This window comes from Mesorhizobium sp. M1A.F.Ca.IN.022.06.1.1, assembly GCF_003952605.1.
Classification (GTDB): Bacteria; Pseudomonadota; Alphaproteobacteria; order Rhizobiales; family Rhizobiaceae; genus Mesorhizobium.
Genome location: NZ_CP034455.1, coordinates 5,415,376 through 5,471,655 on the forward strand (window position 1 = coordinate 5,415,376; position 56,280 = coordinate 5,471,655).

Here is a 56,280-nt window from a genome sequence, read left to right on the forward strand (position 1 = left end):
GGCCTTCCTGATCACCGCCTGGCTCATTTTCCGCCGCAGATCGACAGGGCTCTGGCTCTATGCCGCGATCGTGCTCGCCTCGCTGTGCTGGGCGGTGTGGGAAACCGGCTTTGATTGGTGGCAGCTCGGCCCGCGCGGCGGCATCATCGTTCTCATCGCGCTCTGGCTGCTGACGCCATGGGCCAGGCGGGGATTCACCGGTCCGGACGGACGCGCTCCGCTCATCCTGGCGGTGCTCGCATCGCTTGCAGTGGCTGGCTATTCGATGACCGCCGATCCGAAGGACATCGGCGGCACGCTCAACACCGATAAGGTGACGCCGACGGCCAATCTCGGCGGCGACATGCCGGCGGGCGAATGGCATTTCTACGGCCGCACGCCGTTCGGCCAGCGTTACTCGCCGCTCGCTCAGATCACGCCGGATAATGTCGCCAAGCTGCAGCCGGCCTGGACCTACCGCACCGGCGACATGAAGGGTCCGGACGACATCGGCGAGACGACCTATCAGGTAACGCCACTCAAGGTCGGTGATGCGCTCTACATCTGCACGCCCCACAATTTCGCCATCGCCATCGATGCCGCGACCGGCAAGGAGAAATGGCGCTACGACCCGAAGATCAAGCTCGATCCCAACCGCCAGCACCAGACCTGCCGCGGAGTTTCCTATTACGCCGATGCGAAGATCGCGGCGGGCCAGCCCTGCGCGGCACGCATCTACCTGCCGACTTCGGACGCCCGGCTGATCGCTCTCGATGCCGCGAACGGGCAAGTTTGTCCGTCCTTCGCCGAAGGCGGCACGCTGAACCTGATGGCCAACATGCCCTTTCCGAAGTCGGGCTATTACTATTCGACCTCGGCGCCGCTCATCCTCGCCGGCAAGATCATCGTTGGGGGCGCGGTCAACGACAATTATTCGACCGAGGAGCCGTCGGGCGTCATCCGCGCCTATGACGCGGGCACCGGCGCGCTGTTGTGGAATTGGGATTCCGGCAAACCGGATCAGACGACGCCGCTGCCGGCGGGGCAGAAATACACCAATAACTCGCCCAACATGTGGTCAACGGCGAGCGCCGACGAGAAGCTTGGCCTGCTCTACCTGCCGCTCGGCAACCAGACGCCCGACCAGCTCGGCATGGGCCGCAGCGCCAATGTCGAAAAATTCTCCTCCTCGATCACCGCGCTCGACCTCAACACCGGACAGTTGCGCTGGGTGCGCCAGACCGTGGATCACGACCTGTGGGACATGGACGTGCCGGCGCAGCCGACGCTGGTCGACATTACGACGGGGAGCGGCGTGGTGCAGGCACTGGTAGGGCCGACCAAGCAGGGCGATCTCTATGTGCTCGATCGGCGCACTGGCGAACCGATCATTCCGGTGAAGGAAGTGCCGGCACCGGGCGGAGCGATCGAAGGCGACCATACCTCGCCGACGCAGCCGTCGTCCGACCTGTCGTTCAACCCGAAGCCGCTGACCGGCGCCGACATGTGGGGCATCACCATGTTCGATCAGCTGGCGTGCCGGATCGAACTGAAGACACTGCGTTACGAGGGACGCTACACGCCGCCCTCGCTGCAGGGCACGCTGGTCTACCCCGGCAATTTCGGCGTGTTCAACTGGGGCGGGGTCGCGGTCGACCCGGTGCGGCAGGTGATGTTCGGCATGCCGACTTATCTCGCTTTCACGTCGAAGCTCATTCCGCGCGCGGACGTGCCGCCGCCCGGCGACACCAAGGGCAGCGAGCAGGGGCTCAACCGCAATGAGGGCGCGCCTTACGCGGTGGTGATGGGGCCATTCCTGTCGCCGCTCGGCATTCCCTGTCAGGCGCCGCCTTGGGGCTATGTCGCCGGCGTCGACCTGAGAACCGGCCAGATCGCCTACAAGCATCGCAACGGCACCGTCTACGACATGACGCCGCTGCCCCTGCCGCTCAAGGTCGGCGTTCCAGGCATCGGCGGGCCGATGATCACGGCCGGTGGCGTTGCCTTCCTCGGGGCCGCGGTCGACGACTATCTGCGCGCATATGACCTTACGACGGGCAAGCAGCTCTGGCGCGCGAGGCTGCCGGCCGGCGGCCAGTCGACACCGATGACCTACACCGTCGCCGACGGCCGCCAGTTCGTGGTCATCGTCGCCGGCGGCCACGGCTCGGTCGGTACCAAGCCGGGCGATTATGTGATGGCTTACACGCTGCCCAAGTAGACGAGGACATCCAATCGCGCCGGCCTTTTTCGCCGAGCACGTGGCCAAGCGCCTGCAGCGACGACAGCAAGCGCCGCCTCAGCCAGCCGCTACGCCGGCGGCCATCACGTTCCCGGCATTCCCCTTTTTGCCGTTCGGACCGGGCGGGGCCGCTCCGCAGTTTCCCGTCCCACCGTGACAGCACCATCAACTTTTTCGGAATGACCAAAATGTGATGGATGCAGAAGCCACCGGCAATCGTCATGGTCGAAGTTCGGATCGAGTGCCGTTGTCGCCGGCGGATGACTGGACCGTGCGCGTTCTAACCCTATCTTGCGCGTCAAACAGTCGTCGAGGAGAGCCATGGCCGAACCTGTCGCCAAGCCTGTCGTCACACAGCCCATCATCACTCAGGCGATGATCGATGCCTATGACGAATATACGCATCTGACGCTCGACCGGCGGCGCTTCATGGAGCACTTGACTCGGCTCGCTGGATCGGGCGCCGCGGCCGCCGCGATCGCGCCGATGCTGGCTGCGAATTCGGCCAAGGCGGCGATCGTCGCCGAGAACGATCCGAGGGTGAAGGGCGAGGACATTACCTATCCCGGCAGCAGCGGCGAGATGAAGGGCTATCTGGTCAAGCCGGCGAATCAGTCCGGCAAACTCGGCACGGTGATCGTCGTCCATGAGAACCGGGGGCTCAATGGGAATATCCGTGACGTCGCCCGGCGCGTGGCGCTGGAAGGCTTCGTCGCGCTGGCGCCGGACTTCCTGTCGCCGCTCGGCGGCACGCCAGCCGACGAGGACAAGGCGCGCGACATGTTCAGCAAGCTTGATGCTGCCCAAGTCGCGGCCGACGGCGTAGCGACGGTCGCCTATCTCAAGACTTACCAAGACAGCAACGGCAAGGTCGGCGCGGTCGGCTTCTGCTGGGGTGGCGGCACGGTGAACACGCTCGCCGTCAATGCGCCGGACCTCAGTGCCGGCGTCGCCTATTACGGCATGCAGCCTAAGGCCGAGGATGTGCCGAAGATCAAGGCGGCGCTGCTGCTGCATTATGCCGGGCTGGACGAGCGCATCAATGCCGGCATCGACGCCTACAAGAAGGCGCTGGACGCCGCGCATGTCGAATACACCGTTTATGTCTATGACGGCGTCAACCACGCCTTCAACAACGACACCTCGGCCGCGCGCTATGACAAGAAGGCGGCCGATCTGGCCTGGGGGAGGACGGTCGCCTTCCTTAAGGAGAAACTGGCCTGAGGTGTGTTGATATTCAGGTGAGCCCGGCCTGCGAATGGCGGCTCCCTGCGCTTCCGGTGCTCACGTACTTCAAAGTACGCTCCGCTCCGGTTCTCGGAATCCACCATTCTCGGCTCGGCCTGACCTGAAGCTCAACACACCTCGACGGCGGCGGATCACTCCGGCGCTGGCTTGTGCATGGCGACGCCCGCCACAACCAGCGCGATGCCGAGGCAATCGGTGAGGCTCGGAACCTGCCTGAGCACGACCACGCCGATCAGGGTCGCGGTGAGCGGCAAGAGCGATAGCATGAGCGCGAAGCTCGCGCGCGGCAGCCGCGCCATGGCGAGCTGATCGCAAATGTAGGGGATGACGGAGGAGCAGAGGCCGACGCCGATACCGGCGATCAGCAGTTGCGGCGCCGAGAAGGCTGGCAGCGCCTCGCTGAAGCCGACCGGCAGCACGACGAGCAAGGCGATCGCCATGGCGGTGCCGAGGCCGGCGATGCCGAGGCCAGTTCGGGCGATGCGGTGGCCCAAAACGATATAGCCGATGAACAGCGCGCCGTTGAGAAAAGCCCAGAACAGGCCGACGGGATCGCTCGACCATTTGACATCGATGAGCAGCAACGTGCCGGCGACAGCGATGGCGAGCGCCGCGAAATTGCGCGGGGTTCTGAGGCCGACCATCGCGACGCCTATGGTGCCGACAAATTCGATCGCGGCGACTAGCGAGATCGGCAGGCGGTCTAGAGCCAGATAGAAGGCGCAGTTCATCACCGCCAGGCAGGCGCCGAAGGCCAACAGCAGCAGGCGGGCCGAGCGGTCGGCGCGCGTGAAAACCGTCCATGGCCTGGTAAGCGGCGCGAAGACGAGCGCGGCCGTGGCGATGCGCAGCCAGGCCATGCCGAGCACGCCGACCTGAGCGAACAGCAGCACGGCGAAGGCCGGCCCAAGATAGTGGAAGATCGCGCTGACGCAGAACCAGACATGCGGCGGCACCGCATCGGCCAGTCCGGCGAGGGCAGGGCGTGCAGCGTCGGTGTCGCTGCCGGCCCGGTTTGTCGGACGAACTTGCGCTTCAGAATTCATAGGGTCATTATCGCAGGCGAACTTCGCGATTTATATGGATGATGCACGGCTCCGATCGCCGTTCACCTTCTGAAGAAAAGAGAATTATTTGAAACGCCTTCGAAATGAAAATGGCGAGCTGGATGCGGCGGACCTGAAAATCCTGCGACTCCTGGAAAAGGATGCGCGCACCAGCACGGCGGAACTGGCGCGCGCCGTCGGGCTCTCGGCGCCGAGCGTGGCCGAACGCATTCGCAAGCTGCAGGAGAATGGCGTGATCGAAGCCTATACGGTGAAGATCAATCCGACGGCGCTCGGCATGAAGCTGTCGGCATGGCTGCGAATCAGGCCGGTCCCGGGGCAGCTTGCCGTGGTGGCCGGGATCATTCGCGACCTGCCGGAAATCGCCCAATGCGACCGAGTGACCGGCGAGGATTGCTTCATCGCGCTCGCGCATGTCGGCTCGGTGGCCGAGTTGGAGCGGGTGATCGACAAAATTATTCCCTATGCGATGACCAACACCGCCATCATACAGTCGTCGCCGGTCGAGGCGCGCTCGCCGCTTGGCAGTTTAAGGGAGCGCTGAAGGCTCAGTGTGACCGCGTCTGATGCGCGCCTGCTTGAGAATCGCGCGCCAGCGGATCATGTCGAAGGGGATGGGCTCGTTGTTGTTGGCGATGTGGAAGATCTCGTTGTTGACGTTCTTCAACGATCGCCAGAAATCATAGTCGGTGATGCGCGGATCGGCCGCCAACCGCTCCACTTCGACCTTGATGTCGGTTTTCATGCACTGTCCTCGCACCGCATTCCGCCTGCCGCCCGCGCGTAAACCCGGTGCGGCGGTTTTCGAACGCGCCACTGAGTCGTTCAACAGACTCAATCGGCTTGTTCACGTTAAAACCTTGGTAAGGTTAACGCCGGTGTGCGGGTTTTCAAGCGCTCTTGCGTTTGATGCCGATCGAACGGCCGGCACGCTCCGGCATCGGCAACGCGGCGTGGGCGGCGCGCATGGCTTCAACCTGTGCCATCACATCGGCCGGGAAGGGAGCGACCCTCGGCCCGGCCATGTCGACATGCAGCGCAAGCTGCTCGGACGTCGCGGCCAGCCAGCCATCGACGTGGCGAATCTCCTGATAGGCCCTCAGCCGCTTCTCGTCGTGGTCGATGAGCTGGAACGAGACCTTCACCTTGTGGTCGAGGTGAAGCTCCTGCACGTAGCAGACATGGACTTCCGCCGTGTAGATGGTGAGGCGGCGGTCCCTGGCATAGTTCGGTCCCATGCCCATCAGCTCGAACGCTTCGTCCGAGCAGCGGTCGAACAGCACGTTGTAATAGGCCATATTGAGATGGCCGTTATAGTCGATCCAATCCTTCTCGATCGCCATCGGCTTGGAAATGATCGGCGCGGTCATCGTCATCTGGTTTTCCTTGATCGTCGCTGGACAGGGCCTGGCTGGTGAGGTTCTCTTCGCTCTGGCGCAATTCCGGTGCTTCACTCTTTTCCTGGAATTGCTTTAGGCATCATCCATAGCTGCATTACAAGAGTGGCCGCTGGTCCATTCGCGGAGGAATTCATGGCTTTGAGCGACCTCAACCCCGTCGAGCGCAACGAGAAAGGCATCGCCGCCGCACTCGGCATCCTCAAGCAGCGGTTCGGCGAGCGTTTTCAGACCGGCGAGGCGATCCGCGACCAGCATGCGCACACCACCACCTACATCCCGACCCAGGCGCCGGACGGCGTCGTCTTCGCCGAAACCACGCCGGAGGTGCAGGAGATCGTGCGCACCTGCGCCGCGCACCGCGTCCCGGTTATCGCCTTCGGCGTCGGCTCCTCGCTCGAGGGCCACACCAATGCGCCGGGCGGAGGCATATCCATCGACACCTCTCGCATGAACCGCATCCTCTCGGTCAATCCGCAGGATCTCGACTGCACGGTCGAGCCCGGAGTGACACGCGAGGATCTTAACCGCCATTTGCGCGACACCGGCCTGTTCTTCCCGATCGACCCCGGCGCCAATGCCTCGCTGGGCGGCATGGCGGCAACACGGGCGTCGGGCACCAATGCCGTGCGCTACGGCACGATGCGCGACAACGTGCTGTCGCTGACGGCGGTGATGGCCGACGGCGAGGCAGTGACGACCGGCAAACGGGCGAAGAAGAGCTCGGCCGGCTACGACTTGACGCGGCTCTTGGTCGGCTCGGAAGGCACGCTCGGCATCATCACAGCACTGACGCTCAGGCTGCAGGGCATTCCGCAGGCGATCTCCGGCGGCGTCTGCCCGTTCCCGACCTTGGAGGCGGCCTGCAACGCAGTGATAGCGACCATTCAGATGGGCATCCCTGTGGCGCGCATCGAACTGGTCAACGCGCTGCAGATGCGGGCGATGAAGAATTATTCGAAGCTGGACTACCCCGAGGGCCCGTGCCTTTTCGTCGAATTCCACGGCAGCGACGCTGGCGTCGCCGAACAGGCCGAGACTTTCGGCATGATCGCCGAGGAGAATGGCGGCGGACCGTTCCTGTGGACCAGCGTCGCCGAGGAGCGGACGAAGCTCTGGAAGGCGCGGCACGACGCCTACTGGTCGTCGCTGACGCTGCGCCCCGGCGCCAAGGGGCTGTCGACCGATGTCTGCGTGCCGATCTCGCGGCTTGCCGAATGCGTCACGGAGACCGAAGCCGACATTGCCGAAATGGGCCTCATCGCGCCGATCGTCGGCCACGCCGGCGACGGCAATTTCCATGTGCTGGTGCTGATGGATGTGGACAGCCCGCAGGAGATCGCACTCGCTGAAAAATTCGTCGCGCGGCTCAACATGCGGGCGATCGCCATGGAAGGCACCTGCACCGGCGAGCACGGCATCGGCCAGGGCAAGGTCGGCTTCCTGCGCCATGAGCTCGGCCATGGCGTTGAGGTCATGCGAACGATCAAGCAGGCGCTCGATCCGCTGAACATCATGAACCCCGGCAAGATCTTGCCGAGAGCCTAGACGCCGAGGGTTGCAGCCGAATTGCCTCTTTATCGCCGCGCGGATGCGGGTAGAGTGCGGCTGACTTAATCCTAGGCTTTGGGGCCGATGCTCGCTCGCCTGTTCGTGATCTTCGGTGGCCTGTTCGTGCTGGTGCTGTGCGCGGCGCTGGTGGTGCCGTATTTCGTCGACTGGACCGGCTACCGCGCCGATTTCGAGCGCGAGGCGAGCACCATCCTCGGTCGCAAGGTGACCGTGAAAGGCGACGCGACCGCGCGGCTCTTGCCATTCCCTTCGGTGACCTTCTCCAATGTCGAGGTCGCAGGCGGCCCTGGCGGACAGCCGGCGATGACGATGGAGACCTTCTCCATGGACGCGGAGCTGGCGCCGTTCCTGCGCGGCGAACTGCTGATCTTCGACATGCGGCTGGTGCATCCGAAGGCGACCATCGATGTTGCGGGCGACGGCACGGTCGACTGGGCGATCCGGCCGTCGACGCCCTTTGATCCCGGACAGATCGCGATCGAGAAGCTGACGGTGACCGAAGGGCAGATCGAATTGCGCCATGCCGCCGGCGGGCGCAGCCATTTCATCTCCGAGATCAACTCGACCGTTTCGGCAAAGTCGCTCGCCGGTCCGTGGCGGATGGATGGCTCGCTGCGCTTCGACGGACTGCGCACGGAAGTCTCGGCCTCAACCGGCAGAGCGGAAGCCGACGGCCAGATGCGGGTCAGACTCAAAGCCGACCCGGATGCCTATCCGCTCATCATCGAGACGGACGGCAATGCCGGCATCGTCAGAGGCGCGGCGGTCTATTCCGGTCAGTTCAAGGTTTCGGCCTCTGACAAGAATGGGGCCGACAGGAGCTCGGCCGAATTGCGCGGCACTGACGGCGAGCCCGTGAAGGTCAGCGCCGGCAAGCCCGATCCCGGCTTCCGGCTGAACGGCAAATTCGCGCTCGACCATCAGAAGCTCGGTGTCGACGAATTCCGCTTCGAGACCGGACCGCTCGACAACCCCTATACCGCCGACGGCAAGGCCTCGGTCGATCTCGGCCTGAAACCGCATTTTTCGATCGAAGCGAACGGCGCGCAGGTGCAGTTCGACGAGGCGGTGGGCGCATCCGCAGGTGCCGGATTGACGCTCAACCAGCGTATCGCGGCGTTCGAGCAGACGCTTCAGCACATGCCGAAGCCGACGATACCGGGCACGGTCGAGGTCAGGCTGCCGGCCGTGGTGGCGGGCGATACCACGGTTCGCGACGTGCGGCTCTCGGCGGAGCCGGCCGAAGGCGGGTGGTCGGTGAAGTCGCTCGCCGCGACACTGCCGGGCCGGGCGACGCTTGAAGCCGACGGCATGCTGAACGTCGAGGACCATTTCGGCTTCACCGGATCCCTGCTGCTTGCTGTCGGACAGCCGTCCGGTTTCGCCGCCTGGCTGTCGAAGGATGTCGACGACGCGATCCGCCGTCTGCCGGCGGCGGGCTTCAAGGCCAAGGTCGATCTCAGCGAGAACCGGCAGTCGTTCAGCGACCTCGAGCTGATCCTCGGCAAGGCGAAATTTTCCGGCCGCATCGATTCCAGCCAGCCCGATGGCGCCAGGCCCTCGGTGCTGATGCAGCTGGAGGGCGGCGAGCTCGACGTCGATGGGCTGGCGGCCTTCGCCTCGATCTTCGTCAGCGACAAGGGCGCCAACCGCTTCTCCGACCGCGACCTCGATTTCCAGATCAAGGCGGGCCCGGTCAGCGCCGCCGGGCTGACCGCCGATACAGTTGATACGGCGTTGAGGCTGCGCAAGGGCCTGCTCGAGATCGACCGGCTCTCGGTCGGAGGGCTCGCCGGCGCCTCAATCAGCGCCACCGGGCGCATCAAGGATTTTCCGGAAAGCCCGACCGGCAAGCTCGACGCATCCGTGGTGGCCGTCGATCTCAAGCCGCTCATAGATGTCGCAGCCCAGCATTATCCGGACAATCAGGTTCTGAAAGGCCTGGCTGCCCGTGTTGCTGCCTATCCGGAGCTGTTCCAGGACGCCCGGATCGACCTGGTGACAAGTGCCGCCGACAATGGCGACGGCACCACCGGACTCGCGCTCTCGGCGCAAGGCAAGGCCGGCGGTTCCGCCTTCTCGGCTTCGCTTTCGGGCAGGGGGACGCGGGATCGGCTTCCCGATGCGCCGGTATCGATCACCTTCAATGCCAGGAACGAGAACGCCGCCACGCTGCTTGCACTCTACGGCCTGCCGGCGCTGCCGCTCGGCATGCTTGGACAGGCCACCACCGATATCACGGCCAAAGGCTCGCTGGGCGGCGGTCTGGCAACCAGCTTCAACCTGACGGCCGACGATTTCAGGGCGAGCTTTGACGGGACCATCGCCGAGACAGGGCAAGGCGCCACCGCCAAGGGCAAGGTCAATCTCGACGCCGCCGATATCGAGCCATGGCTGATGACGACAGGTGTCGGGCTGCCCGGCATGGGCACCGGCACGTCGGCTTCGCTCGCCAGCGATGCCGACTTCGGCAATGGGCTTCTGGTGCTGAGCGGGCTCAGCGGCGCCATCAACAAGGCGACTGTGTCCGGCGACGTCAACGCCGACATGAAGGACGGACTGCCGCATCTTGCCGGCGCGCTGGCGCTCGATGAGCTCGACCTCGATCCGCTGGCGGTTTCGTTGTTCGGCGACCAGTCCTTCCTCGCCGGGAAGGATGGTGGCTGGCCGACGACGCCGTTCAGCCGAAAATCGACCCTGCCGTTCAGCGCCGATCTCGACCTCAACACGGCGGCCCTTGCCGCCGGACCGTTCGCGACCGCGCATGACGCGACGCTGTCGCTGAAGCTCGACCGGGAAGGCATCCGTGTCTCGGACCTCAAAGCCAAGCTCTATGAGGGCACGCTGACCGGCCTGTTCGAGCTCAAGAACACGGAGGGCACCGGCCTGTTATCGGGTCAGTTGAAGCTGGCGGGCAGTGATCTTGCCGCAGTGCTGCCTGGCGCCGGAATCAGCGGCAGCGGCGACATTTCGGCCGCGCTGTCGACCAGCGGCAAGTCTGTCGATGCGATGATCGCCGCCCTGTCAGGGTCCGGCACGGCGGCGCTGAAGGGACTGACCATCGCCGGCATCAATCCCGATGCTTTTGCCCCCGTCATCGCCAAGGCCGATGCAATCGGACGCGACATCGATGCCGCCAAGACCGCCGGCTTCGCGCTTGAGATCGCCGGACAGGGAAGTTTCGCGGCCGGCAACACCGATATCCCCTTCACCGTTGCCAATGGCACGCTGCGGGCGCCGCCGATCAGCCTCGACAATCCGGCGGCGACGCTGTCGGCGGACGTTACCGCCGACCTCGATGCGAGCACGCTGGCCGCCAAGGGAGCGATTACCTATCGACCGGGCGACGAGGCGCTTGTCGGCTCCGAACCAGCTGTGAACTTCAGCCTTGCAGGCCAGATCGGGGCGACGTCGCTCCAGTTCGACAGCGCGCCGCTGGCGCAGTTCCTGACCCAGCGCGCGCTGGAGAAGGAGCAGCAGCGCGTCGAGGCGATGCAGGCGGCGCTGCTCGAGAAGCAGAGGCTGCGGCGCGAGGTGCGCTACTACGCTGCGCTGCAGACGGAGCGCGACCGGGCGGCCGAGGAACTGCGCCGGCAAGAGGAAGAGGCGCGGCAGAAAGCCCAGGCTGAAGCCAGGGCGAAAGCCGAAGCGGAGGCGCAAGCGAAGGCAGAAGCCGAGGCGCAAGCCAAAGCGGAAGAAGGGGCAAGGGCAAAAGCGGAAGCCGACGCCAAGGCTCAGGCCGAGGCCGAGGCGCGCGCCAAGGCCGAGGCTGATGCGCAAGCAGAGGCGGAAGCCGATGCCAAGGCAAAGGCCGAGCAACAGGCCGCAGCCGCGAAAGCCCAGGCCGAGGCGGATCGCAAGCGTGCCGAGCAGGCGAGGCTGGAAGCTGAACGCAGGGCGGTTGAGCAGGCGCCAAAAGTCGACCGGTCGCTTCCCGGCGTCAACGACGGTTCCGTTCCAGAGCCGCCGAAGCCCAAGTCCAATCCGTTCACGATCGACAACCTCCTGAAGTCGCTGGACGGCGGTTGAAACCCATTATTCCGGGAAAACTGCATAGCGGTTCCGCCCGGAATCGCGGGCGAACAAAACACCCAAGACGTCGCGAAGGACAGCGCTGGATGTAGCGCTCAAACCGGCTCCTGCCGCGAAAGCAGGCGCTTGAGCATAGGCTCGATGCGGGCAAGCTCGTCGAGATGGGCGGCCGACAATTCGGCGAGACGGTCGTCGGCGAGCGGGGTGAGTTGCAGCAGGACGCGGCGGTGGTCGGCCTTATCTTGATCCCGCGCGACCAAGCCGGCCTCGCTCAGCCGATTCACCAGTTCGACGGCGCTGTGGTGGCGGATGCGCAACCGCTCCGCCAGATCGCCCACTGCCACCGGCCCGCCGCCGGGATAGCCCTTGATCGCCAGCAGCGCCTGGTGCTGGCGCGGGGTCAAGCCCGCCTCATTCGCCTGCAACTGGCTGAATTCGAGGAAGCGGCGGATCAGGTAGCGGAACTCCGAAAGCCGCTGATAGTCGGCCTGGCTGATGGCGGGACGTGGTTTCTTCGGATGCGTCATGCCACGACTTATCGCCCTTTCCGGCCAAAGCTCAACTCTTATGAAAGCCTGGCGCATCCATGACCAAAATGACGCGGAGCAACCACCAAAAACGGCCTTGAAGAATTATATCGTGTTACGATATGTAGCCGGCCGACAACCGGACGGTACCGCGCCGCCAGAAAGCTCAGGCTCCCCAATGAAATCCGCTCATGCCGGAAACGGCCATCTCCGCGACTTCACCACCGATCCGCGGGTGCTCATCATCGCCGCCATCGCAGTCGTTGTGGCGACCGCCGGGCTGTTTGCCGGCATCGCGCTGTTGAAGCTGATAAGGCTCGCCACCAACATCGCCTATTTCGGCCAGTTCACACTGGCCGAGCTCAGGCTCGAGGACACGCCGCTCGGCTATGCCGCCGTGCTGGTTCCAGTGATCGGCGCGCTGGTCATCGGGCTGATGGCGCGCTTCGGCAGCGAAAAGATCCGCGGCCACGGCATTCCGGAAGCCATCGAAGCAATCCTGCTCGGCCGCTCGCGGCTCGACGCCAAAGTGGCGGTATTGAAGCCATTGTCGTCGGCGATCTCGATCGGCTCAGGCGGACCGTTCGGCGCCGAAGGGCCGATCATCATGACCGGCGGGGCGATCGGCTCGCTGATCGCGCAGATGCTGCCGGTCAGCGACAATGAACGCAAGACGCTGCTGGTTGCGGGCGCGGCGGCCGGCATGACGACCGTGTTCGGCACGCCGATCGCGGCAATCATGCTTGCCGTCGAGCTGCTGCTGTTCGAATGGACGCCGCGCAGCTTCATCCCGGTCGCCGTCGCCGCCATCATCGCCGAGGTCGAACGCACCTTGCTGCACCTGCCCGGACCGATCTTCCCGTTCTCGGGCAGCATGGAAGCGTCGATCGCCGGATTGGGTGGCTGGGTGCTGGTCGGGATTGCCGCCGGCCTGCTCTCCGGCTTGCTGACGCAAATGGTCTATGCCTGCGAGGACGCCTTCCAGAAGCTGCCGATACACTGGATGTGGTGGCCGATGATCGGCGGCCTGGTGGTCGGTATCGGTGGACTGATCGAGCCGCAGGCGCTCGGTGTCGGCTACGACAACATCGCCAACATGTTGGATGGCCATGTGCTGGCGGCGGCGCTGACGCTTTTGGTCGTCAAGGCCATTATCTGGTCGGTGGCGCTGGGTTCGGGAACGTCGGGCGGCGTGCTGGCGCCGCTCCTGATCATGGGCGGCGCGATGGGCGCGGTGCTTGCCGGTATCCTGCCCGAGGCGACGCCCGGCTTCTGGCCGCTGCTGGCGATGGCCGCGACCATGGGCGGCACCATGCGCGCGCCGCTGACCGCGACCTTCTTCGCGGTCGAACTCACCGGCAACACCCACATGCTGGTGCCGCTGATCGCAGCCTGCGCCACCGCCCATGCCGTCACCGTGCTGTTGATGAAGCGATCGATCCTGACCGAAAAGGTGGCGCGGCGCGGACACCACCTCGTTCGCGAATACCGCGTCGATCCCTTCGCGCTGACCAGGGTGCGCGAGGTGATGACGACCAAGGTCGAGAGCGTGCCGGCGACGATGACGCTGCACGGCGCGGCGTCATTCCTGACCGCCCCGGACACGCGCCATCCGAGCTTTCCTGTGATCGACGAGAAAGGCCATGTGCTCGGCCTCATCGATCCGCCGGCGATCCTGCGTTGGCGCCGCGCCGGCAAGCACCGCAAGACGACGCTCGGCGAACTTTTGGCCGGCAGCAAGGTCACGCTCGCCTATCCCGACGAATATCTGGAAGGACTGTCAGACAAGCTGCTCCTGGCCAACGTCTCGCATCTGCCGGTCGTCTCGCGCGAGGATGCACGGCTGGTCGGCTATATCGGCTGGAAGGACCTGATGCGGGTGCGGTCGAAAAAGCAGGCCGAGGAACGCGACCGTTCGGCCCTGCTCAGCTTCGGCGCCAAGCGCAAGGCGCAGGAAAGCCTCGGCGATCCGGTCTGAGGCCGGTCAAGATGCCTTGCCGCCGCGCTTTGCCCAGGCGAGCACGTAGAGTCTGAGCGCGGAGGAGAGGTTGGCGTCACGGGTCCGCGTTTCGTCGATCTCGGCAACGAGGGCCGCGAGCGACAGCGAGCGCTGCGTCGCGATCGCCACCAAATCGTCGTAGAAGGGTTGCTCCAGGGAAAAACTGGTGCGGTGGCCGCGGATCGTCACCGAGCGTTTTTCGACAGCGGCCATCCGGGCGCTCAGCGCCGGTCCGGATCGCCGGGCTTTTCGCGGCGATGGCCGTCCATGAATTTTTCCGTCATGTCGGACGTCAGCCGGTCACGCTCGCGCTCGGCTTTGGAACGGCCGTGCAATGCCCGGTTTTCCCTGGCCAGGCGTTCCTTCTCGATGCGCGCTTTCTGCTTGCGGGCCTGGCGGAGATTGACGACCTCGCCCATTTCCCCGGCTCACTTCTTGCGAAAGGCGTCGAGCGAAACCACTTCGGCACCCTTGCCGCCGGTATCGGCGGCAGCCGGCTTCTTCTCGGCCTCGGTGGCCTTTTTCTTCGATTCCGGTTTCTTTTCGGTCACGACCGCGATCGGCAGCTCCGGGGCCGGCGCGGCGTCGTCGTCTTCCGCGGCGTTGTCCGCCTTGACGTCGAATTCGAGTTCGAAATTCACTGATGGGTCATAGAAACCGCGCACGGCGGAAAAGGGGATTTCGAGCTTTTCGGGCACGTCGGAAAAGGAGAGTCCCACCTCGAAACCGGTGTCGGTCACCTTCAGGTCCCAGTACTGGAACTGGATGACGATGGTCATCTGCTCCGGATAACGCTCGCGCAGCCGCGAGGAGATGCGCACGCCCGGCGCGCCGGTCAGGAAGGTGATGAAGAAATGATGGTTGCCCGGAAGGCCCGTGCGCGCGACTTCGGCCAGGACCTTGCGCATGACACCGCGCAATGCCTCCTGGGCCAGAATGTCGTAGCGGATGTGGTCGTCGGCCATGTGACGGTCGGGTTCCGTTGAATCGTCCGCATAGCTGTAATCAAGCTTGGGCGCGGCGTAAACCGCATATAGGCGCCGAAAGCTAAGGCCAAGAGGGCTGGCGGCGATTTGATCGCTCAGGCGTGGGCGAGGGCGGCCTGCTGGGCGGCTGCCGCTTTCTTCCTGCCGAAGGCGGCCAGGAAGGTGCGCACGCCATTGGTCGCTGAGCGCAACACCTCTTCCTCCGTCGGTATGCCGCCGAGCATGAAGGTTGTCTGCAACTCGGCGTTGACTAGTGCGAGGAACTGCCGCGCCGCCACGTCCGGATCGTCGATCGAGAGGTGCCCCGCATAGGCCAGCCGCGCGAAGCGGGCGGCAAGCGCCGACCAGGTGCGGCCCGGTCCCTGTTCGCGCCACTCGGCAAAAAGCTCGGGATAGCGCTCGCCCTCTGCCTGGATCAGCTTACGCAGGAAGCGGCCGTCGCGGTTGCAGATACAGTTGCGGTTCATGCGCACGGCGAAGGCGACAAGATCGGCTTCGAGATCGGCGGGCTGGTCGGGAAAGGTGGCAATGGTGGCGAAGATGCCGGCATTGCAGCGCTCCGTCAGCTCGCGCACAATGGCCATGAACAGCTTTTCCTTGTCACCATGATGATTGTAGACGGTCTGGCGCGAAACGCCGGCCTCGGCCGCGATCAGGTCGATATTGGCGCCGGCATAGCCTTCGCGGCAGAAGACCGAAGCGGCAGCATCAACCACCGATATGCGCTTGGCCTCATGGCTGCGTGGCGGGAAAGTGTCAGGAGAAACGCCGACCTTCATAAAAAACTATATAGCGATGATTGACGAATTGGACAAGCCTGTCTAAATTTGTAGACACAATAAAGCGAAGTCCGCTCCCGGGAACAACAGAATCGCGCTTTGAAGCGACGATGATTTCACATCCCGGATGTCGGAGTTCCACGGGATGGAACGTCCTCGGGTAGACGCCGGACCACGGCGGCAACCAGATCCGAAAGAAGCCCTTATCATGAGTCCCAAATTCCTCCGCATCGCGGTCGTGCTAGGCTTGTTGTCCGCAATCGGCCCGTTCGCCATCGATATGTACCTTCCCGCGCTGCCCTCGATCGGTGCGGATTTGAAGGCTGGCACCGCCGCCGTGCAGATGAGCCTTTTGATCTTCTTCCTGTCGATGGGTTTCGGCCAGATCGTCGTCGGACCGATCTCGGACATTGTCGGGCGCAAGCTGCCGCTTTATGTCGGACTCGCGCTGTTCATGGTTGGCGGCGTCGGCTCGGCTATGGCGCCCAGTATCGAGTGGCTGATCGCCTTCCGCTTCCTGCAAGGGCTCGGCGCCAGCGCCGGCATGGCAGTGCCGCGCGCCATCGTGCGCGACCTGCACACCGGTAACGAGGCCGCCAAGCTGATGTCGTTGCTGATGCTGGTGTTCTCGGTGTCGCCTATTCTCGCGCCGCTCACGGGCAGTCAGATCATCGAGAGCTTCGGCTGGCGTGCCGTGTTCTGGACTGTGACGGGCGCCGCCGCTTTAGCCACCATCCTGCTCGCGACCTCGCTGAAAGAGACGCGTTCGGCGGAGGAGCGCGCCAACTCGTCCTTCGGCACGGCACTTGCCGGTTACCGCTACCTGATGAGCGACCGCAACTTCCTTGGCCTGACGGCGATCGCCGGCTTCGGCATTGCGAGCTTCTTCGTCTATCTGTCGAGTTCGTCCTTCATCCTGATCGACCACTACGGCCTGTCGCCGTCGGTCTACAGCGTGTTCTTCTCGATCAACGCGGTCGCCTTCATCGGCATGTCGCAGCTGACCGGGATGCTGGCGGATCGCTTCGGCTTGAAGCGGGTCGTGTGGGTCGCGGTGACCGGCTATGCCACGGTGATGGTGGCGCTGTTCGCGATAATGGCATCCGGTGTCGACCGGCTCGACGTGATGGCGGGGCTGCTCTTTGTCGGCTACGGCTTCCTTGGCCTGGTCATTCCGACCACCTCCGTGCTGGCGATGGAAGAGCATGGCGAGATCGCCGGCACGGCATCGGCGCTGATGGGCACGCTGCACTTCGCCATCGGCGCGCTGGCCATGGGCGTGGCGGGCCTCTTCTTCGACGGCACGCCGCTGCCGATGGTGGCCGGCATCACGCTCTGCGCGGTGATTTCCTTCATGCTGGCCAAGCTGACGCTCGGCCGTGCGCGCGAAGCGGTCGAGGCGCCTGCCGAGTAAGACGCGGATAGAAATTGGAAGAGGCCGGGATTGCCCGGCGGCCGGGATTGCCCGGCCTTTTTCACCCCAGGCAGGAGCGCAAGCAGGTGAGCCAAGCATGCTTGGCCGTTCAATTGACTTGGAAAGAAGACGAGGGGGAAGGTGGAGGTTTCTGTTGCCAGGTACCTCCGAACCCCGCCTAGAAGTGCGAACCTCTAGGGCTTGATTTGAAGCGTTCGCACTGCATTAAGCAGCGAGACGAGCTTCCGCATAGTTGTCGTTGGCAACTATAAGTTTAGCCCGATGACGGTGGTACAATGCCGGGCAAAAGTACGATCTTTACACCTTCGTCGATCCTATTTCGCCCCCAGCAAAAGCCCCTCCCTTTGGAAGAGCGGTTTTTGGTGGAGGCGCCGGGTACCGCCCCCGGGTCCGAACGGCTTATTTCATCGCCTGTTTATCGCCATAGTCGGTCAAGCCGACGAAGCGAATATAGGGAGCGGTTACGGAAAATGAAAGGGCCAAGTCGAGGCTTGTCCCCTGCGCCAAACTCGACAGCCGAGGGTTGACTTGCGCGTCTACTCAATCGAAGCTCCGCCGGCGATGAGGAATATCCTGACCTAGCGCACAAGTTGCGCGGCGCGCCACAAGCCTCATCGATCGGATCCGTGGCGCCGACGAGGGGAAGTTTCATGGCCGACTATCTTGCGGATGTGAAGAAATACGATGCCGGCGCCAGCGCCGATGCGGTCGAGAAGATCGTCAAGCATCTGGGCATCGCGCTCAGGAACCGCGATTCCTCCTTGGTCTCCTGCGCAGACCCGAAGGAGCTCGAGCGCGTCCGGGACAACTGGGTGACCAAGAAGCTTGGGATTGTCGACGCCAAGAAGGCCGACGCCTCGATCGAGAAGGCGTGCAAGGCGATGGCCGCCGACAACACCAAGAGCCGCGTGACTTTTTACTATCTGGTGGCGAAGGACCTGGGCAAACTGGGTTCTCTCTGAGGCAAGGCTATCGGCAGCCGGCATGGCAACGTGCCGGCGCCGTCGATTTTCCGGCGCCGGATCGACACCTGTAGGCTTTGGGTATTCGACCGACGGCCAGTCGGCTATGATCGCTTGTCATCCGAATCGAGGCCGAGCCGATGCGCCAATATCTCGACCTGTTGAAGCATGTGCTGGAGAACGGCGCCGATCGCGGCGACCGCACCGGTACCGGCACGCGGTCGGTGTTCGGCTACCAGATGCGCTTCGACCTTTCACGCGGCTTCCCGGTCACCACCACCAAGAAGCTGCATCTGAAGTCGATCATCCACGAGTTGCTGTGGTTCCTGGCCGGCGATACCAACATCAAATATCTCAACGACAACGGCGTCACCATCTGGGACGAATGGGCCGACGAGAACGGCGATCTCGGCCCTGTCTACGGCAAGCAGTGGCGCTCATGGCCGGATGGGCCCGGCGGCGAGATCGACCAGATCGCCGCCCTTCTCAAGGAGATACGCAAGAATCCCAATTCGCGCCGGCTGATCGTCTCAGCCTGGAATCCGGCCCAAGTGGAGGCGATGGCGCTGCCGCCCTGCCATTGCCTGTTCCAGTTCTACGTTTCGGAAGGCCGGCTCTCCTGCCAGCTCTACCAGCGCTCGGCCGACATTTTCCTGGGCGTGCCGTTCAACATCGCATCCTACGCCCTGCTGACGATGATGGTGGCGCAGGTCACCGGCCTGAAGCCTGGCGATTTCGTCCATACGCTCGGCGATGCGCATCTTTACTCGAACCATTTCGATCAGGCGCGCGAGCAGATGCGGCGCACGCCGAAGCCGCTGCCGACAATGTGGATCAACCCGGATGTGAAGGATCTTTTTGCCTTCCGCTTCGAGGATATCCGCTTCGAGAACTATTTTGCGGACGCCAATATCAAGGCGCCGATCGCGGTATAAGGCCCAGTTTGAGCGCTGCCAGCGCTCAAGTCGCCAGTCAATCCCGACGACGACGTCGGAGGCCTTGATCACCTATAGGTCTGCTTGCCCAGTCGCAGATCGGCCACCGCTTCGTTGGTGATCGAAGCCGTGTCGAGGACGCCGCCCCCGATAGCTATCCTGACATGCGAGGTGGTCGATCCCTCGACGATTTCTGTGACCTTGCCTTTAGGACATTGCCGGCGCTGATCTACATCTACCTATGCCTCGCTGTATCGAACGGACTTCACCGTGGGCTGGTGGGATCCTGTCGTGCAACGGCGCGGAGCCTAAAAATCCTTTTCTTGTTATGTTCATCCGGATATATCGAATCAGAGCTCGAACCGAACGGATTTTCAGAAGAGGGCGAGGTTTCATGACGGGCAAGGGTTTTGGATTGAAGGCGATGGCCATTGGCGGACTGACGGCAGCGCTGATGGCGGCTGTGCCGGCAGCCCACGCCGACGACAAGGTGATCGTGTTCGCCGCGGCCAGTCTCAAGGACGCGCTCGATGTGGTCAACAAGGCCTGCGAGCCCGAGGTCGGCGAAGCGGCCACGATTTCCTATGCGGCAAGCTCGGCGCTGGCCAAGCAGATCGAGGGCGGCGCGCCAGCCGATGTCTTCGTCTCGGCAGACCTCGAATGGATGAAGTATCTGTCTGACAAGAAGCTGACCAGGCCCGACACCGAGGTGAAGCTGCTCGGCAACCAGATAGTGCTCGTGGCGCCGCAAGATTCCAAGGTCGAGGCGAAGGTCGAGAAGGGCTTCGATCTCGCCGGGCTCATCCGCGACGGTCGGCTCGCCATGGGGGATTTCAAGGCGGTGCCCGCCGGCAAATACGGCAAGGCGGCGCTGGAATGGCTGGGCGTCTGGTCCTCCGTCGAAGGCAAGGTCGCGCAGGCCGAGAATGTCCGCGCCGCGCTCAAGCTGGTGTCGACGGGCGAGGCCGCGCTCGGCATCGTCTACGCCACCGACGCCCATGCCGAAAAGGGCGTCAAGGTCGTCGGCACCTTCCCCGAGGATTCGCACCCGCCGATCATCTACCCGATTGCCCAGACCGCGGATTCGAAGGACAAGGATACGGCTGCCTTCCTGAAATGCGTCGAGTCAGCCAAGGCCGCCGCGCTCTTCAAGGAACAGGGTTTTACGGTGCTCGCGCCGAGCAACTGAGAAAGACCTAACACCGCAAATGAACTGGCTGCTGGACCTCACTCCCGACGAATGGAATGCGGTCCGGCTGTCGATCAAGGTGGCGACTGTGGCGATGATCGCCAGCCTGCCGCCCGGCATCCTGATCGCGCTGGTCCTGGCCCGGGGGCGGTTCTGGGGCAAGACCTTGCTCAACGGGCTGGTGCATTTGCCGTTGATCCTGCCGCCGGTGGTGACCGGTTATCTGCTGCTGCTCACCTTCGGCCGGCGCGGGCCCGCCGGCGCCTTCCTCGCCGAGCATTTCGGCATCGTTTTTTCCTTCCGCTGGACGGGGGCAGCACTTGCCTGCGCGGTGATGGGGTTTCCGCTGATGGTGCGGGCGATCCGGCTGTCGATCGAGGCGGTCGACCGCAAGATGGAGGCGGCCGCCGGCACGCTCGGCGCCAACCCGATCTGGGTGTTTGCCACAATCACGCTGCCGCTGATCCTGCCCGGCCTGATCGCCGGCGCGATCCTGTCCTTCGCCAAGGCGATGGGCGAGTTCGGCGCGACCATTACTTTCGTCTCCAACATCCCCAACGAGACGCAGACGCTGCCCTCGGCGATCTACACCTTCACGCAGGTGCCGGGCGGCGATCCCGGAGCGCTGCGCCTGACGCTGATTTCGATCGTCATCTCGATGGTGGCGCTGGTGGCCTCCGAGGTTCTGGCGTGCCGGATCGGCCAGCGGATGGACATCGAATGACGCTCTCGGTGGACGTCAGTCATCGTCTCGGCGATTTCGCCATCGAGGCGAGTTTCGAAAGCGCCGGCCGGCTGACGGCGCTGTTTGGGCCTTCGGGCTCGGGCAAGTCGACGCTGATCAATGTGATCGCCGGGCTGATCCGGCCGCGGAAAGGGCGGATCGCGGTGGACGGGCGCGTGCTGGTCGACACCGCCGCCGGCATCTTCGTGCCGATGCACAAGCGACGGATCGGCATGGTGTTCCAGGATGCGCGGCTCTTCCCGCATTTGAGCGTCGCCGGCAATCTGCGCTATGGCCGCTGGTTCACGCCGGTTGCCGAGCGCTACGCCAGTATGGATGCGGTGGTCGAACTCCTTGGCATCGGTCCCCTGCTCGACCGGCGGCCGGCGAAATTGTCGGGTGGTGAAAAGCAGCGCGTGGCGATCGGCCGCGCGCTCCTTGCCAGCCCGAAACTGCTTTTGATGGACGAGCCGCTTGCCTCGCTCGACGAGGCGCGAAAGGCCGAAATCCTGCCCTATATCGAGCGGCTGCGCGATGAGACGAAGATCCCGATCGCCTATGTCAGCCATTCCGTCGCCGAGGTGGCGCGGCTGGCGACCGACGTGGCGGTGCTGTCCCAAGGCAAGATCGCGGCTTTCGGCCCGACCGAGGCGATCATGCAGCGGCTCGACCTCTTGCCGGCGGAGGAGCGCGGCGAGGGCGGCGCGGTGCTCGACACCAGGGTTTTGCGTCACGACGAGGCTTTCGGCATGACTGTGCTCGGCTCGCCGGCCGGCGAGATCCGCGTGCCGCGCGTTTCACGCCCGGCGGGAGCTCTGGTGCGGCTCCGCATCCGCGCCCGCGATGTCATGATCGCGACCGAACAGCCGTCGGGTCTTAGCGCGCTCAACATACTGCCGGGCAAAATCGCCGCAGTCAGGCCGGGCGTCGGGCCTACGGTGGAGATCGCCATCGACTGCAACGGAGCAACGGTGCTGGCGCGCGTCACCAAACAGTCGAAGCAGAGCCTTCGGCTCGCGCTCGGCCGCGAGGTCTTCGCGGTGATCAAGACGGTGAGCTTTGACAGCGCGACGACAGGTGCTGGGCTGCCGGTGGAGGCCGATGGTTGACGAAAGGGCAATATCGCTATGTTGGTTTGGAATAAGCGATGTGGCGGCGGAGAGGGTAATCTCGACATGATCGCAGAGGACAAAGGATGCCATCGCTGAGCCTGCGGATAAATCTCGACCCTGACGGACGAATTGGTCCGGGCAAGATCGAATTGTTGGAGCAGATCGCCGCTTTCGGCTCGATTTCGGCCGCGGCGCGCGGCATGGAGATGTCCTACAAGCATGCCTGGGACCTGGTCGAGGACATGAACCGGGTGTTCGGCAAGCCGCTGGTGGCGGCGCAGACCGGCGGCCGAAAAGGCGGCGGCGCGCAATTGACCGCCGTGGGTCTCGCCGTCGTCAGCCGTTTCAGAGCGATCGAGCGCGCGGCGGCTTCAGCGGCGGCCGTACATATGCAGGCGTTGCAGGCCGAGATCGACGCCGGTTGATTGGGCCTGTAAGGGGCCTATTCCTCCGGCTCCCCGGGCTTGCGGAGCAAATAGGTGTCCATGATCCAGCCCTTTTTGCGCCGAGCTTTCTCTCGGACCTTCTCGATTTCGGCGCCGACATCGCCGAGGCGGCCGGAAAGGATGATCTCGTCCGCCGTGCCGAGATAAGCGCCCCACTGAATGAAAACATCTTGATCGACCAGTGTGTTGAAGGCGCACTTGCCGTCCAGCATGACAACGGTGCTTCCGGCATTCGCGGGCAGGCCTTCCTCAGTCAGCCGGCGGCCGGTGGTGACCAGGATCGAATCGCCGATGCGGTTGAGCGCGGTCGCGTGGACGGCGGCAAGCGCCTGGATCGCGGTGATGCCCGGAATGACCTCGAGCTCGAAACCGACATTGCCCTCAGGCGCACGCGCTCCAGTATGCGCAGCGCGCTGTCGTAGAGCGAGGGGTCGCCCCAAATCAGGAACGCGCCGCAGCCGTCCTCGGCAAGCTCGTCGCGGATCAGCCCTTCATAGATTTCGGCGATCGCCTCGTGCCAGTCGTCGACGGTCACGCGATAGGACGATGTCGGCTCGGCCCGAACCGGGACGTCGAATTCGACGCGGCGCGACTTCGGGTTTGTGACGAAGCGGTCGCAGATCTGCCGGCGGAGTTCCGCGAGGTCGTTCTTTCTGGCGCCTTTGTCGGGAACGAACAGCACGTCGGCCCGGTTCAGGCCGTTGATGGCCTGTACGGTCATGTGGTCGGGATTGCCGGCCCCGATGCCGATGACGAGAAGCTTGCGCATAGGCGTCCTCCTGCCCGATCGGGCGGCCGGTGTCCAGACGGGGGCAGGCAGGCATGCGGGAACGCAAAACTTCCGCCGATTGGCAGAAACGTTGAACGCCTCTAGCTACTTCTCCTGGAATTGCTCTAGATGGAAGCGCATCCGCATGATCCCGGTCATGCCGTCGAGAGGGGAGCCATGTTACGCACTATCCTGACCGCAGCGCTGGCATTCTCGGTTGCACCTGCCTTCGCCAACGATTCCGTTGCCGAGCTTGGCACCGGCGGGCTGATCCTGTCGCGCAGCGATGCGGTTGCCATGGAAAGCGAGGATCTCTTCATCTCGCCGGAAAAAGTGACCGTCGACTACGTTTTCCGCAACAATACCGACAAGGACGTCAGCGCGATCGTCGCCTTCCCGATGCCGGACATCGAAGGCGACCCGAACGAGATGCCGGCGATCCCGGAAGCGCAGAGCGACAATTTCCTCGGCTTCGAGGTGACGATCGACGGCGTCGACGCCAACCCGCAGCTCGAACAAAAGGCATTCGCGCTGGGCATCGACATCACCGCGGAACTCCAGGCGCACGACGTGCCGCTCTATCCGTTCGGCGACGTCGCCAAGGCGGCGCTGGCAAAGCTGCCCAAGGACGTCGCCCAGGATTGGGAAGATCGCGGCATCATCATCGAAGACACCGCCGACAACGGTTCGGGCATGCAAACCGCCTACGCGCCGTTCTGGCAATTGCGCTCGACCTATTGGTGGCGCTCCACCTTCCCGGCCAACAAGCAAGTCCATGTCTCGCACCGCTACAAGCCGAGCGTCGGCGGCACGTCATCGGTCAGCTTCTATTACGACGGCAAGTTCCAGGGGCAGTACGACACTTACAAGACCCGCTACTGCATGGACGGCGGGTTCGAGAACGCTGTGCGCAAGGCAGCGAAGGAAAATCCCGACGGCTATCCCAAATATTTCGAGAGCCGCATCGCATATATCCTGACCACCGGCGGCAACTGGGCGTCCGGTAGTATCGGCAATTTCAAGCTCACCATCGACAAGGGCAGCCCAAAGAATCTGGTCTCCTTCTGCGGCGACAACGTCCGCAAGGTGGGTCCGACGACGTTCGAGATGACGGCCAAGGATTTTTATCCGGAGCACGATATCGGCATCTTGCTGCTCGAGCCGTCGGACAATAGCGGGAACGGCGGCTGATGGACATCGCGATCTACGTCGCCATTGCCGAGAACGGCGTGATCGGACGCGAAGGCGGGCTGCCGTGGCGGCTTTCCAGCGACCTGAAACGCTTCAAGGCCGATACGATGGGCAAGCCGATCATCATGGGCCGCAAGACCTATGAGGGCATCGGCCGGCCGCTGCCCGGCAGGCTCAACATCGTGGTGACGCGAGCCAGAGACTGGCGATCCGAGGGCACCGAAGTTGCCCATTCGCTCGACGAGGCGATCACGCTGGCCAAGGTGCGCGGCCGCTGCATGGCAGGTGCCGAGGAGATCTGCGTCGTCGGCGGCGGCGAGATCTATGCCCAGGCCCTGCCGCTGGCCGATCGTCTCCACGTCACGCATGTGCTGGCCGCGGTCGATGGCGACGCCCATTTTCCGCCGATCGACCCGGCGATCTGGCGGATCGTCCGATCCGAGGATTTCCCGGCGGGCGAAAAGGACAGCCACGCGACGCGCTATACCGTTTATGAGCGCCGCGGCGACGGCCACTGGCGAGGACAAAGGGTCGCTGACCGCTCAAATCGAAGGCGCGCGTAGCGGATCGCGTTGAAAGCGCGTCACGGCGTCCCTATAGAAGAACGAGGGTACAGCGCCACGCTTCCAACCGGACGCGCAAGAAGGTCGCCGTAAAACTTTGATTTGGCGCATGATTCCTTTCGGAAAACCGATATCGGTTTTCGGGGTCATGCGCTAGGATCGCGCCGCAAGGCCTGAGGGAACCGAAGCGAAAGGACATTCATGCCCTGGAACGACAAGAGCGGTGGCGGCGGCCCATGGGGCGGCGGCGGCAATCAGGGGCCCTGGGGGCAGGGACCGAAAGGCCCGAGCGGCCCGCCCGGTTCGCCTCCCGATCTCGAGGACATTATCCGCCGCGGCCAGGACAGGCTGCGGCGCGCTCTTCCGGGAGGCGGCGGCGCCAGCCCGGCCGTCCTCGGGCTGATCGCGCTCGCGCTTGTCGTGCTTTGGGCTTTCAAGGCCATCTATACCGTGCAGCCTGACGAGGTCGCGGTCGAATTGCGCTTCGGCAAGCCGAAGGCCGAGCTCTCGCAGCCAGGCCTGCATTTCCACTGGTGGCCGATCGAAACGGTCGAAACGGCAAAGATTTCCGAGCAGCTCGTCAGCATCGGCGGCGGGGCGAGCAGCGGCTCCGGGCTGATGCTCTCCGGCGACCAGAACATCGTCAATGTGCAGTTCTCGGTCGCCTACCAGGTTTCCGATCCAAGGGCCTATCTTTTCGACGTCTCAGATCCCGACGGCATGCTGACGCAGGTGGCCGAAAGCGCCATGCGCGAGGTCGTCGGCCGGCGCCCCGCGCAGGATATTTTCCGCGACGATCGCCAGGGTATTGCCACATCGGTGCGTGAGATCATCCAAAACACGCTCGACGGTTACAAGACGGGTCTGCAAGTCAACGCAATCTCCATCGAGGACGCCGCCCCGCCGCGCGAGGTCGCCGATGCTTTCGACGAGGTGCAGCGCGCCGAGCAGGACGAGGACAAGTTCGTCGAGCAGGCCAATCAATATTCCAACCAGAAGCTCGGCCAGGCGCGCGGCGAGGCGGCCCAGATCCGCGAAGATGCCGCCGCCTACAAGAACCGGGTCGTGCAGGAAGCCGAAGGTGAGGCGCAGCGCTTCATCTCCGTTTACAACGAATACGCCAAGGCGCCCGACGTGACGCGCAAGCGCCTTTACCTGGAAACAATGGAGAGGATCCTGAAGGACTCGAACAAGGTCGTCGTCGAGCAGGGCAACGGGCAGGGTGTGCTTCCTTACCTGCCGCTGCCGGCACTGCAGCCCAAGGCGCCGCCCGCGCCTGCGCTGGGAGGTAACCAGTGATGGCCAACCGTCTTCCCATCATCGCGGTCATCGCGGCCGTCCTTCTGTTTCTGCTCTATTCGTCGGTGTTCGTCGTCAAGGCGGGCGAGCAGGCAATCGTGCTGAGGTTCGGCGAGATCATCGACGTCAAGACCGAGCCGGGCATCTATTTCAAGGCGCCATTCGCCTTCTTCGATGCCGACAGCGTTCAGACGATCGAGAAAAAAGTGATGCGCTTCGACCTCGACAATATCCGCGTTCAGGTCTCCGGCGGCAAGTTCTACGAGGTCGACGCCTTCATCGCCTACCGCATTTCGGATCCGCGCACGTTCCGCGCGGCGGTATCGGGGCAGGTGGAACTCGCCGAAGCCCGGCTGAAGACGCGGCTCGATGCGGCGCTGCGCCGCGTCTATGGTCTGCGCGATTTCGAGGCGGCACTTTCCGAAGAACGCGGCGTCATGATGCGCGAGGTGCGTGACCAACTGCGTCCGGACGCGACGTCGCTCGGCCTCGACATCGAAGATGTGCGCATCCGCCGGACGGATCTGACCGCCGAAGTATCGCAGCAGACCTACGATCGCATGAAAGCCGAACGCTTGGCGGAAGCCGAGCGGCTGAGAGCTCGCGGCAACGAGGCGGCGCAGCGTATCAAAGCCAGGGCCGACCGCGAGGTCGTCGAGATCATCGCCGAGGCGCAGAAGGAATCGGAGATCCTGCGCGGCGAGGGCGAGGCGCAGCGCAGCGCCACCTTTGCTGAAGCCTATAAGCGGGACCCGAGCTTCTTCGATTTCTATCGCTCGATGAATGCTTACGGCACGGCCTTGGACAGCACCGGAACCACCATGGTGCTGTCGCCCGACTCCGAGTTCTTCCGTTTCTTCCGCGATCCGGAAAGCAAGCCCGAGCCCGGACAGCCGGCGGCATCGCAGCCCGCGCCCGCGACGCCGGCAGCCCCGGCCACGCAACCCGGCAGCGCCCAGTAGCGGACGGTGCAGGATTTCCTCGCGGCCATCGGCCTGGTCCTCGTCATCGAGGGCCTGGTCTATGGCGGGTTTCCGGCTCTGGCCAGGAAACTGGCGGCGGAGGTGCTGTCGTTGCCGGAGAATGTGCTGCGGATCGCCGGATTGGCTGCAATCGCCCTCGGCGTCGCCATCGTCTGGCTGGTTCGCGGCTGATGAAATTCCTTGGTGCCGAGGCGATTGACGATTTATCTTCCGCCGATAGCTATAGCCGCAAACGTGCCTTATTTCTTGCCAACATGAATTGACGGGCGCCTTTGCGGAAGCGCCTTTCTTTTTCAAAACGCCGGGAGGCCACGATGATATCCGACACCCTGTTGCGCGCGGCGCGGCGCAGGTTTTTCGCCGGCGCCACCGCATTCGTCGTCGGCATAGTTGCCGTCCCGTCCTTCGTCACGCCCACGATCGCCTCCGACGCGCCGCCTTCCGTCGCCGACCTCGCCGAACGCCTGCTCGGCGCGGTGGTCAACATCTCGACCTCGCAAACCGTCAAAGGCACGGAAGGCCCCGGTGCGGTGCCGATGCCACAGCTTCCGGAAGGCTCGCCCTTCCAGGACTTTTTCGATGACTTCTTCAAGAACCGCGGCGGCGACAAGGGCGGCGGGCAGAAGGTGCAGTCGCTTGGCTCCGGCTTCGTCATCGATGCCGAGCAGGGCATCGTGGTGACCAACAATCACGTCATCGCCGATGCCGACGACATCGAGGTCAATTTCTCCGACGGCGTGACGCTGAAGGCGACGCTTGTCGGCACTGATACAAAGACCGACGTCGCGTTGCTGAAGGTCGATCCGAAGGGCCACAAATTAACGGCGGTGAAGTTCGGCGATTCCACCAAGATGCGCGTCGGCGACTGGGTGATGGCGATCGGCAATCCGTTCGGTCTTGGCGGCACGGTCACGGTCGGCATCGTCTCGGCGCGCAACCGCGACATCAATTCCGGCCCCTATGACGACTTCATCCAGACCGACGCCGCCATCAATCGCGGCAATTCCGGCGGTCCGCTGTTCAACAGCAGTGGCGAGGTCATCGGCATCAACACGGCGATCATCTCGCCGTCCGGCGGCTCGATCGGCATCGGCTTTTCCATTCCCTCGCAACTCGCCGCGGGCGTCGTAGATCAGCTTCGCCAGTTCGGCGAAACGCGGCGCGGCTGGCTTGGCGTGCGCATCCAGCCGGTAACGGACGACATCGCCGAAAGCCTCGGCATGGCGACGGCCAAGGGCGCGCTGGTGGCCGGCGTCATCAAGGGCGGACCGGTCGACAACGGCACGGTTCAAGCCGGCGACGTCATCATCAAATTCGACGGCAAGGACATCCACGAAATGCGCGACCTGCCGCGCGTCGTCGCCGAAAGCCCGGTCGGCAAGGCCGTCGACGTCGTCATCGTGCGCAAGGGCGTCGAGCAGACAGTGAAGGTGACGCTCGGCCGGCTCGAGGACGGCGAGAAGCTGGCCAGCGGCGAGAACGGCAGTACCGGCGAGGACAAGGGCGACAAGGCGGCTCCTGTGTCGACGGCTTCGGTGCTCGGCATGACCGTTGGCGAGCTCAACGAGCAGACCAGACAGAAGTTCGGCATCGCGGCCGATGTGTCGGGCGTGGTCATCACCGACGTCGCCAAGGATTCGGCCGCCGCCGAACGCGGCATCCAGCCCGGCGAGGTGATCACCGAGATCGCGCAGGAATCGGTCGGCACGCCAAAGGATGTCATGGACCGGATCGGGGCGCTGAAAGAGCAGGGCCGCAAGAACGCGCTGCTGATGCTCGCCTCGAAATCCGGCGAGTTGCGCTTCGTGACGATCCGGATGGACTGATTCCGGAGAGCCCGAACGGGTTGATTTGCAAGAATGGGCGGCTAGCGGGCCGCCCTTTTTCGCGCCTGCCAGTCGTCGCGCGACAGCCGGTACAGCGCATGCCGCTTAAGATGAGGGTGGCTGTCCGGCACGGCGGGATGGTCGAAATCGGCGCCCGGGTCGGCGCGCATGCCGAGCCGCTTCATGACGGCGATCGAACGATGGTTTTCCACGACGGCAAAGGAGACGATTTCGTCCAGCTCCAGCGTTTCGAAACCGAAGGAGAGCCAGGCTTCGGATGCCTCGGTGACATAGCCCTTGCGCCAGTATTCCGGTGCCAGCCGCCAGCCGATCTCGATCGTGCCGGCCGGCAGGGAAGGCACATGATCGGTTTGGAGGAGGCCGACGAAGCCGATGCACTCGCCGGTGGCGGCAATCTCGGCGGCGGCGAAACCGTAGCCATCCTCATCGATCCAGGCGCGGAGCTCGTCCATCTTTGCGTCCGCCGCGGCCCGGTCGCGGCGGAACGGAAAAAATTCCATCACGCGCTCGTCCGAGTTGATGCGATGGAAGAGCGCGCGGTCGCGCTGTTCCCAATTGCGCAGGATGAGGCGCTCGGTGCGGATCGGCTTCATTGCACGAACTCGCCCTGGCGATAGCCCTGGAGGTAAAGCAGCGCGGTCAGATCGCCGTGGTCGATGCGGATCCTTGCCTGCTCAGCCACCGCCGGCTTGGCGTGCAGCGCGACGCCGGTGCCGGCCAGGCGGATCATGTCGAGGTCGTTGGCGCCGTCGCCCACGGCAACGGCATCCTGCGTCGTCACGCCCAGCCTTGCCGCGATGTCGAGCAGCGCCTCGGCCTTGGCGGCGCGGCCGAGGATAGGCTCGGCCACCGTGCCGGTGAATCTGCCGCCATCCTCGATCAGCCGGTTGGCGCGGTTCTCCTGGAAGCCCAGCATTGCGGCGATGCGGTTGGTGAAGACGTCGAAGCCGCCTGAGACCAGCGCCGTCCAGGCGCCGTTGGCACGCATGGTCTGCACCAGCGCGCGGCCGCCGGCGGCCAGCGTCAGCCGGTTGGCGATGATGCGGTCGACCACCGTCGTGTCGAGGCCCTTCAGCAAGGCGACGCGTTCGCGCAAGGCCGGCTCGAATGCGATCTCGCCATTCATCGACCGCGCGGTGATCGCAGCGACACGGTCCTTGACGCCGATCTCGTCGGCAAGCTCGTCGATGCATTCCTGAGCGATCATGGTCGAATCCATATCGGCAAGCAGGATCCTCTTCCTCCGGCCTTCAGCCGGCTGGACGATGATGTCGACCGGCTCGGAGGCCAATGCCGCGCGCAGATTGGCCGTCAATGCGCCGATGTCGGGCGTCTCCGGCAAAACCAGATCGCAGGCGACATCCTCGGCCAGCCAATGAACGGCGCTTGCGCCTGCCGCTCGCGAGGCGATATTCGCAAGCGGGACCGACACTCGGCGGTCTTTGGGATTGGACACAAGCGTGGCGATCAGAGGCATCGAAAATTCCGGCAGGCAGGCGGGCGAAGGCCGCGTGAAAAACGCCATCCTGATAGCGGGGCCGACCGCCAGCGGCAAGTCGGCGCTGGCGCTGGACATCGCCGAGCGCAAGGGCGGCGTCATCGTCAACACCGATTCCATGCAGGGCTATTCGGTTCTTGACGTGCTGACGGCGCGTCCGAGCGCGGCCGAAACGGCGCGCGTGCCGCATTATCTGTACGGTCACGTGCATCCTTCGACAGCCTACTCGACCGGCGCCTGGCTGCGCGACGTCACCGGGCTGATCGCGGAAGGTATTTTCTCCGGCCGGCCGGCTGTCTTCGTCGGCGGCACCGGGCTCTATTTCCGAGCTTTAGCCGAAGGCATCTCGGACATGCCCGACATTCCGCCTTCGGTGCGTGAGCGCTGGCGCTACGAACTCAAGGAACAAGGGGCAGAACGGCTGCACCGTGTACTGATGCATCAGGATTCGGCTGTCGCCATGCAGCTCCGGCCGACCGATGGCCAGCGCATTGTGCGGGCGCTGGAGGTGCTCGACGCGTCGGGACGGTCGATCCTTGAATGGCAAGCGGCACGCGGCCAGCCGCTCATCGACCGCGACAGCGCACGCTTCCTGGTGATCGAGCCGGATCGCGGCGAACTGGTGGCGCGTATCGGGGCGCGTTTCGATCAAATGCTCGACAAGGGCGCGCTCGACGAGGTCAGGCAGTTGATGGCACTCGACCTCGATCCGAACCTGCCGGCGATGAAGGCGATCGGCGTGCGCGAGCTGCAGGCCGCGATGGCCGGACACATGGGCTTTCCCCAAGCGATTGAGCGAGCCAAGATCGCGACGCGCCAATATGCCAAGCGGCAGACGACCTGGTTCAAACACCAACTGGGGCCGGAGTGGCAAAGGTTACGCCCGGGCGAGAAATGGTCAATCGAGGACTGATAGAATGCGATTTGATCAGGGCTTGGAATTGAGAGCGCAGCTTCCCGTCACGGTTGTCCGGGTTAACCGTCCGTAAGGCCTGGCATGCCATAACGGCGACGGTCGCAGTACCGCGGGGCGTTATGCGTTTTCACAAGGCGGAATCGGCGTTTTTCGTCTTTATCTTCGTGATCCTGGCCGCCGGCCTGGTGACCTTTCACGCCTATGGCCAATTGCAGGATATCGCGACCGCTCTCGACACCGCATCGCGTCTCGACAGAATCGCCTATCTCAACAAATTGCTGTTCGTGACCGGTGCGCTGCTGGCTGCTGCCTTGTTCTTTGGAACCTTCTTCATCTACCCGCTGATCCGCGGCCAGGTGAGGGAAGAGGGCAAGTTGCGCGCCATGACGGTGTCGCTGAGCGCCCGTTCGCAAACGCTTGAGCACGCAGCACTCACCGACGGCCTGACCGGAATGCAGAACCGCCGCTACTTCGATGACGCGTTGCGGGAATATCTCGACGAATTCGGCCGCATCGACAAGCCGGTGGGCCTGATGATCCTCGATCTCGATCATTTCAAGCAGGTCAACGACACGCATGGCCACGATGTCGGCGACGAGGTTCTGCGGTCCGTCGCGCAGTGCGTACGGGGCATGACCCGCTATCACGATGTGGTGGCGAGGCTGGGCGGCGAGGAGTTCGCCGTGGTCACGCCCAACATGGATGCGGAACTGCTCGCGCGGTTCGCCGAGCGCATCCGCAAGGCGATCGCCAACCTGTCGATCATGTCGGGCAATGTGCGGCTGAAGGTCACCACCAGCGTCGGCCTCGCCGTCTGGGACCGCAAGGAGAGTGCCGAGGACTTCTATCGCCGCGCCGACCGGCAGCTCTACGAGGCGAAGAAGCAGGGCCGCAACCGCGTCTGCGCCTGAAATTCCATGATCAAATTCTTGACGCTGGCCGCCTGGAGCCGTGTTCTGCGCTTCTACCGCGCCGCGCGTCTCCTATGATCCTTTCCGAAAAGCGTTCTCGATTTTCGGGGTCATGCGCGTGCTCACGGACTATATGTCCGCTCCGGTTCTCGAAAGCGACTTCAGTCGACTCAGCCCGGGACTCAGTCGGCGCGAAGATGCAGAACGATTAGTCGTTCTGCTGGCGCATGCCGAAGGTCGAGGGCCTCAGGCCGTAACGCATGTCGAAATCGTCGTCCGGTTGCACGCGCGGCGCCGATGGCTTGCGGTAGTCGGGGTCGCCAGCCTGGCGCCCGGTATCGACGGCTTCGGCGAACGCTATCGACTGCTGCGGTTTCGGCACGTTGCGCAGACGCTCGACAATTCCGGCGAGATCGACATCGTCGCCGGAATCCGCGGGCAAGGCCTGCTCCCGCTTCGCTGTGCCGGGAATGAATTCCTGGGACAGTTTCTCGAATTTGAGCCGCATGGTCGTCGCCACGCCTTCGCCGAAGGCAATGGCTTCGCGCTGGCCCATGGAGGACAGGAACGCCAGCGTCGAGGCCGAGGAATCGGCGATCGCCGAGCGGATGATCGCCTGGTCCTGCTCGTTGGCGAGCCGCATCGCGAAGAAAGTCGAGCATTGCGACAGGATGGTCGGATCGAGCTCGCCTGGACGCTGGGTCACAACGCCGAGATAGCAGCCATATTTGCGGCCTTCCTTGGCGATGCGCGACAAAGCGTGCCTGGTCGGCGCGAAGCCGAGACGCGGATCGGCAGGCATGTAGCGGTGCGCTTCCTCGCAAAGCAGGAGCAGCCGCAGCCGGCCCTCGCTCCAGAGCGCAAGGTCGAAGGCGAGGCGCGCCAGCACCGAGCAGACCGAATTGACGACTTCGGACGGCATGCCCGCCATCTCGAAGCAGGTCACCGGACGTCCATGGTTCGGTACGCGGAAGATGTTGCCGATCGTCTCGTGGATGGTGTCCTCGATCAGCCGCGAATTGAACATGAAACGGTAGCGCGGGTCGGAAGCGGCCGATTCGATGCGCGTCCTCAACGACTTCAGTGTCGGCCGATCGTTCTTGCTTTCGAGCAGACCCATGCGCTCGTCGATCTGCTTGAGCAGATCGGCGATGCGGTAAGGCACCGGCGTGTCCGCCGTCAGCGCATCGCTGCCGCGCCTGATATACGAGCCGGAGCTCGGGTTGCGATAGAGGTTCTTGGCGGCCGGGATGAGGTCGCGCAGGACGTCGACTTCCTCCGGAACGGTCTCGCGACCGCGAAACAGAACTTCGGCGAATTCTTCCAGTCTGAACACCCAGAACGGCAGGTCGAGCGTCTTGGAATCAACCTTCACGCAGTATTCCGGAAGCGAGGCGGCAAACTCGTTGTGCGGGTCGAGGATCAGCACGCGCAGATCGGGCCGCGCCTCGATCGATTTGCGCAACAGCAGCGAGACAGCCGTGGATTTGCCGACGCCGGTCGTGCCGACAATGGCGAAATGGCGCGCCAACGTGTCGTCGACAGCGATGTTGGCGGCGATCGCCTCGTCCTGGGACAGTGTGCCGATGGTGATCGAATGGCGGCCGGCGAGATCGTAGACGGCCTGCAGGTCGCGGCTGCGGATACGGTGGGCAACCGCGCCGATATGCGGATAGGTGGTGATGCCGCGGTCGAAGACCGGTTTGGCGCCGGGCTCGGTGCCGTCGCGCACCTCGCCGATCAGCTCGATGCTGACCTCGATTGCGTTCTGACCCTCATTGCTCCAGGCGCGGTCAGACTTGCCGATCGCATAGACAAGGCCAACGGTTCGCGTCGCGCCAAGGTTGATGGAAATCATCTTGCCGACGGTCCACAGGCCGGTCACCGTGCCTTCGGCATCTTCGGCATAGGCGCTGATGGTAGCGCGCGCACCGTCGCATTGCACGACGTTGCCCAGGATGCGCTTGTCGCTCTGCTGGGCGTCGCGGCGCTCCTGCGAGGTCGGCTCCCCAATGGAGGCTTCGCGTTCAACAAACATCGGTTACCTGTCCCATTCCCCTCGGGGTCAAAGCTATCCCAATCGGGGTTAAAGCCGCGTGAGGTCGGATGGTGTAGGTCCCGTTAAACCACTCGCGAAAATGCGATCGACCAGCCTCTTCCTTCATCCCGGAATTTCGATATATTGGATGAATGACTGATATATCGAACGACATCACGTCCACGATCGGCAGGCGGATACGCTCCGAGCGTGATTTGCGGGGATGGTCGCTGGCCGAGTTGGCCGAGCGTTCCGACGTTTCCAAGGCGATGCTGAGCGCCATGGAGCGCGGCCTGACAAGTCCGACCGCGGCGCTCCTCGTGCGCATCGCGTCGGCTTTCGGCATGACGCTCTCGACGCTGATTACCCGCGCCGAAATGCAGGGCGGCAGCGTGTCCCGCAAGGACGAGCAGCCGGTCTGGCAGGATCTGGCGACCGGCTATGTGCGACGCCATCTGTCGCCTGCAACGCAAATGCCGCTCGAGCTGATCCGGGTCAGCCTGCCGGCAGGCGCCAAGGTCGATTTCCCGGCAGCGTCCTATGCCTTCATCAAGCAGCAGATCTGGCTGATCGGCGGCCGCCTGGACTTCACCGAAGGCAATGTCGTGCACAGGCTGGAGCCGGGCGACTGCCTGGCGCTCGGAGCCCCGTCGGACTGCACCTTCCACGCTCCGGGACCGGAAGCCGCCGAGTATCTGGTGGCGCTGGTCCGGGGCTGATCGCATGGCACGCCGGCCTGAACGGTCCCACAATGGCGGGCCGCCTCTCGACGACTACGAAGGTCCGCCCTGGGGCAAGGGCGACCCCTACATCTTTCTTGCCTGGCGCACCGCCCACGACAAAGCCTGGAAGGCGCCGAGCCATGCCGTCATGCTGATGCGGCTGAAAAAGGCCGAGCGGCTTGGGCTCACCTATGAGGAATACACGCTCGAGATCCTGGAGCGCGGGCGGCACCTCAGCGAGGACGATGCCGAGCGGATCGCGGAAATCCGAAGGGCGCGCCGCCGAAGTCGGAGCAGTCATTTCGCATGACCGCGGCCCGACACCTTATCACCTGGAGACCCCCGACATGAAACCCCTTGAAATCAGGGCGTTGAACGACGACGCAAAAACCAGCGGGATGCTCGCCGACCTGCTGATCGAGACAGTCGCCGCCGGCGGATCGGTAAGCTTCATGCATCCCTTGTCTCCCGATGCGGCCCATGAGTTCTGGCGCAAATCGCTCGCTGCCGCGGCGCGCGGAGAACGGGCGGTGCTGGGCGCATGGGATGGCAAGACGCTTGCCGGCACCGTCTCACTGCTTCTCGACTGCCCGCCCAACCAACCGCACCGCGCCGAGATTGCCAAGCTGATGACCCGCCTCGACTATCGCGGCAAAGGTATTGCCACCGGCCTGATGCGGGCCGCCGAGGAACTGGCGGTCAAGAAAGGGCGCACCCTGCTGGTGTTGGACACAGCAAGCGAAGAGGGGGCCGGCGGCCTTTACGAAAAACTCGACTTCTCGCTGACCGGCGAGATTCCGGACTATGCGCTAAAACCCCATGGTGGGCTCACCGGCACGCTCATCTATTGGAAGCGGATAGGGGAGCCAGCCCTGGCGCTATGCTGAAATGCTGGCGAGACGCGACAAAAGCCAGCGGCGAAAATCCTGTTCGGCGCCGGACAGCCGCGATGACGATGGCCATGTTAGGAAGTGACCCGATGGGCTCGAGAGCTCGAAATCGGAAAGCCTGACAAGGAGATTGTCCTTTAGCGCGGCCTCGATGAGCGGCCGCGAGCCCAGCAGCGCTCCGGCGCCGGACTTCGCCGCCTCCATCGCGGCGACAAAACTGTCGAAGCGATGCGAGCGTTGGGAGTGTCCGGCAAGGCCGGAGGCTGCGAACCATTCCGCCCACATCTCGCGCGCGCCCGCCACCAACAGCAGCGGCAGCGATGTCCATTCGGCATTTCCTGCCAAGGTCGGGGCCGCGACCGGAACGAGCCGCTCGACCGTCAACCGGTCGGCGTCGCGCCCGGAAAATGAACTGTTGCCGAAGCGGATGTCGAGCGTCGAGCCTGCCTCGTCGTAGTCCGTCGGCCGATGGATGGTCACCAGATCGAGCCTGATCCACGGCAGCGCCTTTGCGAGATCGGGAAGAGCCGGGACCAGCACCAGCAGCGCGAAAGAAATCGGAACGCGAATGGTGACGGTTTGCAAAACGCGTGGCTCGAACAACTCGCGCGTGCTGCTGCCGATGATCGCGAATGCCGACTGGATATGGGGAAGATAGGCGGCGCCCTCCGGCGACAACGCCACGCCGCGTGCCAGCCGCGCGAACAGTCGCGTCTTGAGACGCTCTTCCAGAAAGCGGATGTGCTGGCTGACGGCGGCTTGCGTGAGCCTGAGCTCGGCGGCCGCGGCGGTGAAATTCGACAGGCGCGCAGCCGCTTCGAAACTGCGCAGCCAGTCGAGCGGAGGCATGGGATCGGCAGCTTTTCCAGTCATTAGGTTTTTGGCGGCATTGGCCGAAAAACAGTAACTTGAATTATGCCTTTGGCAAAGACAGCATGCAATCGATACTGCGGCGACGGCCCAAGACGGGGTTTCAGAAACATGCTGACGAGAGCAATCCTTGACGCCGAAGGGCGAACGATCGCGCTTGGCTGGGACGACGGAACACGCAGCCGATTCCATGCCATGTGGCTGCGCGACAACGCACTGGACGACAGGACGCGCAGCGCCGGCAACGGCCAGCGGCTGATCACCATTTTGGACATTCCGGCCGAGACACGGATCGGAGAGGCCTCGATCAAGGGCGAGGCGCTGGTGGTCACGTTCGTGCCTGAAGACAAGACCGTCAGCTTTCCCGCAAGCTGGCTTCGTGGCCATACTTACGACCGTGAAGAAAATCGGCAGCCCGGCTGGACCGGCAGCGACATTCGGCGGTGGACCAAGGCCACGATGCAGAGTTCGGTGCCGCGCGCGGCCTATAGTGAGGCGCGGCACGACAGGAATGTTCTGCGGCAATGGCTGACGGCGGTACGGAGCTTTGGCTTTGCCGTCATGGACGGTCTGCCGGCCGAATCCGGGGCATTGTGCAGTGTGGCCGATCTCTTCGGATATATCAGGGAGACCAATTACGGGCGCTGGTTCGAGGTGCGCGCCGAGGTCAATCCGAACAATCTTGCCTACACCAACCTTGGCCTGCAGGCGCATACCGACAATCCCTACCGCGACCCGGTGCCGACGCTGCAGATCCTGGCCTGCATCGAGAATACGGTGGAAGGCGGCGAATCCAGCGTCGTCGACGGATTCGCGGTGGCGGCCGCGCTGCAGGCGGAGAATTCGAACGGCTTCCGGTTGCTTTCCTCCTATCCGGCGCGCTTCGAATATGCCGGCTCATCGGGCGTGCGGCTGCAGTCCAAGCGCCCGATGATCGAGCTCGGACCGGATGGCGAGCTCATCTGCGTGCGCTTCAACAACCGCTCGCTGGCGCCGACCATCGACGTGCCGTTCGCCGAAATGAACGCATATTACGCCGCCTATCGCCGGTTCGCCGAACTGATCGAGGATCCGGCCTTCGAGGTGACCTTCAAGCTCGAGGCGGGCCAGTCGTTCATCGTCGACAACACGCGCGTCATGCATGCGCGCAAGGCCTTTTCCGGCAGCGGCACGCGCTGGCTGCAGGGCTGCTACGCCGACAAGGACGGCCTGCTGTCCACGCTGGCGGCAATCGAACACGATGTCAGAGAGGCGGCCGAATGAAATCGAATGAACTGAACACCGGCAACATCGTCGAGTTCATCGCCGAGATTTTCGAGCGTCGCGGCGCGGAATCCTATCTCGGCGAGCCGGTCACCATGTCCGAGCATATGCTGCAGGGCGCGTGGCTAGCCGAGCAGGATGGCGCGCCGGAGGAGCTTGTGGCTGCGGCGCTGCTGCACGACATCGGCCACTACACCAGCGAGTTCGGCACCTATTCGCCCGACGACGTCGAGGACAAGCACCACGACGAGGCGGGTGGCGAGGTGCTGGCGCCGTTCTTTCCGCCGGTCATCGTCGAATGCGTCAGGCTGCATGTTGCGGCCAAGCGTTATCTCTGCGCCACCGATCCCTCCTACTTCGGCAAGCTGTCGCCGGCCTCGGTCCATACGCTGTCGCTGCAGGGCGGGCCGATGAGCGCGGAGGAGGTGGCGGAGTTCCGCAGCAATCCATTCCATCAGGAAGCCGTGCGTGTGCGCATCTGGGACGAGGGTGGCAAGGTCGCCAACATGAAGACGCGCGCCTTTCGCGACTACGTGCCGCTGCTGGAGCGGGTGGTGAAAAAGTTCGCGGCCCGAAGCGCGACGTGATCACCGGCGCCGCCCCACCCGGCACACTTGCCGACAATAGTGCGCCGCCGAAGACTAGAGACGTTTTCTCGGCAACATCATGCGTCTCGACATACCCGGCAAAATGCGTTGGCGGCAACCAGGCAAGGGGTGTGGTGCTGGCGGCCTGAACAATCCGCGCCGCTGAACAATGGGACCGACAGATTGCCCGTTGACAGCGGCGCGGAACCGACCTTATTGTCCGCGCCCATGAAAACAGCACTCATTCTCGTAGGCTGGCGCGTGGGCAAGGCGGTGTAACCGCCGGGCGAAAACCTCCCATGCGCATCCCACAGGCTCCCTCGGGGGCCTTTTTTATTGCCCAAAACCCAACTAAACGACCAGCAAATCGCCAGATGGCGAACAGTACGGGACCAGACCGATGAGCAACGGACATAACGAGCGGCGCGAAATGACGGGCGCCGAAATGGTGGTGCAGGCGCTGAAGGACAACGGCGTCAAGCATGTCTTCGGCTATCCGGGCGGCGCGGTCCTTCCGATCTATGACGAGATCTTCCAGCAGGATGAGGTCGAGCACATTCTGGTCAGGCACGAGCAGGGTGCCGGCCATGCCGCCGAAGGCTATGCGCGTTCGACCGGCAAGGCCGGCGTGCTGCTGGTCACGTCCGGCCCCGGGGCCACCAATGCGGTGACGCCACTGCAGGACGCGCTGATGGATTCCATTCCGCTGGTCTGTCTCACCGGTCAGGTGCCGACTTCGCTGATCGGCTCCGACGCCTTCCAGGAATGCGACACCGTCGGCATCACGCGCCCCTGCACCAAGCACAATTGGCTGGTGAAAGACGTCAACGAGCTCGCCGCCACGATCCATGAAGCCTTCCATGTCGCGACCACCGGGCGGCCGGGCCCGGTCGTCGTCGACATTCCGAAGGATGTGCAGTTCGCCAAGGGCATCTACGTGCCGCCGCAAACGGCGCCGCGCACCAGCTATCAGCCGAAGGTCCAGGGCGATCTGGAGAAGGTGAAGGCCGCCGTCGAATTGATGGCCGGCGCGAAGAGGCCGATCATCTACAGCGGCGGCGGCGTCATCAATTCAGGTCCGGAAGCCAGCCATCTGCTGCGCGAGCTGGTCGACCTCACCGGCTTCCCGATCACCTCGACGCTGATGGGCCTCGGTGCCTATCCGGCTTCGGGCAAGAACTGGATCGGCATGCTCGGCATGCATGGCACCTACGAAGCCAACATGGCCATGCATGATTGCGACGTGATGATCTGCATCGGCGCGCGCTTCGACGACCGCATCACCGGCCGGCTGACCGCGTTCTCGCCGAACTCGAAGAAGATCCATATCGACATCGATCCGTCCTCGATCAACAAGAATGTCCATGCCGACGTGCCGATCCTGGGCGATGTCGGCCGCGTGCTGGAGGATCTGGTGCGGCTGTGGCGGGCGACTGCCAAGGCCGACAAGAAGGCGCTCTATCCATGGTGGGAGCAGATCGCGAAATGGCGCGCGCGGGACTCGCTCGCCTATAGGATGAACAACGACGTGATCATGCCGCAATACGCGATCCAGCGGCTCTATGCGCTGACCAAGGATATGGACACCTACATCACCACCGAAGTCGGCCAGCACCAGATGTGGGCGGCGCAGCACTATCACTTCGACAAGCCTAACCGCTGGATGACCTCGGGCGGCCTGGGCACGATGGGATATGGCCTGCCGGCGGCGCTCGGCGTGCAGATCGCACATCCGAATGCGCTGGTCATCGACATCGCCGGCGACGCTTCGGTGCAGATGACGATGCAGGAGATGAGCTCGGCCGTGCAGTACGAAGCGCCGATCAAGATCTTCATCCTGAACAACCAGTATATGGGCATGGTGCGCCAGTGGCAGCAGCTGCTGCACGGCAACCGGCTGTCGCATTCCTACACCGAGGCGATGCCGGATTTCGTCAAGCTGGCGGACGCCTATGGCGGCCATGGCATACGCTGCGACAAGCCGGACGAGCTGGACGACGCGATCCGCGAGATGATTGCGGTGAAGAAGCCGGTGCTGTTCGACTGCCGCGTGGCGACTCTCGCCAACTGCTTCCCGATGATCCCGTCCGGCAAGGCGCATAACGAGATGCTCCTGCCTGACGAGGCGACCGACGAGGCGGTGGCCAACGCCATCGACGCCAAGGGCAGGGAACTGGTGTAGCGGCAGGCAGCGTCTGCGGCGGAAGCCGTGTGGAAACATAGAATTAGCGCCAAAGTTTGAAATCGAGATTCACGTCATGAACGCACAGCTCCAGCCGACCGGCTCCGCCTACTTCATCGCCAAGGAAACCGAAAAGCCGGAAACGCACACGCTTTCCGTGCTGGTCGACAACGAACCGGGGGTGCTTGCCCGCGTCATCGGCTTGTTTTCGGGGCGCGGCTACAACATCGAAAGCCTCACGGTGTCCGAGACCGAGCACGAGAAGCATTTGTCGCGCATCACCATCGTGACGCGCGGCACGCCGCATGTGCTGGAGCAGATCAAGCACCAGCTCGAGCGGATCGTGCCGGTGCACCGCGTGGTCGATCTCACCGTGCGCTCGCACGAACTCGGCCAGGAGCGGCCGCTGGAGCGCGAGCTTGCGCTCGTCAAGGTCGCCGGCACCGGCGACGCCCGCGTCGAGGCGCTGCGGCTGGCCGATGCCTTCCGCGCGTCGGTCATCGACGCCAACACCGAACATTTCATCTTCGAGATCACCGGCAAGGGTTCCAAGCTCGACCAGTTCATTGCCATCATGAAGCCGCTCGGCCTGGTCGAGATCTGCCGCACCGGTGTCGCAGCCATGAACCGTGGCCCGCAGGGGATGTAGGCGCGCCACCCACCGCTGCGACTGCTTCAAATTCTCCTCGCTGGTCCGGCAGTCGCCCGTCCGTGGCTTTTGCGCGCCTGCCGGAAAAGGACAATATAGCTGACCTATCCGCGGGAGGATAGGATGTCCGTCAACGCGTTCCTTGCACTCCTGGTCTATGCCTTCGTGACGTCGATCACGCCGGGGCCGAACAATCTCATGCTGCTGGCCTCCGGCGTCAATTTCGGCATCCTCAGAACGGTTCCGCATATGCTCGGCATCAGCATCGGTTTTCTGGTTCTGCTGCTGGCCGTCGGCTTCGGACTCGGCGCGGTGCTGACAGCGTTTCCGGTGCTGCATATGGCGCTGAAAATCGCCGGCGCCGCCTATTTGCTCTACCTTGCCTGGAAGATCGGCATGTCGCGCTCGATGGGTGGCAAGGACGGGGCGAAGGCGCGTCCGATGCGCTTCATCGATGCCGCCGCGTTCCAATGGGTCAACCTGAAGGCGTGGGTGATGGCGATCACTGCCATGGCCGTCTACACCAATCCGGATCATCCGTTCGTCTCGGTGGCGCTGATTTCAATCGCCTTCACCATCGTCAACCTGCCCAGCGTTTCGGTGTGGGCCGGGTTCGGCACCGCGCTGCGCGGCTTCCTTTCGGATCCCATGCGGCTGAAATGGTTCAACATAGGAATGGGTCTGCTGCTCGCAGCGACGCTCTGGCCGATGCTGCGTTAAGGGATCGCCACGGCACGTTAGCCGGCTGCACAACAATTGTGCAGTGCATATTAAATCTTCGTAATCCCGCGTTTTGGCCCTTTTCCGCCAAAGCCTTGTCCTATCTATTCGGCGAAATTCGCGGCAACGGCCGTGAAATGAGCTGAGAATAGACCACCGGGTTCGGCGTGTCGGATAGAGGGCCAGTTGTCGATGCGCGGAAAAATCGCCTTTACAGTCGTCGCTCTGGCCTGCCTTGCAGGTGTCGGCCTTTATCTGTCGCCCGCCACGATGGGCAGGGTGCAGCAGTTGATCTCCGGCCAGCAGGCCGACACAGCCGGCGCCGACACGACCAAGGCATCGGGCAGCCAGAAGGGCGGCGCTGGCGGCGCGCGTTCCGCCTCGATCGTTTCGGCAACTGCGACGACCGCCGATTTTCCGATCCGTCGCTACGCCATCGGCTTTGTCTCCTCACCGTCGGTGGTCAGCGTGAATGCCCGTGTCTCCAGCCAGATCGTGTCGATCGCGGTGAAGGACGGGCAAATGGTCAGGGCCGGCGACCTTCTCTTCTCGCTCGATGACCGCGCACTGAGGGCGCAGCTTGCCAAGGATCAGGCGACGCTCGTCAAGGACCAGGCCCTGCTGGTGAGCGCCACGGCGGATCTTCAGCGCGCCAAGGACCTTGTCGCCAAGCAGGCTGGCACGCAGCAGACTTACGACCAGGCACTGGCGGCGCAGAAGGCCGCGGCCGCCACCATCGATGCCGACAAGGCGACGATCGACGCCGATACGGTCCAGTTAAGCTACGCGACCATCAGCGCGCCCATCTCAGGCAGGCTGGGGGCGGTCAATGTCTCGGTCGGGGATCTCGTCACCACCAGCAACGGCTCAAGCACCACGACGCCGCTTGTGACCATCACACAGATGGACCCGCTGCAGGTGAATTTCACTCTGCCGGAAAGCAACCTTGCTTTATTGCACAAGGCGTTGGCGAGCCCACAGCAAGGCGACGTGACGCTGACCAAGGACGGCGATCCGACGCCGATCGGCAAGGGCACGCTCGATTTCGTCGATTCCAGCGTCGACACCGCCTCCGGCACCATCGCCACGCGGGCGAGCATACCGAACTCCGATCTTTCGCTTTGGCCGGGGCAGTATGTGAACGTCATCCTTGATGCCGGCACGATGCCGCAAATGACCTCGGTGCCGACGGTCGCGGTGCAGCCGAGCCAGAAAGGTCCCTTCGTCTATGTGGTCAAGCCGGACAACACGGTCGAGATGCGGCCGGTGCAGGTGGCGCTGACGGAGGGCGATAACAGCGCCATCAGCCAAGGCCTCAAGGGCGGCGAGAAAGTGGTGGTCGAAGGCCAGACAAGGCTAAAGGACGGCGCGACGGTGCACGAAGGCAAGACAGCGAGCAACAGTGGCGATCAAAATTCGCCTAAGGTCGCACAAGCCGACAAGGCCGGCGAGGCCCGCCCATGATTTCCGAATTCTGCATACGAAAGCCCGTCGCCACGCTGCTGATGTCGTTCGCCCTCGTGCTGGGCGGACTGTTCGCTTACAAGTTCCTGCCGGTTGCCGCGCTGCCCAGCGCGGAGTTCCCGGTGGTGAATGTCTCGGCCCAACTGGCCGGCGCTTCGCCGGAGACCATGGCGACCTCGGTCGCGACGCCGCTGATCAAGCAGTTCGCAACCATTGCCGGCATCGATTCGATTTCGACCACCAACTCGCTGGGCCAGACCTCGATCGCCATCCAGTTCGTGCTCAACCGCGACATCGACGCGGCTGCCGCGGACGTTCAGGCAGCCATTGCGCGCACGCAAAAATCGCTGCCGCCGCAAATGACGGCGCCGCCAAGCTATCGCAAGGTCAATCCGGCCGATGCGCCGATTCTTCTGATGTCGCTGGTCAGCGACACCGTTCCACTCACCGACCTCGACGCCTTCGCCGAAAACGTCATCTCGCCCTCGCTATCGACCATCGATGGCGTTGCGCAGGTTTCGATCTACGGACAGCAAAAATATGCGGTGCGCATCCAGATCGATCCGACCGCGCTCGCCGCGCGCGGCATCTCGATCGACCAGTTGCAGACGGCCGTGGCCTCGGCCAACAGCAACACCCCGCTCGGCGTGCTGCAGAACGACAAGCAGCAGCTGACGATCACGGCCAACACTCAGTTGATGAACGCCGCCGATTTTTCAAACATTATCATCGCCACCAAGAACGGCCATCCGGTGCGGCTGGGCGAGGTCACGCGCGTCATCGACTCGGTCGAAACCACGACGACGGCGAGTTGGTATGACGGCACGCGCGCCATTATCATGGCCGTGCAGCGCCAGCCCGACGCCAATACGGTCGACGTCGTCGACAAGGTCAAGGCGATGCTGCCGTCTTTCCAGGACCAGATGCCGGCTGCCGCGAGCATCAAACTGCTCAACGACCGATCCACCTCGATCCGCCAGGCCGTCGACGACGTGCAGTTCACGCTGCTCCTGACCATCGCGTTGGTGGTGATGGTGATCTTCGTGTTCCTGCGCCGCGTCACGGCAACGATCATCCCGGCGGTGGCCGTGCCGATCTCGCTGATCGCGACGCTCGGCGCGATGTTCCTGTTCGGCTTCTCGATCGACAACATCTCACTGATGGGTCTGACGCTGGCCGTCGGCCTCGTCGTCGACGACGCGATCGTCATGCTCGAAAACATCTTCCGCCACATGGAGGAGGACGGGCTGTCGGCTTTCGACGCCGCGCTCAAGGGCGCGCGTGAGATCGGCTTCACCATCATATCGATTTCGATTTCGCTGGTGGCGGTGTTCATCCCCGTGCTTCTGATGGGCGGCGTCATCGGCCGTATCTTCAACGAATTCGCCGTCGTGGTAACGGTCGCCATCCTGGCGTCGATGTTCGTGTCGCTGACCCTGACCCCGATGCTGTGCTCGCGGCTTTTGTCGGTGACCAAGGCCAATCGCGAGGCGCATGCCGACGGTCACAGACATGATCTCATCACGCGTGGCTATGACTGGATCCTGAGCTTCTGCCTGCGCCACACCTTCCTGGTGTTCCTGGTCTTCGTCGGCACCGCGGCGGCCTCCGTCTGGCTGATCCAGGTTTCGCCGAAGGGCTTCTTCCCGCAAGAAGACATAGGCCAGATCTCGGTAACCACCATCGCCCGCCAGGACATCTCCTTCGACGCGATGACGAAGCTGCAGAGCCAGGTCGCCGACGTCTTCTCGCATTCGCCTTACGTCGATCACGTCGCCTGGTCGGTGGGCAGCGGCAATAATGCGCTCAATCAGGGACAGTTGTTCGTGCAACTGAAGGACAAGGACAAGCGTCCCGACATAGAGAAGGTGCTTTCCGATTTGAGGCGGCAGCTGTCCGGCGTCGCCGGCATCGAAACCTATATGCAACCGGTGCAGAACCTCAGGCTCGGCTCGCGGTCCTCGGCCAGCGCCTATCAGTTGGTCGTCCAAGGCCTCGATAACGGCGCGACGGACGCCTGGGCGCAGAAATTGAACGACGCCATGGCCGCCGATCATAAATTCTTCACTGACGTCACAAGTGATTTGCAGAACAACGCGCTGCAGGCGTCGCTGGTCGTCGATCGCGACAAGGCCGCTCAGCTCGGTATCGACACGGACACGCTGCGCTCCGCCCTCTATGGCGGCTTCGGCACCGATCAGGTCTCAACCATTTTCGGCTCGGCCGACAGTTACGAAGTCATCACCGAGCTCGATCCGAAGATCGAGTGGTCGCCGGAGCGCATGCTGGCCATTCAGGTGAGAACGGCGAGCGGCAGCCTCGTTCCTCTCGGTGCCTTCGCCCGGGTCGATCGTACGGCCGGCGCCTTGACGGTCAACCAGCTTGGCCAGCTGCCGGCGGTGACGATCTCCTACAACCTGCCGCAGGGTGTCTCGCTCGGCGACACGGTGACCCGCATCAACCAGCTCAAGGACCAGATCGGCATGCCGCAGGCGATCGGCACCACCTTCGCCGGCACAGCCAAGACGTTCCAGGATTCGCTTGCCAACCAAGGGCTGCTGATCGGGGGCGCGATCCTCACGATCTACATCGTGCTCGGCATGCTCTACGAGAGCTTCATCCATCCGCTGACCATTCTGACGGGCCTGCCATCGGCGGTACTGGGCGCGGTGGTTGCATTGCGGCTCTTCGGCATGGACCTGTCGGTCATAGCCGTGATCGGCATCCTGATGCTGATCGGCATCGTCAAGAAAAACGGCATCATGATGATCGACGTGGCGCTGGAGTTGAGGCGCGAAGGGATGTCGGCGCTGGACTCCATCCACAAGGCGTGCCTGATGCGTTTCCGGCCGATCATGATGACGACGCTGGCGGCCTTGATGGGCACGTTCCCGATCGCGCTCGGCACCGGCGCCAGCGCCGAGCTGCGCCAGCCGCTCGGCGTTGCGGTGGTCGGCGGCCTGCTCGCATCCCAGGCGCTGACCCTGTTCGTCACGCCGGTCATCTATGTCTATTTCGAGCATTTCTCCGGCTGGCTACTCAGCTTCTCCTCGAAGAAGAGCCGGCCGGCGTTGCATGCGGTCGAGCCGGTCGAGCAGCCCTCGCTCTTTGACCCCGGAGAAAATGCCGAACCGAGAAAGTTGGCCGCCGAATAGGCGGCCCGGCTCTGGCCCAAGTTGCCGAGCTTGCGGGGGCGTGCGCACGATCGTAACCTTGCGCCATGTCCCATGATCACGACCACGACAACGAGCTCGATCCGTTTGCGGCGCGCGTGCGCGCATTGGAAACGATCCTTACCGAGAAGGGCCTGATCGATCCGGCGGCCATCGACGTCATCGTCGATACCTACGAGACGAAAATCGGCCCACGCAACGGCGCCAGGGTGGTGGCGAAGGCCTGGAACGATCCGGCCTATGCCGAATGGCTGAAGCGCGACGCGACGGCGGCAATTGCCTCGCTCGGCTATACCGGGCGCCAGGGCGAGCACATGCAGGCGGTGTTCAACACGCACGAGACGCACAACCTCGTCGTCTGCACGCTCTGCTCCTGCTATCCGTGGTCCGTGCTCGGCCTGCCGCCGGTCTGGTACAAGGCGCCGCCCTATCGTTCGCGGGCTGTTATCGATCCGCGCGGCGTGCTGGAAGAATTCGGGCTAACCTTGCCCGCGGGCAGGAAAATCCGCGTCTGGGATTCGACGGCCGAGCTTCGCTATCTGGTGGTGCCGATGCGGCCGAAAGGCACCGAGGGCTGGAGCGAGGAGCAACTCGCCGGCCTGGTCAGCCGCGATTCGATGATCGGCACTGCGCTGGCGAAGGAGCCGGCATGAACGGGCCGCAAGATCTCGGCGGGCAGATGGGGTTCGGGCCGGTCGCGCCCGAGACGGACGAGCCTTACTTCCATGCTGCCTGGGAGCGGCGGGCGCTTGGCGTCACGCTCACTGCCGGCGCCATGGGTGCCTGGAACATCGACGAGAGCCGGCATGCGCGAGAGTCGCTGCATCCCGCCGATTATTATTCGTCGAGCTATTACCAGATCTGGATCCAGGCGCTTGAGGTACTCCTGAAGCGCCATGGCTTCGTGACGGAACGCGACCTTGCCGCCGGCAAGGCTGTCGATCCGGCGTCGACACCCAAACGCGTGCTGAAGGCTGCCGATGTGCCTGCCGTGCTCGCCAAAGGTGGGCCTTGCGACCGTCCCGTGGCTGCGCCGGCGCGCTTCCAGGCGGGCGACCGCGTGCGGACGAAGAATTTCAGTCCGACCGGCCATACGCGCCTGCCGCGCTACGCGCGCGGCAAGAACGGAAGGATCGAGGCCGTTCGCGATGGCTTCGTGTTCCCGGACAGCAACGCGCATGGCAAGGGCGAGAACCCGCAATGGGTCTATACCGTGGTTTTCGACGGCGCCGAGATCTGGGGCGAGGGCGCCGACCCGACGCTTGAGGTCTCGATCGATGCCTGGGAGAGCTACCTTGAGCCCGCATGAGACCGAACTGCCGGGCGGCTTCGACGATCCGGTGTTCGCCGAACCGTGGCAGGCGGAGGCTTTCGCCATCACGGTCGCGCTGCACGACAGCGGCTTGTTTTCGTGGAACGAATGGGCGGACGCCCTGTCCGCCGAAGTGAAGAAGCCGGACGCCGCGAGGGACGGCCACGACTATTACGAGCACTGGCTGTCGGCGCTGGAAAAATTGCTGGCGACCAAGGGCGTCGCCGGCAAGCACGAGATCGATGCGCTCGCGGCCGCCTGGGAGCGTGCCGCCCACGCCACGCCGCACGGCAAGCCGATCCTGCTGGAGAATGATCCCGGAGCCCACCGGTAGCCCGGACTCAAACTTCGTTCCCTTTACGTTCTTGTTTGCGCCTGATAGCGTGCCGAGCTGATAATGAATGAGACCGTCGCCGACGATCCCGGTGATGGCACGCCAACCTTGTGTTTCGCTCGCGAATCCGGTCTGTCGAACTGATGGAATTCTCTCCCCAACAGGACGAGGCTTTGAAGGCGGTCGGCCGCTGGCTGAAGGACGGGCGGCCGCAGATCTTCCGCCTGTTCGGCTATGCCGGCACCGGCAAGACGACGCTTGCGCGCTATTTCGCCGAGCACGTCGACGGGCAGGTGCAATTCGCGGCCTTCACCGGCAAGGCTGCCCAGGTGCTGCGCTCCAAGGGAGCGACCAACGCCCGCACCATCCATTCGCTGATCTACAGGCCGAAGGGCGAGGAATCGGTCGAGGACCAGGTGACCGGCAAGACGTCGATGTCGCCGACCTTTTCACTCAACCGGCAAAGTCCGATCGCGCGCGCCAAGCTCGTCGTCATCGACGAATGTTCGATGGTCGACGAGCAACTCGGCCGCGACCTGCAGAGCTTCGGCACGCCGATCCTAGTGCTCGGTGATCCGGCGCAGTTGCCGCCGATCTCGGGCGGCGGCTTCTTCACCGAGCACGAGCCGGATGTGCTGCTCACCGAGATCCATCGCCAGGCTCGCGACAACCCGATCATCCGGCTGGCGCTCGACGTGCGAGAAGGCCGCGAGTTCATGCACGGCGACTACGGCACGGCGCAGGTGATCGGCAGGGAAGGGGTCACGCAGGATCTGGTGATGAAAGCCGATCAGGTGCTGGTCGGCACCAACCGCACGCGGCGGCGCTACAACCAGCGCCTGCGCGAGCTGAAGGGCTTTTCCGCCGATTATCCGCAGGCCGGCGACAAGCTGGTTTGCCTGCGCAACGATCCGGCCAAGGGGCTGCTCAACGGATCGCTGTGGAAAGTGATGACCTCGTCGCGCGAGACGGTGAAGCCCGGCATCAACCTGCTGGTCTCGCCGGAGGAGGACGATCCCGACCGCGGCGTTGCCAAGATCAAGCTGCTGAAGGCGGCGTTCGAGGATCCGGATGCCGAGATTCCATGGCAGCAGAAGAAGCGATTCGACGATTTCGACTACGGCTATGCGCTGACCGCGCACAAGGCGCAGGGCTCGCAGTGGAACGACGTCGTGTTGTTCGACGAGAGCTGGGCCTTCAAGGAGACCCGGCAGCGCTGGCTCTATACGGCCATCACGCGTGCGGCCGAGCGGCTGACGATCGTGCGATAGAGCGGTTCACCGGGTCAGGAAACGGTAAACCCCTCTAGCTCGTTGCTTTGGCGCAATTCCGAACGGAAAGCCGTTCTCACCTTTCCTGGAAATGCTCCAGTCCGCTTATTCCGCGGGCCTCGCATCGAGCCATTGCCAGGCCGCGGCTTCGTCCTGACTGGGGAAATGCCGGAATTCGAACGGCAGAACCTTCGGAAAGAAGTCGCCGACAAGCGATGCCCAGCGCGGTTCGCCGATAGCTGCGCAACGGACGACATGCTCCAGCGCGTCGGCCACACCTTGCTGCAGCGTCTCTTGCGAGATGTTGGCCCAATCGACGCTCTCCTCGTCAGTCAGCCGCACCAGCACGTCGATCCTCGGGTGCAGGGCATAGGCAGCTTCCAGCAGGCCGAACAGGTTTTCCGCATCCGCCGGCGAGACATCGCCGACGACGTCGATGGCAAAAAGCGCGTCACGGTTGGTTTCAATGCGGCGTATCGCCGGCACCGCCTCGAGGAAATTCACTGGCAAATCCTTGTGTTGGCCATCAGCTAGTCTCTGGAACACCGGAAACCCACTATCTGTTCCCTGCAAAGGCGCTATAGATGCCCGCCAAAACCAAGCTGGATGCCAATTCATGCCTGCAAAGCTTTCGGTCAACCTCAACGCTGTCGCCATGCTGCGCAACCGCCGCGACCTGCCGTGGCCGAGCGTCACGGGGCTGGGGCGCATCGCTCTTGCCGCCGGCGCGCATGGGTTGACCGTCCATCCACGTCCCGATGAGCGGCATACGAGACATTCCGACCTGCCGGAGATCAGGGCGCTGCTCGACGATGAGTTCCCCAAGACGGAATTCAACATCGAGGGCTATCCGACAGAGGATTTCCTGGCGCTTGTCGAGAAGAACCAGCCGGAGCAGGTGACACTGGTGCCCGACGATCCGGCGCAGGCGACGTCGGACCACGGCTGGAACTTCGTCGCGCAGGCCGCGTTCCTGACACCGATCGTCAAGCGGCTGAAGAAGGGCGGATTTCGCGTGTCGCTGTTTTCCGACGCCGATGCGGCCGGCGTGAATGCCGCGCGCGATACCGGCGCCGACCGGATCGAACTCTATACCGGGCCGTATGGCGGTTACCATTCCGATTCCGCCAAGGCAGCCAAGGAATTGGAAAGACTGGGAAAAACCGCGGACGCGGCACTCGCGGCGGGGCTCCAGGTCAATGCCGGCCACGATTTGACCGTGAACAATCTGCCGGCATTGATCAAACGCATCCCCGCATTGGCCGAAGTATCGATCGGACATGGGTTGACAGCGGATGCGCTGGAGTATGGCATGGCCGGCACGGTTGGGCGGTTCTTGAAGGCCTGCGGATGGTAGGGCGAGGATGCCTTGCGTAGCTCCGGCGTGTTCCGCGCTTTGCGGCAGCCTCGGAGCGTGGCGAATCTGATGAAGTGGGGTTCATGGTGCTAGCCAACGCCAGCGAAACAGAATCCCTCGAACCTTCGGGCCATGCCGAAACCGAGCGGCAGCACAGCACCAAGGTTCTGATGCTCGGCGCGCTCGGCGTCGTCTACGGCGATATCGGCACGAGCCCGATCTACGCCTTTCGAGAGGCTCTCCATGCTTCAGGGGGAGTGGTTGCCCGCAACGATGTGCTCGGCGTGCTGTCGCTGATCGTCTGGGCGCTCACCATCATCGTCACGATCAAATATGTCGCCTTCGTGCTGAGGGCCGACAATAAGGGCGAGGGCGGCACGCTGTCGCTGATGGCGCTGGCAAGGAGCGCCTATCCGCAGGGCTCCAGCCTGATCCTCGTGATCGGCCTCTGCGGCGCGGCCCTCTTCTTCGGCGATTCGATCATCACGCCGGCGATCTCCGTGCTTTCGGCGGTTGAAGGCCTGGAAGTCATCACGCCGGCGCTCGATGCCTATGTCGTTCCGATCACGCTGGTGATTCTGGCGGTGCTTTTCGCCGTGCAGCGTTTCGGCACGGGCAAGGTGGCGGCAGTGTTTGGACCCATCACGGCGACATGGTTCGTGGCGATCGGCGTTGCCGGCCTCTATCACATCGTCGACGACTGGTCCGTCCTGTTGGCTATAAACCCCTACTATGCGGTCTATTTCCTGGCCACCACGCCGACGGGCGCCTTCGTCACCGTCGGCGCGGTTTTCCTCGCGGTCACCGGCGCCGAGGCGCTCTATGTCGACCTTGGCCATTTCGGCCGCAAGCCAATCGTGCTGGCCTGGTTTTCCATCGTTTTCCCTTGCCTGCTCCTCAACTATTTCGGGCAGGGCGCCTTCGTGCTCTCGCACGGCGGCAAGCCGACCAACCCGTTCTTCCAGATGCTTCCCGAATGGGGGCTGATGCCGATGGTCGCCCTGGCAACGGCGGCGACGGTCATCGCCAGCCAGGCGGTGATCTCCGGCGCCTTCTCGCTGACCAGACAGGCGGTGCAGCTCAATCTTCTGCCGCGCATCGAGGTGCAGCATACATCCGAGATGCAAAGCGGCCAGATCTATATGCCGAGGGTCAATCTGCTGGTCGCGCTCGGCGTGATGCTTCTGGTCGTCGGCTTTGGCAACTCGAGCGCGCTCGCCTCCGCCTATGGCATTTCGGTGACCGGTGAGATGCTGATGACGACGATCCTCTTGTTTGTCGTCATGCGCTGGCTCTGGAAATGGCAGCTGGCGCTCGCATTGGCGCTGGCGCTGCTCTTCGGCGTCATCGACCTCGGCTTCTTCTCGGCCAATGTCGTCAAGATGGTCGAAGGCGGTTGGGTGTCGATCACTGTCGCTTTGATCATGGGGCTGATCATGTGGACTTGGATTCGCGGCACCCGCTACCTATTCGACAAGACGCGCCGCAACGAAATCCCGCTCGACTTTCTGGCGATGAACCTCCTCAAGAAGAAGCCGCAGCTGGTGTCCGGCACCGCCGTGTTCTTGACCAGCGATCCGCTGAGCGCGCCGACCGCGCTCATGCACAGCCTTAAGCACTACAAGGTGCTGCACGAAAAGAACGTCATTCTTTCGGTGGTGACCGCGCCGCAGCCGGTGGTGCCGGACAACGAGCGGGTGAAGATGGAGACGGTCAACGAGCTGTTCATGCGGGTCACGCTGACCTTCGGCTACATGGAGCAGCCGAACATTCCGCGCGCACTGGCGATCTGCCGCAAGCAGGGGTGGAAGTTCGACATCATGACGACGTCCTTCTTCCTGTCGCGGCGCTCGCTGAAGGCCTCGCCCAATTCCGGCATGCCGATCTGGCAGGACAGGCTGTTCATCGGCCTTGCGAAGACGGCGGCGGATGCGACGGAGTATTTCCAGATCCCCACCGGGCGCGTGGTCGAGATCGGTACGCAGGTCGCGATCTGACGCTTCAAGCATCCACATTGTGCCATAGATTTGAATGCACCTCTGCAGGTCGAGCCTTGCACTGGCGGTATGGGAGCCCTAACGCCAGGGCACTTGATATTGCACTGCAGCAAGCGTAGAGCACCGCGCATTTTATCGGAGTGTCGTCATGGCCCTTGCCAATGGTGCTGAGGCAGAACCCGTCGAGCAAACCGGGCATCCGGAAATAGAGCAGCACAGCACCAAGGTGCTGATGCTGGGCGCGCTGGGTGTCGTCTATGGTGATATCGGCACCAGCCCGATCTACGCGTTCCGCGAGGCGCTCGTTGCTTCCTCGCGCGGTGAGGTCGCCGATCGCGGCGATATCCTTGGCGTGCTGTCGCTGATCATCTGGTCGCTGACGATCATCGTCACGATCAAATACATCATGTTCGTGCTGCGCGCCGACAACCGTGGCGAAGGCGGCGTGCTCTCGCTGATGGCGCTGGCGCGCAGCACTTTCGCGACGCGTTCGGCGGTCATCCTGGCCATCGGCATCGCCGGCGCCTCGCTTTTCTTTGGCGACGCCGTGATCACCCCGGCCATCTCCGTGCTTTCGGCCGTCGAAGGCATGAATGTCGTGACACCCGCCTTTCAGCCTTATGTGGTGCCGCTGACGCTGCTCATCTTGGCCATTCTGTTTGCGGTGCAGCGGTTCGGCACAGGTGGTGTCGCCTTGATCTTCGGGCCGATCACCGCCGTGTGGTTCCTCGCCATCGGCCTGTCCGGGCTGAATCACATCATTGCCGATCCTGAAATCCTTTGGGCGATCAGCCCGCACTACATCGTCGCCTTCCTGATCCACTCGCCGGACGTGGCTTTTGTCACGATCGGCGCCATTTTCCTGGCCGTCACCGGCGCGGAGGCACTCTACGCCGACCTCGGCCATTTCGGCCGCAAGCCGATCGTGCTGGCATGGCTGGCGATCGTATTTCCCTGCCTGCTATTGAACTATGCCGGGCAGGGCGCTTTCGTGCTCGCCAAGAACGGTGTCGTCGGCCATCCGTTTTTCGAGATGAATGAAGGCTGGGCGCTGATCCCGATGGTGATTCTGGCGACGGCAGCGACGGTTATCGCCAGCCAGGCGGTGATCTCCGGTGCCTTTTCGCTGACCAGGCAGGCGGTGCAGCTCAACATGCTGCCGCGGCTGGAGATCCTGCATACGTCCGAAAAACAGTCGGGCCAGATCTACATGCCGCGCGTCAACATGCTGCTGGCGCTGGTGGTGATGCTTCTGGTGGTCGGTTTCGGCGCGTCCAGCAGACTTGCCTCGGCCTACGGGATCTCGGTGACCGGCAATATGCTGGTGACGACGGTGCTCCTCTTCGTCGTCATGACCCGTATCTGGAAGTGGCAGCTCTGGGTCGCGGTGTCGTTAACGGCTCTGTTTGCCTTCATCGATGTCGGCTTCTTTGCCTCCAACATCGTCAAGGTGTTCGAAGGCGGCTGGGCGTCGCTCGCCGTGGCTTTCGCCATCATCCTCGGCATGTGGACCTGGGTGCGCGGCAGCCGCTACCTGTTCGACAAGACGCGCCGCAACGAAATCCCGCTCGACTTCCTGGCGGCGAACCTTTCGAAGAAAAAGCCGCAGCTGGTGTCCGGCACCGCCGTGTTCCTGACCAGCGATCCGCTGAGCGCGCCGACCGCGCTCATGCACAGCCTGAAGCACTATAAGGTGCTGCATGAGAAGAATGTCATTCTTTCCGTGGTGACCGCACCGCAGCCGGTGGTGCCGGATAGCGAGCGGGTGAAGATGGAGACGGTCAACGAGCTCTTCATGCGGGTCACGCTGACCTTCGGCTACATGGAGCAGCCGAATATTCCGCGCGCGCTGGCGATCTGCCGCAAGCAGGGATGGAAGTTCGACATCATGACGACGTCCTTCTTCCTGTCGCGGCGCTCGCTGAAGGCCTCGCCCAATTCCGGCATGCCGATCTGGCAGGACAGGCTGTTCATCGGCCTTGCGAAGACGGCGGCCGATGCGACGGAGTATTTCCAGATCCCCACCGGGCGCGTGGTCGAGATCGGCACTCAGGTCGCCATTTGAGGGACTGCAACGCCTAAAGGGGTGGGGAGGCGGGAATGGGCGGTGAGTTGGTGCTCGTTACCGGCGGCTCCGGGTTCCTCGGCGCGCACTGCGTTCTAGCCCTGTTGCAGGCAGGCTACCGCGTCCGCACAACAGTGCGATCCGCCAAGCGCGAAGCCGATGTTCTCGCCATGCTGAGGGTCGGCGGTGCCGAGCCAGGCGATGCGCTTTCCTTCGCCTACGCCGATCTGACGACAGACGCCGGCTGGCCGGAAGCGGTCGCGGGATGCCAGTACGTTCTTCATGTCGCCTCGCCGTTCCCGCCGGGCGTGCCGAAACACGAGGACGATCTGATCGTTCCTGCGCGCGAGGGTGCGTTGCGTGTGCTGCGGGCCGCGCGCGATGCGGGCGTCAAACGGGTGGTGCTCACCTCGTCCTTTGCGGCCATCGGCTATGGCCAGACGCCAATTCCGGACAGTCCGTTCACGGAAGAGAACTGGACCAACTTGGCGGCCAAGGTGAGCGCCTATGTGAAGTCGAAAACGCAGGCGGAACGTGCGGCCTGGGATTTCATTGGCAGCCAGGGCGGAGCGCTGGAACTGGCGGTCGTCAATCCGGTCGGGATTTTTGGGCCGGTCCTGGGGCCGGATCATTCGACCTCGACGGACTTCATCAAGCGCTTGCTGGACGGCGAGATGCCGGGTCTGCCGCGCATGGTGTTCGGTGTGGTCGACGTGCGGGACGTGGCGGATCTGCATCTGCGCGCCATGACCAGTGCCGCCGCCAAGGGGGAGCGGTT

At 63.7% G+C, this 56,280-nt stretch carries 51 protein-coding genes, 1 other RNA gene and 3 pseudogenes (2 of these 55 cut by a window edge); 39 read left to right on the plus strand and 16 right to left on the minus strand.

What is annotated here, in order from left to right; all coding sequences use genetic code 11:
* Positions 1-2,200, plus strand: partial view of a glucose/quinate/shikimate family membrane-bound PQQ-dependent dehydrogenase gene (locus tag EJ078_RS25705; RefSeq protein ID WP_208720933.1) — the 3' portion only. 113 nt of this gene lie to the left of the window's left edge; only the last 2,200 of its 2,313 coding nucleotides appear in the window; its start codon lies beyond the left edge, outside the window; it ends in the stop codon at positions 2,198-2,200.
* Positions 2,201-2,542: 342 nt separating this feature from the next.
* Positions 2,543-3,445 (plus strand): dienelactone hydrolase family protein, encoded by a 903-nt coding sequence (locus tag EJ078_RS25710; RefSeq protein ID WP_127403913.1) that lies wholly within the window; start codon positions 2,543-2,545, stop codon positions 3,443-3,445.
* Between the two features lie 155 nt (positions 3,446-3,600).
* On the opposite strand, the gene EJ078_RS25715 is transcribed toward EJ078_RS25710, so the two are convergent.
* Positions 3,601-4,515, minus strand: a complete 915-nt coding sequence (locus EJ078_RS25715; RefSeq protein WP_127403912.1) for a DMT family transporter — start codon at positions 4,513-4,515, stop codon at positions 3,601-3,603.
* Between the two features lie 88 nt (positions 4,516-4,603).
* On the opposite strand from EJ078_RS25715, the gene EJ078_RS25720 reads away from it, so the two are divergent.
* Entirely contained in the window at positions 4,604-5,080 is a 477-nt protein-coding gene (locus tag EJ078_RS25720; protein WP_067323168.1) for an Lrp/AsnC family transcriptional regulator, read from the plus strand.
* Here EJ078_RS25720 and EJ078_RS25725 read toward each other — a convergent pair.
* Both EJ078_RS25725 and EJ078_RS25730 read right to left on the minus strand, forming a co-directional pair.
* Positions 5,066-5,281 carry a hypothetical protein gene (locus EJ078_RS25725; protein ID WP_067323171.1) on the minus strand — a complete coding sequence of 72 codons (216 nt, stop codon included), beginning with the start codon at positions 5,279-5,281 and terminating at the stop codon, positions 5,066-5,068. The two genes, EJ078_RS25720 and EJ078_RS25725, sit on opposite strands and share 15 nt — an antisense overlap.
* Before the next feature lie 145 nt (positions 5,282-5,426).
* Positions 5,427-5,912: a thioesterase family protein gene (locus EJ078_RS25730; RefSeq protein WP_067323174.1), complete on the minus strand. Its 486-nt coding sequence runs from the start codon at positions 5,910-5,912 to the stop codon at positions 5,427-5,429.
* A 156-nt stretch (positions 5,913-6,068) separates the two neighbouring features.
* On the opposite strand from EJ078_RS25730, the gene EJ078_RS25735 reads away from it, so the two are divergent.
* Entirely contained in the window at positions 6,069-7,481 is a 1,413-nt protein-coding gene (locus EJ078_RS25735) for an FAD-linked oxidase C-terminal domain-containing protein (protein ID WP_127216955.1), read from the plus strand.
* 87 nt (positions 7,482-7,568) lie between these two features.
* Positions 7,569-11,534: an AsmA family protein gene (locus EJ078_RS25740; protein ID WP_127847200.1), complete on the plus strand. Its 3,966-nt coding sequence runs from the start codon at positions 7,569-7,571 to the stop codon at positions 11,532-11,534.
* Between the two features lie 98 nt (positions 11,535-11,632).
* Here EJ078_RS25740 and EJ078_RS25745 read toward each other — a convergent pair whose 3' ends face one another.
* On the minus strand, positions 11,633-12,064 hold the full coding sequence (locus EJ078_RS25745; RefSeq protein ID WP_066990862.1) for a helix-turn-helix domain-containing protein: 432 nt from the start codon (positions 12,062-12,064) through the stop codon (positions 11,633-11,635).
* 178 nt (positions 12,065-12,242) lie between these two features.
* On the opposite strand from EJ078_RS25745, the gene EJ078_RS25750 reads away from it, so the two are divergent.
* The gene (locus tag EJ078_RS25750) at positions 12,243-14,042 is read left to right on the plus strand and encodes a chloride channel protein (protein WP_127404204.1); all 1,800 of its coding nucleotides are present in this window, start codon (positions 12,243-12,245) and stop codon (positions 14,040-14,042) included.
* Positions 14,043-14,048: 6 nt separating this feature from the next.
* Here EJ078_RS25750 and EJ078_RS25755 read toward each other — a convergent pair whose 3' ends face one another.
* The 4 genes from EJ078_RS25755 to EJ078_RS25770 form a co-directional block, all read right to left on the minus strand.
* A complete protein-coding gene (locus EJ078_RS25755) occupies positions 14,049-14,276 on the minus strand; it encodes a ribbon-helix-helix domain-containing protein (RefSeq protein WP_095779013.1) in 228 nt (75 codons plus the stop codon).
* A gap of 8 nt (positions 14,277-14,284) precedes the next feature.
* Entirely contained in the window at positions 14,285-14,482 is a 198-nt protein-coding gene (locus EJ078_RS25760) for a DUF4169 family protein (RefSeq protein WP_095802677.1), read from the minus strand.
* 9 nt (positions 14,483-14,491) lie between these two features.
* Positions 14,492-15,028, minus strand: a complete 537-nt coding sequence (locus tag EJ078_RS25765; protein WP_066990875.1) for an SspB family protein — start codon at positions 15,026-15,028, stop codon at positions 14,492-14,494.
* A gap of 116 nt (positions 15,029-15,144) precedes the next feature.
* On the minus strand, positions 15,145-15,828 hold the full coding sequence (locus EJ078_RS25770; RefSeq protein WP_127216224.1) for a TetR/AcrR family transcriptional regulator: 684 nt from the start codon (positions 15,826-15,828) through the stop codon (positions 15,145-15,147).
* Positions 15,829-16,036: 208 nt separating this feature from the next.
* On the opposite strand from EJ078_RS25770, the gene EJ078_RS25775 reads away from it, so the two are divergent.
* Complete coding sequence (locus tag EJ078_RS25775) at positions 16,037-17,242, plus strand: multidrug effflux MFS transporter (RefSeq protein WP_127216223.1); 1,206 nt, start codon at positions 16,037-16,039, stop codon at positions 17,240-17,242.
* Between the two features lie 140 nt (positions 17,243-17,382).
* On the opposite strand, the gene ssrA is transcribed toward EJ078_RS25775, so the two are convergent.
* Positions 17,383-17,743: a transfer-messenger RNA gene (gene ssrA / locus EJ078_RS25780) on the minus strand.
* Positions 17,744-17,913: 170 nt separating this feature from the next.
* On the opposite strand from ssrA, the gene EJ078_RS25785 reads away from it, so the two are divergent.
* Together EJ078_RS25785 and EJ078_RS25790 are read left to right on the plus strand one after the other, a co-directional pair.
* A complete protein-coding gene (locus tag EJ078_RS25785; protein ID WP_127326048.1) occupies positions 17,914-18,225 on the plus strand; it encodes a DUF2853 family protein in 312 nt (103 codons plus the stop codon).
* A 140-nt stretch (positions 18,226-18,365) separates the two neighbouring features.
* On the plus strand, positions 18,366-19,160 hold the full coding sequence (locus EJ078_RS25790) for a thymidylate synthase (protein ID WP_208720934.1): 795 nt from the start codon (positions 18,366-18,368) through the stop codon (positions 19,158-19,160).
* Positions 19,161-19,196: 36 nt separating this feature from the next.
* On the opposite strand, the pseudogene EJ078_RS25795 reads toward EJ078_RS25790, so the two are convergent.
* Positions 19,197-19,351, minus strand: a pseudogene (locus EJ078_RS25795) (TOBE domain-containing protein); the annotation flags it as partial.
* Positions 19,352-19,554: 203 nt separating this feature from the next.
* Between EJ078_RS25795 and modA the strand changes: the two are divergent.
* The 4 genes from modA to EJ078_RS25815 all read left to right on the plus strand — a co-directional run bounded on the left by modA (position 19,555) and on the right by EJ078_RS25815 (position 22,610).
* Complete coding sequence (gene modA, locus EJ078_RS25800) at positions 19,555-20,349, plus strand: molybdate ABC transporter substrate-binding protein (RefSeq protein ID WP_127216221.1); 795 nt, start codon at positions 19,555-19,557, stop codon at positions 20,347-20,349.
* Between the two features lie 19 nt (positions 20,350-20,368).
* Positions 20,369-21,073 carry a molybdate ABC transporter permease subunit gene (modB, locus tag EJ078_RS25805; RefSeq protein ID WP_127216220.1) on the plus strand — a complete coding sequence of 235 codons (705 nt, stop codon included), beginning with the start codon at positions 20,369-20,371 and terminating at the stop codon, positions 21,071-21,073.
* Positions 21,070-22,182 (plus strand): molybdenum ABC transporter ATP-binding protein, encoded by a 1,113-nt coding sequence (gene modC, locus EJ078_RS25810; protein ID WP_067323206.1) that lies wholly within the window; start codon positions 21,070-21,072, stop codon positions 22,180-22,182. Before modB ends, modC begins: the two co-directional genes overlap by 4 nt.
* A gap of 86 nt (positions 22,183-22,268) precedes the next feature.
* Positions 22,269-22,610, plus strand: a complete 342-nt coding sequence (locus EJ078_RS25815) for a winged helix-turn-helix domain-containing protein (RefSeq protein WP_066990897.1) — start codon at positions 22,269-22,271, stop codon at positions 22,608-22,610.
* 17 nt (positions 22,611-22,627) lie between these two features.
* Here the strand turns inward: EJ078_RS25815 and cobF are convergent.
* Positions 22,628-23,400 (minus strand): annotated as a pseudogene (cobF, locus tag EJ078_RS25820) (precorrin-6A synthase (deacetylating)).
* 177 nt (positions 23,401-23,577) lie between these two features.
* Here cobF and EJ078_RS25825 point away from each other — a divergent pair.
* From EJ078_RS25825 to EJ078_RS25850, 6 genes are all read left to right on the plus strand, one after another.
* Positions 23,578-24,591: a DUF4424 domain-containing protein gene (locus tag EJ078_RS25825; RefSeq protein WP_127216218.1), complete on the plus strand. Its 1,014-nt coding sequence runs from the start codon at positions 23,578-23,580 to the stop codon at positions 24,589-24,591.
* Entirely contained in the window at positions 24,591-25,154 is a 564-nt protein-coding gene (locus EJ078_RS25830; RefSeq protein ID WP_127216217.1) for a dihydrofolate reductase, read from the plus strand. Before EJ078_RS25825 ends, EJ078_RS25830 begins: the two co-directional genes overlap by 1 nt.
* A gap of 201 nt (positions 25,155-25,355) precedes the next feature.
* A complete protein-coding gene (hflK, locus tag EJ078_RS25835; protein WP_066990906.1) occupies positions 25,356-26,453 on the plus strand; it encodes an FtsH protease activity modulator HflK in 1,098 nt (365 codons plus the stop codon).
* Positions 26,453-27,415: a protease modulator HflC gene (locus tag EJ078_RS25840; RefSeq protein ID WP_067323214.1), complete on the plus strand. Its 963-nt coding sequence runs from the start codon at positions 26,453-26,455 to the stop codon at positions 27,413-27,415. Before hflK ends, EJ078_RS25840 begins: the two co-directional genes overlap by 1 nt.
* Before the next feature lie 6 nt (positions 27,416-27,421).
* A complete protein-coding gene (locus EJ078_RS25845) occupies positions 27,422-27,607 on the plus strand; it encodes a DUF2065 family protein (RefSeq protein WP_095783779.1) in 186 nt (61 codons plus the stop codon).
* A gap of 143 nt (positions 27,608-27,750) precedes the next feature.
* Positions 27,751-29,262: a DegQ family serine endoprotease gene (locus tag EJ078_RS25850; RefSeq protein ID WP_067323217.1), complete on the plus strand. Its 1,512-nt coding sequence runs from the start codon at positions 27,751-27,753 to the stop codon at positions 29,260-29,262.
* A gap of 41 nt (positions 29,263-29,303) precedes the next feature.
* Here the strand turns inward: EJ078_RS25850 and EJ078_RS25855 are convergent, their stop codons facing one another.
* Together EJ078_RS25855 and serB are read right to left on the minus strand one after the other, a co-directional pair.
* Entirely contained in the window at positions 29,304-29,876 is a 573-nt protein-coding gene (locus tag EJ078_RS25855; protein WP_067323220.1) for a GNAT family N-acetyltransferase, read from the minus strand.
* Complete coding sequence (gene serB / locus EJ078_RS25860) at positions 29,873-30,760, minus strand: phosphoserine phosphatase SerB (RefSeq protein ID WP_127215601.1); 888 nt, start codon at positions 30,758-30,760, stop codon at positions 29,873-29,875. The genes EJ078_RS25855 and serB overlap by 4 nt, the downstream gene beginning before the upstream one ends.
* Here serB and miaA point away from each other — a divergent pair.
* Both miaA and EJ078_RS25870 read left to right on the plus strand, forming a co-directional pair.
* Positions 30,750-31,694, plus strand: coding sequence for a tRNA (adenosine(37)-N6)-dimethylallyltransferase MiaA (miaA, locus tag EJ078_RS25865; protein ID WP_127215609.1), 945 nt, complete (start codon positions 30,750-30,752; stop codon positions 31,692-31,694). The genes serB and miaA overlap by 11 nt on opposite strands.
* Positions 31,695-31,816: 122 nt before the next feature.
* A complete protein-coding gene (locus tag EJ078_RS25870) occupies positions 31,817-32,608 on the plus strand; it encodes a GGDEF domain-containing protein (RefSeq protein ID WP_066990920.1) in 792 nt (263 codons plus the stop codon).
* Positions 32,609-32,816: 208 nt separating this feature from the next.
* Here the strand turns inward: EJ078_RS25870 and EJ078_RS25875 are convergent, their stop codons facing one another.
* The gene (locus tag EJ078_RS25875) at positions 32,817-34,646 is read right to left on the minus strand and encodes an ATP-binding protein (RefSeq protein ID WP_208720936.1); all 1,830 of its coding nucleotides are present in this window, start codon (positions 34,644-34,646) and stop codon (positions 32,817-32,819) included.
* Between the two features lie 152 nt (positions 34,647-34,798).
* Between EJ078_RS25875 and EJ078_RS25880 the strand changes: the two genes are divergently transcribed.
* From EJ078_RS25880 to EJ078_RS25890, 3 genes are read left to right on the plus strand one after another with little or no spacing between them, the layout of a single operon-like run.
* Positions 34,799-35,365: an XRE family transcriptional regulator gene (locus tag EJ078_RS25880; RefSeq protein WP_127217416.1), complete on the plus strand. Its 567-nt coding sequence runs from the start codon at positions 34,799-34,801 to the stop codon at positions 35,363-35,365.
* Positions 35,366-35,369: 4 nt separating this feature from the next.
* Positions 35,370-35,678: a hypothetical protein gene (locus EJ078_RS25885; RefSeq protein WP_127217415.1), complete on the plus strand. Its 309-nt coding sequence runs from the start codon at positions 35,370-35,372 to the stop codon at positions 35,676-35,678.
* A gap of 37 nt (positions 35,679-35,715) precedes the next feature.
* Positions 35,716-36,255, plus strand: a complete 540-nt coding sequence (locus tag EJ078_RS25890) for a GNAT family N-acetyltransferase (RefSeq protein ID WP_127217414.1) — start codon at positions 35,716-35,718, stop codon at positions 36,253-36,255.
* On the opposite strand, the gene EJ078_RS25895 is transcribed toward EJ078_RS25890, so the two are convergent.
* Entirely contained in the window at positions 36,247-37,107 is an 861-nt protein-coding gene (locus tag EJ078_RS25895) for a LysR substrate-binding domain-containing protein (RefSeq protein ID WP_208720938.1), read from the minus strand. The two genes, EJ078_RS25890 and EJ078_RS25895, sit on opposite strands and share 9 nt — an antisense overlap.
* 132 nt (positions 37,108-37,239) lie before the next feature.
* Between EJ078_RS25895 and EJ078_RS25900 the strand changes: the two genes are divergently transcribed.
* The 11 genes from EJ078_RS25900 to EJ078_RS25950 all read left to right on the plus strand — a co-directional run bounded on the left by EJ078_RS25900 (position 37,240) and on the right by EJ078_RS25950 (position 50,083).
* The gene (locus tag EJ078_RS25900) at positions 37,240-38,391 is read left to right on the plus strand and encodes a gamma-butyrobetaine dioxygenase (RefSeq protein ID WP_127216095.1); all 1,152 of its coding nucleotides are present in this window, start codon (positions 37,240-37,242) and stop codon (positions 38,389-38,391) included.
* Positions 38,388-38,978, plus strand: coding sequence for an HD domain-containing protein (locus EJ078_RS25905; RefSeq protein WP_127216096.1), 591 nt, complete (start codon positions 38,388-38,390; stop codon positions 38,976-38,978). The genes EJ078_RS25900 and EJ078_RS25905 overlap by 4 nt, the downstream gene beginning before the upstream one ends.
* Positions 38,979-39,378: 400 nt before the next feature.
* Positions 39,379-41,160, plus strand: a complete 1,782-nt coding sequence (locus EJ078_RS25910; RefSeq protein WP_127216097.1) for an acetolactate synthase 3 large subunit — start codon at positions 39,379-39,381, stop codon at positions 41,158-41,160.
* Positions 41,161-41,236: 76 nt separating this feature from the next.
* Complete coding sequence (gene ilvN / locus EJ078_RS25915; protein ID WP_059185300.1) at positions 41,237-41,809, plus strand: acetolactate synthase small subunit; 573 nt, start codon at positions 41,237-41,239, stop codon at positions 41,807-41,809.
* 123 nt (positions 41,810-41,932) lie between these two features.
* Positions 41,933-42,529 (plus strand): LysE family translocator, encoded by a 597-nt coding sequence (locus EJ078_RS25920; protein WP_127216098.1) that lies wholly within the window; start codon positions 41,933-41,935, stop codon positions 42,527-42,529.
* Between the two features lie 192 nt (positions 42,530-42,721).
* Positions 42,722-43,993, plus strand: coding sequence for an efflux RND transporter periplasmic adaptor subunit (locus EJ078_RS25925; RefSeq protein ID WP_127403387.1), 1,272 nt, complete (start codon positions 42,722-42,724; stop codon positions 43,991-43,993).
* Positions 43,990-47,148 carry an efflux RND transporter permease subunit gene (locus EJ078_RS25930; protein ID WP_127216100.1) on the plus strand — a complete coding sequence of 1,053 codons (3,159 nt, stop codon included), beginning with the start codon at positions 43,990-43,992 and terminating at the stop codon, positions 47,146-47,148. The genes EJ078_RS25925 and EJ078_RS25930 overlap by 4 nt, the downstream gene beginning before the upstream one ends.
* Before the next feature lie 65 nt (positions 47,149-47,213).
* A complete protein-coding gene (gene nthA, locus EJ078_RS25935; protein ID WP_067323251.1) occupies positions 47,214-47,819 on the plus strand; it encodes a nitrile hydratase subunit alpha in 606 nt (201 codons plus the stop codon).
* Positions 47,816-48,475: a nitrile hydratase subunit beta gene (nthB, locus tag EJ078_RS25940; RefSeq protein ID WP_095783766.1), complete on the plus strand. Its 660-nt coding sequence runs from the start codon at positions 47,816-47,818 to the stop codon at positions 48,473-48,475. Before nthA ends, nthB begins: the two co-directional genes overlap by 4 nt.
* Positions 48,444-48,812, plus strand: coding sequence for a nitrile hydratase accessory protein (locus EJ078_RS25945; RefSeq protein WP_067323256.1), 369 nt, complete (start codon positions 48,444-48,446; stop codon positions 48,810-48,812). Before nthB ends, EJ078_RS25945 begins: the two co-directional genes overlap by 32 nt.
* A 143-nt stretch (positions 48,813-48,955) precedes the next feature.
* Positions 48,956-50,083, plus strand: a complete 1,128-nt coding sequence (locus tag EJ078_RS25950; RefSeq protein ID WP_095783855.1) for an ATP-dependent RecD-like DNA helicase — start codon at positions 48,956-48,958, stop codon at positions 50,081-50,083.
* Positions 50,084-50,188: 105 nt separating this feature from the next.
* On the opposite strand, the gene EJ078_RS25955 is transcribed toward EJ078_RS25950, so the two are convergent.
* Entirely contained in the window at positions 50,189-50,587 is a 399-nt protein-coding gene (locus tag EJ078_RS25955) for an STAS/SEC14 domain-containing protein (RefSeq protein WP_067323262.1), read from the minus strand.
* A 112-nt stretch (positions 50,588-50,699) separates the two neighbouring features.
* Between EJ078_RS25955 and EJ078_RS25960 the strand changes: the two genes are divergently transcribed.
* From EJ078_RS25960 to EJ078_RS25975, 4 genes and pseudogenes are all read left to right on the plus strand, one after another.
* Entirely contained in the window at positions 50,700-51,440 is a 741-nt protein-coding gene (locus EJ078_RS25960) for a pyridoxine 5'-phosphate synthase (protein ID WP_095832122.1), read from the plus strand.
* A gap of 170 nt (positions 51,441-51,610) precedes the next feature.
* Positions 51,611-53,437 (plus strand): potassium transporter Kup, encoded by a 1,827-nt coding sequence (locus EJ078_RS25965; RefSeq protein WP_306462643.1) that lies wholly within the window; start codon positions 51,611-51,613, stop codon positions 53,435-53,437.
* Between the two features lie 148 nt (positions 53,438-53,585).
* The gene (locus EJ078_RS25970) at positions 53,586-55,502 is read left to right on the plus strand and encodes a potassium transporter Kup (RefSeq protein WP_127847196.1); all 1,917 of its coding nucleotides are present in this window, start codon (positions 53,586-53,588) and stop codon (positions 55,500-55,502) included.
* Positions 55,503-55,537: 35 nt separating this feature from the next.
* A pseudogene (locus EJ078_RS25975) lies at positions 55,538-56,280 on the plus strand (aldehyde reductase); it runs 296 nt beyond the window's last position.

Excerpts from the sequence above, each read along its gene's own strand:
- ilvN (WP_059185300.1), top strand. The coding sequence starts at position 41,237 with ATGAACGCACAGCTCCAGCCGACCGGCTCCGCCTACTTCATCGCCAAG.
- EJ078_RS25755 (WP_095779013.1), bottom strand. The coding sequence starts at position 14,276 with ATGGCCGCTGTCGAAAAACGCTCGGTGACGATCCGCGGCCACCGCACC.
- EJ078_RS25770 (WP_127216224.1), bottom strand. The coding sequence starts at position 15,828 with ATGAAGGTCGGCGTTTCTCCTGACACTTTCCCGCCACGCAGCCATGAG.
- EJ078_RS25945 (WP_067323256.1), top strand. The coding sequence starts at position 48,444 with ATGCCTGGGAGAGCTACCTTGAGCCCGCATGAGACCGAACTGCCGGGC.
- EJ078_RS25710 (WP_127403913.1), top strand. The coding sequence starts at position 2,543 with ATGGCCGAACCTGTCGCCAAGCCTGTCGTCACACAGCCCATCATCACT.
- modB (WP_127216220.1), top strand. The coding sequence starts at position 20,369 with ATGAACTGGCTGCTGGACCTCACTCCCGACGAATGGAATGCGGTCCGG.
- EJ078_RS25825 (WP_127216218.1), top strand. The coding sequence starts at position 23,578 with ATGTTACGCACTATCCTGACCGCAGCGCTGGCATTCTCGGTTGCACCT.
- EJ078_RS25950 (WP_095783855.1), top strand. The coding sequence starts at position 48,956 with ATGGAATTCTCTCCCCAACAGGACGAGGCTTTGAAGGCGGTCGGCCGC.
- EJ078_RS25785 (WP_127326048.1), top strand. The coding sequence starts at position 17,914 with ATGGCCGACTATCTTGCGGATGTGAAGAAATACGATGCCGGCGCCAGC.
- EJ078_RS25910 (WP_127216097.1), top strand. The coding sequence starts at position 39,379 with ATGAGCAACGGACATAACGAGCGGCGCGAAATGACGGGCGCCGAAATG.
- EJ078_RS25815 (WP_066990897.1), top strand. The coding sequence starts at position 22,269 with ATGCCATCGCTGAGCCTGCGGATAAATCTCGACCCTGACGGACGAATT.
- EJ078_RS25965 (WP_306462643.1), top strand. The coding sequence starts at position 51,611 with ATGCTCGGCGCGCTCGGCGTCGTCTACGGCGATATCGGCACGAGCCCG.
- EJ078_RS25880 (WP_127217416.1), top strand. The coding sequence starts at position 34,799 with ATGACTGATATATCGAACGACATCACGTCCACGATCGGCAGGCGGATA.
- EJ078_RS25745 (WP_066990862.1), bottom strand. The coding sequence starts at position 12,064 with ATGACGCATCCGAAGAAACCACGTCCCGCCATCAGCCAGGCCGACTAT.
- EJ078_RS25890 (WP_127217414.1), top strand. The coding sequence starts at position 35,716 with ATGAAACCCCTTGAAATCAGGGCGTTGAACGACGACGCAAAAACCAGC.
- serB (WP_127215601.1), bottom strand. The coding sequence starts at position 30,760 with ATGCCTCTGATCGCCACGCTTGTGTCCAATCCCAAAGACCGCCGAGTG.
- EJ078_RS25765 (WP_066990875.1), bottom strand. The coding sequence starts at position 15,028 with ATGGCCGACGACCACATCCGCTACGACATTCTGGCCCAGGAGGCATTG.
- EJ078_RS25905 (WP_127216096.1), top strand. The coding sequence starts at position 38,388 with ATGAAATCGAATGAACTGAACACCGGCAACATCGTCGAGTTCATCGCC.
- EJ078_RS25970 (WP_127847196.1), top strand. The coding sequence starts at position 53,586 with ATGGCCCTTGCCAATGGTGCTGAGGCAGAACCCGTCGAGCAAACCGGG.
- EJ078_RS25885 (WP_127217415.1), top strand. The coding sequence starts at position 35,370 with ATGGCACGCCGGCCTGAACGGTCCCACAATGGCGGGCCGCCTCTCGAC.
- EJ078_RS25840 (WP_067323214.1), top strand. The coding sequence starts at position 26,453 with ATGGCCAACCGTCTTCCCATCATCGCGGTCATCGCGGCCGTCCTTCTG.
- EJ078_RS25870 (WP_066990920.1), top strand. The coding sequence starts at position 31,817 with ATGCGTTTTCACAAGGCGGAATCGGCGTTTTTCGTCTTTATCTTCGTG.
- EJ078_RS25850 (WP_067323217.1), top strand. The coding sequence starts at position 27,751 with ATGATATCCGACACCCTGTTGCGCGCGGCGCGGCGCAGGTTTTTCGCC.
- EJ078_RS25920 (WP_127216098.1), top strand. The coding sequence starts at position 41,933 with ATGTCCGTCAACGCGTTCCTTGCACTCCTGGTCTATGCCTTCGTGACG.
- EJ078_RS25775 (WP_127216223.1), top strand. The coding sequence starts at position 16,037 with ATGAGTCCCAAATTCCTCCGCATCGCGGTCGTGCTAGGCTTGTTGTCC.
- modA (WP_127216221.1), top strand. The coding sequence starts at position 19,555 with ATGACGGGCAAGGGTTTTGGATTGAAGGCGATGGCCATTGGCGGACTG.
- EJ078_RS25960 (WP_095832122.1), top strand. The coding sequence starts at position 50,700 with ATGCCTGCAAAGCTTTCGGTCAACCTCAACGCTGTCGCCATGCTGCGC.
- nthB (WP_095783766.1), top strand. The coding sequence starts at position 47,816 with ATGAACGGGCCGCAAGATCTCGGCGGGCAGATGGGGTTCGGGCCGGTC.
- EJ078_RS25730 (WP_067323174.1), bottom strand. The coding sequence starts at position 5,912 with ATGACGATGACCGCGCCGATCATTTCCAAGCCGATGGCGATCGAGAAG.
- EJ078_RS25750 (WP_127404204.1), top strand. The coding sequence starts at position 12,243 with ATGAAATCCGCTCATGCCGGAAACGGCCATCTCCGCGACTTCACCACC.
- EJ078_RS25725 (WP_067323171.1), bottom strand. The coding sequence starts at position 5,281 with ATGAAAACCGACATCAAGGTCGAAGTGGAGCGGTTGGCGGCCGATCCG.
- EJ078_RS25740 (WP_127847200.1), top strand. The coding sequence starts at position 7,569 with ATGCTCGCTCGCCTGTTCGTGATCTTCGGTGGCCTGTTCGTGCTGGTG.
- EJ078_RS25830 (WP_127216217.1), top strand. The coding sequence starts at position 24,591 with ATGGACATCGCGATCTACGTCGCCATTGCCGAGAACGGCGTGATCGGA.
- EJ078_RS25760 (WP_095802677.1), bottom strand. The coding sequence starts at position 14,482 with ATGGGCGAGGTCGTCAATCTCCGCCAGGCCCGCAAGCAGAAAGCGCGC.
- nthA (WP_067323251.1), top strand. The coding sequence starts at position 47,214 with ATGTCCCATGATCACGACCACGACAACGAGCTCGATCCGTTTGCGGCG.
- EJ078_RS25895 (WP_208720938.1), bottom strand. The coding sequence starts at position 37,107 with ATGCCTCCGCTCGACTGGCTGCGCAGTTTCGAAGCGGCTGCGCGCCTG.
- EJ078_RS25925 (WP_127403387.1), top strand. The coding sequence starts at position 42,722 with ATGCGCGGAAAAATCGCCTTTACAGTCGTCGCTCTGGCCTGCCTTGCA.
- EJ078_RS25875 (WP_208720936.1), bottom strand. The coding sequence starts at position 34,646 with ATGTTTGTTGAACGCGAAGCCTCCATTGGGGAGCCGACCTCGCAGGAG.
- EJ078_RS25735 (WP_127216955.1), top strand. The coding sequence starts at position 6,069 with ATGGCTTTGAGCGACCTCAACCCCGTCGAGCGCAACGAGAAAGGCATC.
- EJ078_RS25790 (WP_208720934.1), top strand. The coding sequence starts at position 18,366 with ATGCGCCAATATCTCGACCTGTTGAAGCATGTGCTGGAGAACGGCGCC.
- EJ078_RS25715 (WP_127403912.1), bottom strand. The coding sequence starts at position 4,515 with ATGAATTCTGAAGCGCAAGTTCGTCCGACAAACCGGGCCGGCAGCGAC.
- hflK (WP_066990906.1), top strand. The coding sequence starts at position 25,356 with ATGCCCTGGAACGACAAGAGCGGTGGCGGCGGCCCATGGGGCGGCGGC.
- EJ078_RS25855 (WP_067323220.1), bottom strand. The coding sequence starts at position 29,876 with ATGAAGCCGATCCGCACCGAGCGCCTCATCCTGCGCAATTGGGAACAG.
- EJ078_RS25930 (WP_127216100.1), top strand. The coding sequence starts at position 43,990 with ATGATTTCCGAATTCTGCATACGAAAGCCCGTCGCCACGCTGCTGATG.
- EJ078_RS25900 (WP_127216095.1), top strand. The coding sequence starts at position 37,240 with ATGCTGACGAGAGCAATCCTTGACGCCGAAGGGCGAACGATCGCGCTT.
- modC (WP_067323206.1), top strand. The coding sequence starts at position 21,070 with ATGACGCTCTCGGTGGACGTCAGTCATCGTCTCGGCGATTTCGCCATC.